Annotated in this window: 42 protein-coding genes; 26 read left to right on the top strand and 16 right to left on the bottom strand. The window is 72.8% G+C overall.

Annotated features, from left to right (window positions below):
- Nucleotides 1-86: 86 nt before the first annotated feature.
- From OTB20_RS07620 to OTB20_RS07610, 3 genes are all read right to left on the bottom strand, one after another.
- Nucleotides 87-338, bottom strand: a complete 252-nt coding sequence (locus OTB20_RS07620) for a hypothetical protein (protein WP_267815814.1) — start codon at nt 336-338, stop codon at nt 87-89.
- Between the two features lie 152 nt (nt 339-490).
- Complete coding sequence (locus tag OTB20_RS07615) at nt 491-1,018, bottom strand: hypothetical protein (protein ID WP_267815813.1); 528 nt, start codon at nt 1,016-1,018, stop codon at nt 491-493.
- Between the two features lie 147 nt (nt 1,019-1,165).
- Entirely contained in the window at nt 1,166-2,395 is a 1,230-nt protein-coding gene (locus tag OTB20_RS07610; RefSeq protein WP_267815812.1) for a nucleotide sugar dehydrogenase, read from the bottom strand.
- Nucleotides 2,396-2,722: 327 nt separating this feature from the next.
- Between OTB20_RS07610 and OTB20_RS07605 the strand changes: the two genes are divergently transcribed.
- From OTB20_RS07605 to OTB20_RS07575, 7 genes are all read left to right on the top strand, one after another.
- Nucleotides 2,723-4,447, top strand: a complete 1,725-nt coding sequence (locus OTB20_RS07605; RefSeq protein WP_267815811.1) for a glycerol-3-phosphate dehydrogenase/oxidase — start codon at nt 2,723-2,725, stop codon at nt 4,445-4,447.
- 149 nt (nt 4,448-4,596) lie between these two features.
- Nucleotides 4,597-7,335, top strand: a complete 2,739-nt coding sequence (locus OTB20_RS07600) for a protein kinase domain-containing protein (protein ID WP_267815810.1) — start codon at nt 4,597-4,599, stop codon at nt 7,333-7,335.
- A 117-nt stretch (nt 7,336-7,452) separates the two neighbouring features.
- A complete protein-coding gene (locus OTB20_RS07595; protein ID WP_267815809.1) occupies nt 7,453-10,497 on the top strand; it encodes a serine/threonine protein kinase in 3,045 nt (1,014 codons plus the stop codon).
- Nucleotides 10,498-10,614: 117 nt separating this feature from the next.
- Nucleotides 10,615-12,372, top strand: coding sequence for a serine/threonine-protein kinase (locus OTB20_RS07590; protein WP_267815808.1), 1,758 nt, complete (start codon nt 10,615-10,617; stop codon nt 12,370-12,372).
- Nucleotides 12,373-12,570: 198 nt separating this feature from the next.
- Nucleotides 12,571-14,199: a succinic semialdehyde dehydrogenase gene (locus OTB20_RS07585; protein WP_267815807.1), complete on the top strand. Its 1,629-nt coding sequence runs from the start codon at nt 12,571-12,573 to the stop codon at nt 14,197-14,199.
- A gap of 26 nt (nt 14,200-14,225) precedes the next feature.
- Nucleotides 14,226-16,034, top strand: a complete 1,809-nt coding sequence (locus OTB20_RS07580; RefSeq protein WP_324290345.1) for a GMC family oxidoreductase — start codon at nt 14,226-14,228, stop codon at nt 16,032-16,034.
- Nucleotides 16,035-16,210: 176 nt separating this feature from the next.
- Complete coding sequence (locus OTB20_RS07575; protein WP_267815806.1) at nt 16,211-17,872, top strand: LPXTG cell wall anchor domain-containing protein; 1,662 nt, start codon at nt 16,211-16,213, stop codon at nt 17,870-17,872.
- A gap of 315 nt (nt 17,873-18,187) precedes the next feature.
- Here OTB20_RS07575 and OTB20_RS07570 read toward each other — a convergent pair whose 3' ends face one another.
- On the bottom strand, nt 18,188-18,451 hold the full coding sequence (locus OTB20_RS07570; RefSeq protein WP_267815805.1) for a chorismate mutase: 264 nt from the start codon (nt 18,449-18,451) through the stop codon (nt 18,188-18,190).
- Between the two features lie 295 nt (nt 18,452-18,746).
- On the opposite strand from OTB20_RS07570, the gene guaA reads away from it, so the two are divergent.
- From guaA to OTB20_RS07550, 4 genes are all read left to right on the top strand, one after another.
- On the top strand, nt 18,747-20,333 hold the full coding sequence (guaA, locus tag OTB20_RS07565; RefSeq protein ID WP_267751503.1) for a glutamine-hydrolyzing GMP synthase: 1,587 nt from the start codon (nt 18,747-18,749) through the stop codon (nt 20,331-20,333).
- A 122-nt stretch (nt 20,334-20,455) separates the two neighbouring features.
- Nucleotides 20,456-21,262 carry a class II aldolase/adducin family protein gene (locus OTB20_RS07560; protein ID WP_267815804.1) on the top strand — a complete coding sequence of 269 codons (807 nt, stop codon included), beginning with the start codon at nt 20,456-20,458 and terminating at the stop codon, nt 21,260-21,262.
- A 117-nt stretch (nt 21,263-21,379) separates the two neighbouring features.
- A complete protein-coding gene (locus OTB20_RS07555) occupies nt 21,380-22,621 on the top strand; it encodes a hypothetical protein (RefSeq protein ID WP_420716347.1) in 1,242 nt (413 codons plus the stop codon).
- Nucleotides 22,622-22,699: 78 nt separating this feature from the next.
- Entirely contained in the window at nt 22,700-23,173 is a 474-nt protein-coding gene (locus OTB20_RS07550; protein WP_267815864.1) for a DoxX family protein, read from the top strand.
- Here the strand turns inward: OTB20_RS07550 and OTB20_RS07545 are convergent.
- Nucleotides 23,119-23,343 carry a hypothetical protein gene (locus tag OTB20_RS07545; RefSeq protein ID WP_267751500.1) on the bottom strand — a complete coding sequence of 75 codons (225 nt, stop codon included), beginning with the start codon at nt 23,341-23,343 and terminating at the stop codon, nt 23,119-23,121. The two genes, OTB20_RS07550 and OTB20_RS07545, sit on opposite strands and share 55 nt — an antisense overlap.
- The gene (locus OTB20_RS07540) at nt 23,330-24,733 is read right to left on the bottom strand and encodes a PspC domain-containing protein (RefSeq protein WP_267815802.1); all 1,404 of its coding nucleotides are present in this window, start codon (nt 24,731-24,733) and stop codon (nt 23,330-23,332) included. The genes OTB20_RS07545 and OTB20_RS07540 overlap by 14 nt, the downstream gene beginning before the upstream one ends.
- Before the next feature lie 131 nt (nt 24,734-24,864).
- Here OTB20_RS07540 and OTB20_RS07535 point away from each other — a divergent pair, with 131 nt between their 5' ends.
- Both OTB20_RS07535 and OTB20_RS07530 read left to right on the top strand, forming a co-directional pair.
- Nucleotides 24,865-26,160 (top strand): ATP-binding protein, encoded by a 1,296-nt coding sequence (locus tag OTB20_RS07535; RefSeq protein WP_267815801.1) that lies wholly within the window; start codon nt 24,865-24,867, stop codon nt 26,158-26,160.
- Nucleotides 26,157-26,852, top strand: coding sequence for a LuxR C-terminal-related transcriptional regulator (locus OTB20_RS07530; protein ID WP_267815800.1), 696 nt, complete (start codon nt 26,157-26,159; stop codon nt 26,850-26,852). Before OTB20_RS07535 ends, OTB20_RS07530 begins: the two co-directional genes overlap by 4 nt.
- Before the next feature lie 641 nt (nt 26,853-27,493).
- Here OTB20_RS07530 and OTB20_RS07525 read toward each other — a convergent pair.
- The 3 genes from OTB20_RS07525 to OTB20_RS07515 all read right to left on the bottom strand — a co-directional run bounded on the left by OTB20_RS07525 (nt 27,494) and on the right by OTB20_RS07515 (nt 29,376).
- Nucleotides 27,494-28,561 carry a C40 family peptidase gene (locus tag OTB20_RS07525; RefSeq protein WP_267815799.1) on the bottom strand — a complete coding sequence of 356 codons (1,068 nt, stop codon included), beginning with the start codon at nt 28,559-28,561 and terminating at the stop codon, nt 27,494-27,496.
- 140 nt (nt 28,562-28,701) lie between these two features.
- A complete protein-coding gene (locus OTB20_RS07520) occupies nt 28,702-29,055 on the bottom strand; it encodes a hypothetical protein (protein ID WP_267815798.1) in 354 nt (117 codons plus the stop codon).
- A 21-nt stretch (nt 29,056-29,076) separates the two neighbouring features.
- Nucleotides 29,077-29,376: a hypothetical protein gene (locus tag OTB20_RS07515; RefSeq protein WP_267815797.1), complete on the bottom strand. Its 300-nt coding sequence runs from the start codon at nt 29,374-29,376 to the stop codon at nt 29,077-29,079.
- Between the two features lie 149 nt (nt 29,377-29,525).
- On the opposite strand from OTB20_RS07515, the gene pcrA reads away from it, so the two are divergent.
- Nucleotides 29,526-32,066 carry a DNA helicase PcrA gene (gene pcrA, locus OTB20_RS07510; RefSeq protein ID WP_267815796.1) on the top strand — a complete coding sequence of 847 codons (2,541 nt, stop codon included), beginning with the start codon at nt 29,526-29,528 and terminating at the stop codon, nt 32,064-32,066.
- A 116-nt stretch (nt 32,067-32,182) separates the two neighbouring features.
- On the opposite strand, the gene OTB20_RS07505 is transcribed toward pcrA, so the two are convergent.
- Together OTB20_RS07505 and OTB20_RS07500 are read right to left on the bottom strand one after the other, a co-directional pair.
- The gene (locus OTB20_RS07505; protein ID WP_267815795.1) at nt 32,183-33,661 is read right to left on the bottom strand and encodes a M23 family metallopeptidase; all 1,479 of its coding nucleotides are present in this window, start codon (nt 33,659-33,661) and stop codon (nt 32,183-32,185) included.
- A 263-nt stretch (nt 33,662-33,924) separates the two neighbouring features.
- Entirely contained in the window at nt 33,925-34,710 is a 786-nt protein-coding gene (locus OTB20_RS07500) for an esterase/lipase family protein (RefSeq protein ID WP_267815794.1), read from the bottom strand.
- A gap of 176 nt (nt 34,711-34,886) precedes the next feature.
- Here OTB20_RS07500 and OTB20_RS07495 point away from each other — a divergent pair, with 176 nt between their 5' ends.
- Nucleotides 34,887-35,294, top strand: coding sequence for a cobalamin B12-binding domain-containing protein (locus OTB20_RS07495; protein ID WP_267751483.1), 408 nt, complete (start codon nt 34,887-34,889; stop codon nt 35,292-35,294).
- A 294-nt stretch (nt 35,295-35,588) separates the two neighbouring features.
- On the opposite strand, the gene OTB20_RS07490 is transcribed toward OTB20_RS07495, so the two are convergent.
- Nucleotides 35,589-37,196 (bottom strand): DUF5691 domain-containing protein, encoded by a 1,608-nt coding sequence (locus OTB20_RS07490; RefSeq protein WP_267815793.1) that lies wholly within the window; start codon nt 37,194-37,196, stop codon nt 35,589-35,591.
- Between the two features lie 211 nt (nt 37,197-37,407).
- A complete protein-coding gene (locus tag OTB20_RS07485) occupies nt 37,408-38,832 on the bottom strand; it encodes an SWIM zinc finger family protein (protein ID WP_267815792.1) in 1,425 nt (474 codons plus the stop codon).
- A gap of 134 nt (nt 38,833-38,966) precedes the next feature.
- Here OTB20_RS07485 and OTB20_RS07480 point away from each other — a divergent pair, with 134 nt between their 5' ends.
- From OTB20_RS07480 to sucD, 5 genes are all read left to right on the top strand, one after another.
- Nucleotides 38,967-40,073 carry an ATP-binding protein gene (locus tag OTB20_RS07480; protein ID WP_267815791.1) on the top strand — a complete coding sequence of 369 codons (1,107 nt, stop codon included), beginning with the start codon at nt 38,967-38,969 and terminating at the stop codon, nt 40,071-40,073.
- Nucleotides 40,070-42,421, top strand: a complete 2,352-nt coding sequence (locus OTB20_RS07475) for a DUF5682 family protein (RefSeq protein WP_267815790.1) — start codon at nt 40,070-40,072, stop codon at nt 42,419-42,421. Before OTB20_RS07480 ends, OTB20_RS07475 begins: the two co-directional genes overlap by 4 nt.
- Nucleotides 42,422-42,512: 91 nt before the next feature.
- Nucleotides 42,513-43,679: a VWA domain-containing protein gene (locus OTB20_RS07470; protein ID WP_267815789.1), complete on the top strand. Its 1,167-nt coding sequence runs from the start codon at nt 42,513-42,515 to the stop codon at nt 43,677-43,679.
- Nucleotides 43,680-44,025: 346 nt separating this feature from the next.
- The gene (gene sucC, locus OTB20_RS07465; protein WP_267751477.1) at nt 44,026-45,219 is read left to right on the top strand and encodes an ADP-forming succinate--CoA ligase subunit beta; all 1,194 of its coding nucleotides are present in this window, start codon (nt 44,026-44,028) and stop codon (nt 45,217-45,219) included.
- Nucleotides 45,220-45,240: 21 nt separating this feature from the next.
- Complete coding sequence (sucD, locus tag OTB20_RS07460; protein ID WP_267815788.1) at nt 45,241-46,131, top strand: succinate--CoA ligase subunit alpha; 891 nt, start codon at nt 45,241-45,243, stop codon at nt 46,129-46,131.
- A gap of 140 nt (nt 46,132-46,271) precedes the next feature.
- Here the strand turns inward: sucD and OTB20_RS42725 are convergent, their stop codons facing one another.
- Nucleotides 46,272-48,422: a helix-turn-helix domain-containing protein gene (locus OTB20_RS42725; protein ID WP_420716346.1), complete on the bottom strand. Its 2,151-nt coding sequence runs from the start codon at nt 48,420-48,422 to the stop codon at nt 46,272-46,274.
- Nucleotides 48,423-48,541: 119 nt separating this feature from the next.
- On the opposite strand from OTB20_RS42725, the gene OTB20_RS07450 reads away from it, so the two are divergent.
- Nucleotides 48,542-50,236 carry a DUF6350 family protein gene (locus OTB20_RS07450; RefSeq protein ID WP_267815787.1) on the top strand — a complete coding sequence of 565 codons (1,695 nt, stop codon included), beginning with the start codon at nt 48,542-48,544 and terminating at the stop codon, nt 50,234-50,236.
- Between the two features lie 30 nt (nt 50,237-50,266).
- Here the strand turns inward: OTB20_RS07450 and OTB20_RS07445 are convergent, their stop codons facing one another.
- Entirely contained in the window at nt 50,267-50,938 is a 672-nt protein-coding gene (locus OTB20_RS07445) for a hypothetical protein (RefSeq protein WP_267815786.1), read from the bottom strand.
- Nucleotides 50,939-51,200: 262 nt separating this feature from the next.
- On the opposite strand from OTB20_RS07445, the gene purN reads away from it, so the two are divergent.
- Together purN and purH are read left to right on the top strand one after the other, a co-directional pair.
- Nucleotides 51,201-51,824 (top strand): phosphoribosylglycinamide formyltransferase, encoded by a 624-nt coding sequence (purN, locus tag OTB20_RS07440; protein ID WP_267815785.1) that lies wholly within the window; start codon nt 51,201-51,203, stop codon nt 51,822-51,824.
- Nucleotides 51,825-51,856: 32 nt separating this feature from the next.
- Nucleotides 51,857-53,437: a bifunctional phosphoribosylaminoimidazolecarboxamide formyltransferase/IMP cyclohydrolase gene (purH, locus tag OTB20_RS07435; protein ID WP_267815863.1), complete on the top strand. Its 1,581-nt coding sequence runs from the start codon at nt 51,857-51,859 to the stop codon at nt 53,435-53,437.
- Nucleotides 53,438-53,559: 122 nt separating this feature from the next.
- Here purH and OTB20_RS07430 read toward each other — a convergent pair whose 3' ends face one another.
- Entirely contained in the window at nt 53,560-54,207 is a 648-nt protein-coding gene (locus tag OTB20_RS07430) for a hypothetical protein (RefSeq protein WP_267815784.1), read from the bottom strand.
- A gap of 246 nt (nt 54,208-54,453) precedes the next feature.
- Here OTB20_RS07430 and OTB20_RS07425 point away from each other — a divergent pair, with 246 nt between their 5' ends.
- The 3 genes from OTB20_RS07425 to OTB20_RS07415 all read left to right on the top strand — a co-directional run bounded on the left by OTB20_RS07425 (nt 54,454) and on the right by OTB20_RS07415 (nt 57,041).
- Nucleotides 54,454-55,317, top strand: a complete 864-nt coding sequence (locus OTB20_RS07425; protein WP_267815783.1) for a bifunctional methylenetetrahydrofolate dehydrogenase/methenyltetrahydrofolate cyclohydrolase — start codon at nt 54,454-54,456, stop codon at nt 55,315-55,317.
- Between the two features lie 22 nt (nt 55,318-55,339).
- Nucleotides 55,340-55,849 (top strand): DUF3017 domain-containing protein, encoded by a 510-nt coding sequence (locus OTB20_RS07420; RefSeq protein ID WP_267815782.1) that lies wholly within the window; start codon nt 55,340-55,342, stop codon nt 55,847-55,849.
- Between the two features lie 202 nt (nt 55,850-56,051).
- Nucleotides 56,052-57,041 (top strand): malate dehydrogenase, encoded by a 990-nt coding sequence (locus tag OTB20_RS07415; protein ID WP_267815781.1) that lies wholly within the window; start codon nt 56,052-56,054, stop codon nt 57,039-57,041.
- Nucleotides 57,042-57,181 lie beyond the last annotated feature (140 nt).

Below are 57,181 nucleotides of genomic sequence, written 5' to 3'. Positions count from 1 at the left end.
GTCCCGCGGGCGGCCGGGGGCCCCGGGGGGGGGAGCGGGGCCTCGGGCGCGTCCGGTCCGTTCGCGGCGGGAGGCGGGGCTGGGTGTCAGATCTTGCCCTTGGTCCGGCGGTTCACACAGATGCTCCACGGGACGAGGAAGACGCCGGCGACGAGCAGCCAGCGGAGCAGAAAGCGTCCCTCGTCCCCGGCGAGCTGGCCGTGCTCGTCGCCCAGGGCGGCGCCGAGCAGGATCACCGACCCACCGATGATCATCCCGGGGACACCGAGCACCCACAGCACGGCGGTGAACCAGGCGGCCGGGGGGTGGCGCGGGGGGCGGGGCTCGGGAGGGGACACGCGCGGATCATATGGCCGGGGACCTGGCGCAGGACAGGGGTTTCCGGCCACCGCGTGATCATGGACGTGTCTGCTCGCGGCCGCGCCGGAGACGGGTCGGCCCCGGAGTCCTGGGCGGAGTCCGGGGCCGGTGCTCGGGTGGAGCCGAGGGGTCAGGCGGCCTTGCGGGCCGACTGGAAGGCGGTGTAACCGCCGATGGCGAGGAAGAGGTACGTCATCGGGCCCGAGGTTTCCTTCCAGGCGTCGACGAGCAGGGAGAAGCCGAGGTTGAGCACGTCGAGGGTGCTCACGCCGAGCTCGTCCGCACCGATCATGGCGATGCCGAAGATCTGGCCCGCGAAGACGGCGGCCAGCGAGAGCAGGGCGCTGAGCACGGGCAGGAGCGGGTTGCCCCCGCCGAGCTTGCCGGCGGCGAAGCCCACAGCGGCGCCGACGGCGACGGCCGCGAAGCCGATCTGGTACTCGCTCAGGCCGATGATCGTGCCGTAGATGGCGGCGGTGACCAGGGCGGCGACCACGGCCGCGCCGATGCCGAGACCCACGTTGCCGGTGCGCGCTGGGGCCGGGGCCTGGGCCAGGAAGTCGGCGCCGGACGGGCCCGGGTAGCCGGCCGGGGTGGCGGTGGTGTCGGCCGCGGGCGTCGTGGAGTCGGGCGCGGGCTGCTGGAACTGCTGGCTCATGAAGAAATCCCCCCCAGGGATTTTTGGGCACACGGGACCCGCACGACTGACGTGGGTGTATGCGCGAGATAAGTCGCCGCAGGCTAGCAGCAGCCTGTGACATCCGTGGAGGGGATTCGGCCGGGCTCGCCGTGCGCGCGGGGCCGGCTACAGGCGGTGTGCGGCGCCCACCGGGCTGGCGCCCCGGGTGTCCAGCAGCAACTGGGCCTTCACCGCCAGGCCCTGCAGGTCGTAGGTGCGGTGGTGCTGGAGCAGGATCGTCAGATCGGCGTTGGCGGCGGCCTCGTACAACGATTCGGCACGGGGGACGGGCTGGTCCCTGACGCGCCATCCGGCGATGTACGGGTCGTGGTAGCTGATCAGCGCGCCGAGGTCGAGGAGGCGGCTGGCGATCTCGCGCGCCGGGGAGCCCTCCTGGTCGGCGAGGTCCGGTTTGTAGGTGACGCCCAGGAGGAGGACACGGGCGCCGCGGGCGGACTTGCCGTGCTCGTTGAGCAGGGCGGCGCTGCGCTGGATGACGTACTGCGGCATCCGGTCGTTGATCTCCTGCGCCAGACCGACCATGCGCAGCGGGTGGCCCGGGGTGCGGGTGGTGTGGGGGAGGTAGTTGGGGTCGAGGGGGACGCCGTGGCCGCCGACTCCGGGGCCGGGGCGGAAGGCCTGGAACCCGTACGGCTTGGTCTCGGCGCACCGGATGACGTCCCACAGGTCCACGCCGAGGTCGTGGCAGAGCACGGCCATCTCGTTCATGAGGGCGATGTTGACGTGCCGGTAGTTGGTTTCCAGGAGCTGTACGGTCTCGGCCTCGCGCAGGCCCCGAGCGCGCACCACCTTCTCGGTGAGGCGGGCGTAGAAGCCGTGCGCGGACTCGGTGCAGGCGGGGGTGAGGCCGCCGATGACCTTGGGGGTGTTGGCGATGCCGTGCGTGCGGTTGCCGGGGTCCAGGCGGCTGGGGGAGTAGGCCAGGTGGAAGTCCCGGCCTGCGCGGAGCCCGGAGCCCGATTCGAGGATCGGGCGCAGGTAGTCCTCGGTGACGCCCGGGTGGGCCGCCGATTCGAGGATGACGGTGGTGTGCGGGCGCAGCCGGGCGGCGAGCGTGCGGCCCGCCTCGCCGACCGCGGACAGGTCGAGTGCGCGGTCCGCGCCGAGCTGGGTGGGGGCGCAGATGACGGCGGTGCGGACCCTGCCGAGTTCGGCGGGGTTGGTGGTGACCCGGAAGCCGGCCGCCGACATGCGGCGGACCTCGGCGGCTGTGAGGGTGGAGTCCGTCGCCGGACCGCTGTCGTAGCCGACCGTCTCGATCCCGGCGGCCACGGCTGCCTGGGCGAGCGGGAGGCCGAGATGGCCGAGTCCGATGACGGCGAGATCTGCGGGCATGGGGGTGCCGTCCCTTCCCTTCCCTGACATGCATGAGGGGGCGGAGCGCGCAAGTCCTGTGGATGCGGAGAGCTGGCGCAATGTCAGACTAGGCGTATATATGACAGATATGTCGTATTCGGGGGTTTTGGACACCGCCGTGTTATCCACAGGCGGTGGCTGATGTGGATGCGGCCGGTCAGAATCATGAACGGGCGATGTGAGCGGGATCACCCACACCAGGTGGGATGGCCGCACAGGGCGCACGGGGCGACCCGCGTCAACGGGAGGCAGGCAGCCGTGAGGACTGGGACTGGGGCAGGGACGGGCGCAGCGGCGGGTTCGGGCATGGGGACGGGGGGAGGTGGTGGGCGGGCCGCGCTGGGGCCGGTGCAGCGCGCCGAGGCGCTGGCCGGGATGGCCGAGCGGGAACTGGACGTGCTGGTGGTCGGAGCGGGTGTCGTGGGCGCCGGTACCGCCCTCGACGCGGTGACCAGAGGCCTGGCGACCGGGCTGGTGGAGGCTAGGGACTGGGCTTCGGGCACCTCCAGCCGTTCCAGCAAGCTCATCCACGGCGGGCTCAGATACCTGGAGATGCTCGACTTCGCCCTCGTGCGCGAGGCGCTGAAGGAGCGCGGCCTGCTGCTGGGGCGGCTCGCGCCACACCTGGTGAAGCCGGTGCCGTTCCTCTACCCGCTGCAGCACAAGGGGTGGGAGCGGTTCTACGCCGGTTCCGGCGTCGCGCTCTACGACGCCATGTCGCTCTCCAGCGGGCACGGGCGAGGGCTGCCGACGCACCGCCACCTCTCCCGCAAGCGCGCCCTGCGGATCGCGCCGGCGCTGCGCAAGGACGCGCTGGTGGGCGCCCTGCAGTACTACGACGCCCAGATGGACGACGCGCGGTACGTGGCGACGCTGGTCCGGACGGCCGCTGCGTACGGGGCGCAGTGCGCCAACAGGGCGAGGGTCGTCGGCTTCCTGCGGGAGGGCGAGCGGGTCGTCGGCGCGCGGGTGCAGGACGTGGAGGGCGGCGGGGAGTACGAGATCCGCGCGAAGCAGATCGTGAACGCCACGGGGGTCTGGACGGATGACACCCAGGCGCTGATCGGGGAGCGCGGGCAGTTCCACGTGCGGGCGTCGAAAGGCATCCACCTCGTCGTCCCGAAGGACCGCATCCACTCCTCGACCGGGCTGATCCTGCGGACCGAGAAGTCGGTGCTGTTCGTCATCCCGTGGGGCCGGCACTGGATCGTGGGCACCACGGACACCGACTGGGACCTGGACAAGGCGCACCCCGCGGCGTCGCGCGCGGACATCGACTACCTGCTGGAGCACGTGAACTCGGTGCTGGCCGTCCCGCTCACCCGGGACGACGTCCAGGGGGTCTACGCCGGGCTGCGGCCGCTGCTGGCCGGGGAGTCGGACGCGACGAGCAAGCTTTCGCGCGAGCACACGGTGGCGCACCCGGTGCCGGGGCTGGTGGTGGTCGCCGGCGGGAAGTACACGACGTACCGGGTGATGGCCAAGGACGCGGTGGACGAGGCGGTGCACGGCCTGGACCAGCGGGTCGCGCCCTGCGTGACGGAGGACGTTCCGCTGGTCGGGGCCGAGGGGTACCGGGCCCTGTGGAACGGCCGGGCGCGGATCGCCGCGCGGACGGGGCTCCATGTGGTCCGCGTGGAGCACCTCTTGAACCGGTACGGATCGCTGACGGAGGAACTGCTGTCGCTGATCGCGGAAGACCCTTCGCTCGGGGAGCCGCTGACGGGCGCCGACGACTACCTCCGCGCCGAAGTGGTCTACGCGGCCTCGCACGAGGGGGCGCGGCACCTGGACGACGTGCTGACCAGGCGGACGCGGATCTCGATCGAGACCTTCGACCGGGGCACCAGATCGGCGCGGGAATGTGCGGAGTTGATGGCTCCGGTTCTTGGATGGGACGAGCAGCAGATCGAGAAGGAAGTGGAGCACTACGAGAAGAGGGTCCAGGCGGAGCGGGAATCGCAGCGGCAGCCCGACGACCAGACCGCGGACGCCGCGAGGCTGGGGGCGCCGGATATCGTCCCGTTGTAACTCCGCGACGTCGAGGACGGAACCGCGGACCCGGGGCTCCCGTCCGTTGCGGAGTAAGGGACAATGTGGGTTCTGCCGGGGCGGGTTACCGGGCACCCCGGCCGCTGCCAGGGCAACCGGAGCAGGCGGCACGAACGCAGAGGGGACGAATGTCGAAGCCGGAGCACACCGAGTCGTCGGAGCCGTCTGTCGGGACGGGATCGCCGGTGCCTCCGGCGGAGCCCCCGACGGACCCGAAGTCTCCTGCCGAGACGCCGGCGGCGGGAGCCGCGAAGCCCGCCGCGGACGGGGCCTCGAAGGCCGCGCCCGCCGGGGCGAAGCGTGCTGCGGCCAGGCCCGCGAAGCCCGCGGGTTCCGCGGCGGAGCCGGCTGCGGGGAAGCCCGCCGCGCGCAAGCCCGCGGCGAAGCCTGCTGCGGCGAAGGCAGCCGGTGCGGCTGAGCCCGAGGACGCCAAGCCCGCTGGTGCGGAGCCGGAGCCGGCGGACGCGAAGCCTGCCGCTGCGAAGGCCGAGCGCGTGGATGCGGAGCCTGCCGGTGCAAAGGCTGCCGGTGGGGCGGAGTCCGAGGACGCGAAGCCTGCCGGTGTGAAGGCTGAGCCCGAGGACGCGAAGCCCGTCGGTGTGAAGGCTGAGCCCGAGGACGCGAAGCCTGCCGGTGTGAAGGCTGAGTCCGAGGACGCGAAGCCTGCCGGTGTGAAGGCTGAGCCCGAGGACGCGAAGCCCGTCGGTGTGAAGGCTGAGCCCGAGGACGCGAAGCCTGCCGGTGTGAAGGCTGAGCCCGAGGACGCGAAGCCTGCCGGTGTGAAGGCTGAGCCCGAGGACGCGAAGCCCGTCCGTGCGAAGGCCGAGTTGCGGAAGGGCGCTGCCGGGCGGGCGGACGGTGGGGCCGAGGGCGTGAAGCCCATCGCGGTGAGCAAGGCCGACGAGGTGGCCGCAGCTGTCAAGGCCGCCGCCGCCAAGGCGGTGGCGGGCGCCGAGGACGAGGGGCGGCTGCTCGCGGGCCGGTACCGGCTCGGGGGCGTTCTCGGCAAGGGCGGCATGGGCACCGTCTGGCGCGCCGAGGACGAGACCCTCGGCCGGACCGTCGCCGTCAAGGAGCTCCGCTTCGGCAGCGGCGTCGACGATGACGAGAAGCGCCGCCTCATCACCCGCACCCTCCGCGAGGCGAAGGCCATCGCCCGGATCCGGAGCGGCGGCGCGGTGACCGTCTACGACGTCGTCGACGAAGACGGCCGGCCGTGGATCGTCATGGAGCTCATCGAGGGCCCCTCGCTCGCGGAGTTCATCCGCGAAAGCGGCCCGTTGTCCCCCCGCCGCGCCGCGGAAGTCGGCCTCGCCGTGCTCGACGTACTGCGTGCCGCCCACCGCCAGGGCATCCTGCACCGGGACGTGAAGCCCTCCAACGTGCTCCTCGCCGACCACGGCAACGGCCGCGTGGTCCTCACCGACTTCGGCATCGCCCAGGTCGAGGGCGACCCCTCCGTCACTTCCACCGGCATGCTCGTCGGCGCCCCCTCGTACATTTCGCCCGAGCGGGCCCGAGGCCAGCGACCCGGCCCGCCGGCCGACATGTGGTCGCTCGGCGGCCTGCTGTACGCCGCCGTCGAGGGGGTTCCCCCCTACGACAAGGGGTCGGCGCTCGCGACGCTCACCGCCGTGATGACCGAGCCCGTCGAACCGCCCAAGAACGCCGGCCCGCTGACCGAGGTCATCTACGGCCTCCTCGTCAAGGACCCCGCCCACCGGCTCGACGACGACCGTGCGCGGGCGCTGCTCACCGCCGTGATCGACGCGCCCGAGCCGCCGGCCCCCGTAGCCGCCCCGAGCGCCGAGGAAACCCGGCAGATATCACTCGCCGAGGCCCAGGACGCCGCCGACAAGGCGGCCGCCGACAAGGCGGCCAAGGCCGCCGAGAAGGTGGAGAAGAAGGAACGTGAGCGCCGTGAGCGCGAGCAGCGCGAGCGCGCCCGGCTTGCGTTGAAGTCGGCCCGCACGGCGGCGGCCGCCCGCGCCGCCGCCGCGGCCGCCGCCACGGCTTCGGCCGCGACCGCCGCCGAAGCCCCGTCGCCGCGCTCCGCGCCCGTCGCGGCCCCGCTCACCGACGTCGTGCCGCGCCGCACCATCGCGCTCGCGATAGCCGGAGTGGTCGTGGCGCTCGTCGTCATCGGCTCGCTGGTCGCGTACGCCGTCAGCGGCGACGACGACAAGGACGGTGCCCCGCAGGACGGCAAGGGTGGCAAGGGCGGCAGCCATTCCGCCGCATCGAGCCCCGGACCCGGTTCCTCGCCCTCGGCTACTCCGTCGCCCTCACCGAAGGCCGGCGAGCCGTCCACCGGGGGCGCCGGTTCGCCGGATCCCGGCCAGTCGCAGGGCTCCGGAACCAATCCCGGCCAGGGTGAGGGTTCCACACCCGGGGGCGCCCTGCCCGGGCTCCCGCCCGGGTACGTCCAGATCAACGACCCGAAGTTCCACTTCGCGATGGGCATGCCCGAAGGCTTCGAGCAGACCGACACGATAGGGAAGGATGACGGGGTCATCTACAGCCGCGACGGCGGCTTCCCGCGCATCCAGATCGACTTCAACAGCAAGCCGCGCGACGACGCCCGCGCCGCCTGGCTGGAGCTGGCCCCGGTCGTGGCGGGCAACAGCAAGAACTACAAGCTGCTGCGGCTCGAACCGGTCGAGTACCGCGGGTACCCGACCGTCGCCGACTGGGAGTTCGAGCGGGACCAGCGGGGCGTGCGGGTCCGGGTGCTCGACCGCGGGTTCAGGATGGACGCGAAGCACGGCTACGCCATCATGATCACCTGCCTCGCGGACCAGTGGGACGCGGCGGAGTGCACGCAGTTGCGCACCACGGCGTTCGACACCTTCCAGCCACTGGGCTGACCCGCGTCCCGAGCGGGCTCGGGTCAGCCTCGCCAGGGCCGGGACGCGGGCGCCCTGGGCGTCGTATCGTGTCAGGGGGGCCTGGGGGACGGGCCCACAGCTCTCGGGGGAGGCGATGTGGAGGACTACGCGGGCCGGATCCTGGCCGAGCGCTACCGTCTGCCGCTGCCGCCGTCCGATGCCTACGAACTGATCGAGACCCGGGCCTTCGACACGCGCAGCGGCCAGGAAGTCCTCGTACGGCAGGTGCCGTTGCCGGAGGTCGTCGACGCGGAGCTGCTCGACGGCACGCGCGGTGGCCCGTCCGCCGCCGGGGGCCGGGGGGTTCCTCCCGGCGAACTGCCCGCGGTGCGCAGGGCGATCGAGGCGGCGCAGGCGGCGGCGTCCGTGCCGGACCATCCGCGGCTGGACCAGGTCTTCGACGTGTTCGCGGAGGGCGGGTCGCTGTGGATAGTGAGCGAACTCGTACCGGCCAGACCGCTGGCGGCGCTGATCGCGGACGAGCCGCTGAGCCCGTACCGGGCGGCGGAGGTGGCTGCGGACGTGCTGACCGCGCTGCGGGTGCTGCACGCGCACGGGTGGACGCACCGCAACATCACCATGCGGACGGTACTGATCTGCGAGGACGGCAGGGTCGTCCTGACGGGGCTGGCCGCGGGAGCCGCGGAGGACGCCCTGTGCGGGTACGACCCGGTCCCTCCGCAGGACGGGACGGTCCACTCCGCCGCGGGGTCGGCCGGATGGCCGGTCCCGGGGGGTGCGCCGGCAACCGGTCGCTCCGGCGCCCCTGAGGGCGGCAGGGGGATCGGAGCGGGCCCCGTAGCGCTGCCGGGTGCACCGGCTGGTGGTGCCGGGTTCGCCACGGAGCCCGTGACCGGCGGCGGGTACGGCGGCGGTGGGTACGGCGGCGGTCCGGGAGCGGACGCCGGGTACGGGGCCGAGCGCGGGGGCGACTCCGCGGACGCGGCCGGGCTGGCCGGCGGAGCCGGTGCCGGAACGGCCGCGCAGCAGGGGGCCGGGAGCGTGCAGGAGTATGCGCCGTTGGTGGCTCCGGGGTACGACACCGGGCCGCGCTACCGGGATCAGATAAGCCCCACCGCCCCCGGTGCTCCCGGCACTCCCAGCCTTCCCAGCGCCTCCGGAGCCCCCGGCACTCCCAGTGCCCCCGGCATTCCCAGTGCCTCCGCAAGCCCCGGCGACCGGCCCGATCTGACGGCCGCCGCGCGGGCCGGGGCCATTGCCGCGTACCGGGCCGGGGCTCAGGCCGCCGCGCGGATCACAGAGCAGCGCAAGGCCGGGTCGGAACCCGCGCCGGAGCAGGAGCCGGGGTCGGCGGTGGAGCCGAGGCCGGCGGGGTCGAAGCTGCCGCAGGGGTACTCGTACCCGTACGGCGGCCCCGGCAGCGGCGCAACCTGGCACGGCGCCACCCCGCGCCGCCAGGCCCTGCCGCCGGCCGAACCGGAGCCGCCGGCCCGCGCCGCGCTGCCGGCGCAACTCGCCCTTCCCCAGGGCTACCACCAGGCGGAAACCCCGGGCGGCGGCACACCCCGGTCCTCCGACGACGGCCAGGGCGCGACCACCGCCCCGCAGCAGCCCGCTGCGCCGGGACCCGCACAGCCTGGCGGGATGCCCTCCGGCAACGGCTACCGCAACGACAGCGGCTACGACAACAGCTACGGCCGAGGTCAGGCCCCCGGGCCGGCGGCGCCGACCCAGGCGCGTCCGCAGGACGGTACGGGGCATCGGGCGGTTCCCGGGCCGGAGTACGGGCGGCCCGGCTACGGGCAGCCCGCGCCGGGGCCGGAGCGCCCGGAGCCTGCGGGCTTCGGCCAGGCCGTTGCGCGGGGTGGCTCCGGTTACGGGCAGCAGCCCCCGCTCGGCCCGGACCGCTCCAACGCCGACGGGTACGGCCAGGGCCGCCCCGGCGCCGGCGCGCCCGGTTGGGGGAGCGGGCCCCGGAGCGGGCTCGATGCCGAGCGGGCCCGGCAGACGCGGATGGCCGTGGTGGGGGCCGTCACCGAGAGGTGGGCTCCCGAGCAGGCGCAGGCCGTGCACGGGCCGTGGCAGTTGGCCGCGCCCGTCGGGCCGGCCACCGACCTCTGGGGGCTCGGCGCGCTGCTGTACCGGGCCGTACAGGGCCATGCGCCCTACCCCGAGGACAGCGTCGCCGAGCTCGTCGAGATGGTCTGCGCCGAGCCCCCCGCCTTCGCCGAGGAGTGCGGCCCGCTGCGCCCGATCGTGGAGTCCCTGCTGCGGCAGGACCCGACCGAGCGACCCGACTTCGAGGAGCTCCGCGGCTGGCTGCGCTCCCTCGTGCGGTCCGCCCCGGAACCCGACGGCGGCGTCGCCATGCTGCTCCCGGCGGCCGAACCGGATCCGGCCCGGTTGCCCGTCGTACGGCGGCGGGCCGACCTGCACGGCCGCCACCGCAGCGCCGAACACCCCCGCAAGTCGCGCTCGCTGGGGCGCTCCCTGCTGCTCGGGATCCTCGTCCTGCTCTCGGGGGCCGTGGCCTACGCCCTGTTCTTCATGCCCCGCTCCGCGGATACGCAGGGCGGGCAGAAGGCCGCCGGAATGAAGCCGCCCGCCGCGACGCAGTCGCACGGCCGCAGCCCCGGCCCGAGCCCGAAGCCGAGCGGGTCCGGTCAGGCCCCGAGCCCCTCCGCCACCCCTCCCGCCTCCAAGCCCGCTCCGCAGACCAACACCCCGGCTCCGGAGGGGTACACGGCCCAGCAGGACGCCGAGCACTTCGCGATCAACGTTCCGAACGGCTGGGAGCGCCGCGGAATGAACGAGTCCGGTCAGGTCCGCTACACGGAGGGGGACTTCGCGCTGACCGTCGTCCCCGGCCGGGACAAGGTCGCGGGCAACCCCGACCCGGCCACCTACCAGAAGGACAAGGAGCCCGAACTGGCTCCGTACCGCTCCTCCACCTGGTCCAGCGTCGGCGACATCAAGTCCACCAAGGTCGGCAACCAGCTCCGCGTCACAGGCCGGTACACCTGGATCGACGGCAACGGCCGTTCCGTCGTGGCCCGCAACTTCGTCGTCGCGCTCGGAGGTTCGTACCACATCGTCCTCGTCACCGGTCCGCTCGACCAGGAGGGCAAGGTCACCGAGACCTTCGAGCAGGCGACGAGCAGCTACAAGAGCGGCGGCTGACGAGGTATCAGTACGGCGATTGCGTCACAGTGCGGCCCAACCACCTCCGAGAGGTTCCACCGTTGCCCGCGATCTCCGTAGTCTGACCGGAAGTGCACAGAGCGGCGGCGGGGATTCGTGGAACAGCAGACAGGTGCGGGTGCGGGTGCGGTGCTCGCGGGCCGGTACCGGCTCGTGGAGCCCATCGGCAGGGGCGGCATGGGCAAGGTGTGGCGCGCGCACGATGAGCTGCTGCACAGGACGGTCGCCGTCAAGGAACTGACGGCGGGGCTGTACGTCGCCCAGGCCGACCGGGACGTCCTGCACGCCCGGACGCAGAAGGAGGCCCGGGCCGCGGCCCGGATCCAGCATCCGGCGGTCGTCACCGTCCACGACGTACTGGAACACGACGACCGGCCCTGGATCGTCATGGAGTACATCGACGGTCCCTCCCTCGCGGACGCGGCGAAGGCGGCCGGCCGGATCGAACCCCGCGAGGCGGCCCGGATCGGGCTGCACGTGCTCGGCGCGCTGCGTGCCGCGCACGCGGTCGGCGTACTGCACCGGGACGTGAAACCGGGCAACGTCATGCTCGCCAAGGACGGGCGGGTGATGCTCGCCGACTTCGGCATCGCCGCGATCGAGGGCGACTCCTCCATCACGCGTACCGGTGAACTCGTCGGCTCCATCGACTACCTGGCACCCGAACGGGTCACCGGCGGGTCACCCGACCCGGCTTCCGACCTGTGGGCCCTCGGCGCGACCCTTTACACGGCCGTCGAGGCCCGCTCGCCGTTCCGCCGCACCTCGCCCATCTCCAGCCTCCAGGCCGTGGTGAACGAGGAGCCGCCCGCCCCGACCCACGCGGGCGCGCTGGCCCCGGTCATCATCGCGCTGCTGCGCAAGGACCCGGCGAAGCGGCCGTCGGCCGTCGAGGCCGAGCAGATGCTGATGCAGGCGATGGAGGGCCGGGAGCCGAAGTCGGCGCAGGCGTACGTACCCACGCGCGCGCTGGGCTCCGAGGAGCTGGGCGCCGCACGGAACGAGCTGCCGGACACGGACACGGCCACGCTGCCCGCGGAGCAGGGGCAGGTGCAAGGGCAGGGGCAGAGGCAGGCGCAGGGCTACGGGCCGCCGCGGGGTCGGGGCGAGGAGCCGCGGCCGGATCCGGCGTTCACCACGCGGTCCGAGGCCGGACCCGGCGGACCCGGCGACCCGGGCCGCCGGGACACCGGCGCCCCCGGCCGCATCAGGCGTGCGGCGGCCGTCGCCGTGGTGGCGGCGCTGCTCGGCGGCGGCGGGGTGTTCGGGATCCTGAAGTACACCGGTGACTCGAACACGGACGGCGCGGTCCCGGGCCGGACGGCCGGCGCGCTCGACACGTCGCCCGAGGGCTCGACCGGCGTCGGGGCCGCCAAGGGCCAGGCGGAGGAGTCCCCGCCGGCGGGCTGGCAGAAGGTGGTCGACAAGGAGGGCTTCACCCTCTTCGTCCCGGACGGCTGGACGCGCCGGGTGGACGGGTCGCAGATCGACTACACGCGGGACGGCGGCAAGCACTTCATCCGGCTCGCGGTGGACAGGAAGCCGATGTTCGAGAACCCGTACGCGCACCTGCTGGACCTGGAGAAGCAGGTCGAGAAGCGCTCCGACTACGTGCGCGAGACACTGCACCCGAACACGTTCCGGGGGCAGGTCAAGGCCGCCCTGTGGACGTTCGCCTGGACGGAGAAGAGCGGGGCGTTCACCGGACCCCGGCGGGCCATCGAGCAGATGTACTACGCGCCGGACGGCACCGAGTACGCGGTGTACATGTCGGGTCCGGCCGTGGACTGGGAGAAGACCCGGGCGCAGTTCGACATCGTGCTCAGCGGCTGGAAGCCGGCCCCGGCCCGCTGAGACCGCGACCCCAGCCAAGCCGAAGCCGAAGCCGAAGCCGAAGCTGAAGCCGAAGCCGAAGCGCGGGCCCCCGCCGGCCCCCGGGCGCCTCCCGGCGCCCGGTTTCACGCCATCCCGCCAGCGATCACTGGCAGAAATGGCAAAATCCGGTTACCGGCGGGTACCCAAAGCGCCCCCGGGCGCAATACGCTCACGGCCATGACGGACACGCAGGCCCCGGCCCCCCTCCGCAACGCCCCGCAGCCCACCAACCCGGTCGCCCCCGCCCCGGCCGGCGCCCGGAGCGCCGCCGACGTGGTGACCCCCGAACTGGTCGCCCGTCTGACCCGCGGAGTGGTCGGTTCCGGCCGCACCGCCAACCACAGCCCCTTCACCGGGGACCGCCTCGCGGAGCTCCCCGAAGCCACCCCCGAGGACGTGGCCGCCGCCTTCGGCGCGGCCCGCGCCGCGCAGCCCGCCTGGGCCGCGGTGCCCGTCCGCGCACGGGCCGCCGTACTGCTGCGCTTCCACGACCTGGTCCTGGCCCGGCAGACCGAGGTGCTCGACCTCATCCAGCTGGAGACGGGCAAGGCCCGCCTGCACGCCCACGAGGAGGTCCAGGCCGTCTCGATCGCCGCCCGGCACTACGGCCGCAAGGCACCCTCGTACCTGCGCCCCAAGGGCCACACCGGCGCCATGCCCACGCTCACCAAGGTCACCGAGCTGCGCCAGCCGCGCGGGGTCATCGGCCAGATCGCCCCCTGGAACTACCCCCTCGAACTGTCCATCGGCGACGCCCTGCCCGCCTTCGCCGCGGGCAACGCCGTCGTGATGAAGCCCGACACCGAGACCGCGCTCACCGCCCTGTGGGCCCGCGATCTGATGATCGAGGCGGGCCTGCCCGCCGAGGTGTTCCAGATCGTCCTCGGAGAGGGCCCGGTCGTCGGCCCCGAAGTGGTCCGGCACGCCGACTACGTTTCGTTCACCGGCTCCACGCGTACCGGCCGCGAGGTCGCCCAGGGCGCGGCCGCCCGCCTGGTCGGGGTCTCCCTCGAGCTCGGTGGCAAGAACGCCATGCTCGTCCTGCGCGACGCCGACGTGGAGAAGGCCGCCGCCGGCGCCGTCCGCGCCTGCTTCTCCTCCGCCGGCCAGCTCTGCATCTCCATCGAGCGGCTGTACGTCCACGCGTCCATCGCCGACGAGTTCGTCGCCCGGTTCGCCGCCCGTACGAAGGCCATGCGCCTCGGTTCCTCCCTCGCCTACGGCGCGGACATGGGGTCCCTGGCCGGCGAACGCCAGCTGGCGGCCGTACAGCGGCACGTGGACGATGCCGTGGACAAGGGCGCCACCCTCGTCACCGGCGGCGTCGCCCGTCCCGACATCGGCCCGCTCTTCTACGAGCCGACCATCCTCGACGGAGTCGAGACCGCGATGGCGGTGTGCGGGGAGGAGACCTTCGGCCCGGTCGTCTCCATCTACCGGTTCACCGACGAGGACGACGTCATCGAGGAGGCCAACGGCACCTCCTACGGCCTGAACTCCAGCGTGTGGACGAAGGACGCGCGCCGCGGCCACGCCGTCTCGGCCCGCCTGCGCACCGGCACCGTCAACATCAACGAGGGGTACGCCCCGGCCTACGGCAGCGCCCAGGCGCCCATGGGCGGCATGAAGGAGTCCGGCCTCGGCCGCCGCCACGGCTCCGAGGGCATCCTCAAGTACACCGAGGCCCAGACCGTCGCCCACCAGCGGCTGCTGCCGATGGCTCCGTCGCTCGGGATGGACGACGAGAAGTACGCGGCGTTCATGACCCGCAGCCTCAAGGTCATGAAGGCCTTCCGGCTCCGCTAGGCCGTCTCAGCACCAGTACGTTCCCCATGGGAGGCACCGCAGTGTCGTACGACTACGACGTCATAGTCATCGGATCGGGCTTCGGAGGGTCGGTCTCGGCGCTGCGGCTCACCGAGAAGGGGTACCGGGTCGGCGTCCTGGAGGCAGGACGCCGCTTCACCCGCGAGAGCCTGCCCAAGAACAGCTGGGACCTGCGCAACTACCTGTGGGCCCCGGCCCTCGGGCTGTACGGGATCCAGCGCATCCACCTCCTCGGCAACGTGATGGTCCTCGCGGGCGCCGGGGTCGGCGGCGGCTCCCTCAACTACGCCAACACCCTCTACGTACCCCCCGCCGCCTTCTTCGAGGACCGGCAGTGGGCGTCCATCACGGACTGGCAGGCCGAGCTGGCCCCCTACTACGACCAGGCCAAGCGGATGCTGGGGGTACGGCTCAACCCGACGACGACCCCCTCCGACGTCCACCTCAAGGCGGCCGCCGCCAAGATGGGCGTCGCCGACTCCTTCCACATGGCCCCGGTCGGCGTCTTCTTCGGAGACGGCGACGACGCCGAGGGCCAGCCGAAGGTCCGCCCCGGTGACGAGGTCGCCGACCCGTACTTCGGCGGCGCCGGCCCCGCCCGCAAGGCCTGCACCGAGTGCGGCGAGTGCATGACCGGCTGCCGGCACGGCGCGAAGAACACCCTGGGCGAGAACTACCTGCACCTCGCGGAGCGGGCCGGCGCCGTCATCCACCCCATGACCACCGTCACCGCCCTTTCCGAGGACCCCGACGGCGGCTACCGCGTCCGCACCGTCCCCACCCGGGGCCGCCGCCGCGCCGAGGCCAAGGTGCTGCGCGCCCGCTACGTGGTCGTCGCGGCGGGCACGTACGGCACCCAGACCCTGCTGCACACGATGAAGGACCTCGGCGAACTGCCCCGCCTCTCGGAAAGGCTCGGCGAGCTGACCCGGACCAACTCCGAAGGCCTCGTAGGCGCGCAGACCGACGACCGCCGCTACCGCAAGCGGCAGGGCGCGGGCCCCGGCAAGGAACAGCGCGCCGACTTCACGCGGGGCGTGGCCATCACCTCCTCGGTGCACCCCAACGCCGATACGCACATCGAGCCGGTGCGCTACGGCAAGGGCTCCAACGCCATGGGGTTCATGACGATCCTCCAGGTCCCCTACTCCGGGCACCGGGTCCGGGCCTGGTTCGGGCGCAGTGCCCGCCACCCCGTGCAGCTGCTGCGCTCGCTGTCCAACCGGCGCTGGTCGGAGCGGACCATCATCGGCCTGGTCATGCAGTCCCTCGACAACTCCCTGACCACCTACCGCAAGCCCGGCGGCATCGGGAAGGGCCTGCTCACCGCCCGCCAGGGCCACGGCGCACCCAACCCCGTACAGATCGCGGAGGCCACGCGGGCGGCGACCCTGCTGGCCGAGGAGATCAACGGGTTCCCGGGCAGCAACGTCGGCGAGCTGATGGGCACCCCGCTGACGGCGCACTTCCTCGGCGGCTGCCCGATCGGCGCCTCGCCGCAGGAGGGGGTGGTCGACCCGTACCACCGGCTCTACGGGCACCCGGGCATCTCGGTGGTGGACGGCTCGGCGGTCTCCGCGAACCTCGGGGTCAACCCGTCGCTGACGATCACCGCGCAAGCGGAGCGGGCGATGTCCTACTGGCCGAACAACGGCGAGCGTGATCCGCGTCCGGAGCAAGGGGCGGCCTACACCCGCCTGGCGGCGGTGGAACCGGTCCGTCCGGCGGTGCCGAAGGAGGCCTTCGGGGCGCTGCGACTGCCGTTCCTGGCGGTACCGGAGGTTCCGCGGCGCACGGCGCCACCCGCCGAATAGCCGACGAACGACTTCGGTGGGCACCGCACTCCCCCTCCGAGCGCGGTACCCACCGAGGTACATGGGAGACCGGTGTGCGGGCCCGATGGTTGTACCGGAATCCGAGAATGTGGATGTGGTGTGCGTCACAGGGTGAGTGGTACAACCGGACAGGGCCTTCGCTGGTCAGGACCGGTATGAAAAAGCGCATCTCCCTGCTGGCGGCAACCGGCTTGGTGGCCGTCGGTCTGGCCGCCACCCCCGCGCACGCCGCGGATCCGGTGTTCACGCTCACCAGCCCGGCGGAGATCGGCCTGCACCCGCACCCCGGGCAGGACGGCCGGCCGCAGACGACCACGGTCGACTTCCGCGTCGAGAACGAGACCGGGAGCGTCTTCGACCGGCAGAGCACCTACACGATCGACCTGGGCGCCCTCAAGGGCGTCGTCGACGTGAAGCTCAACCAGGACCAGGCCGGGGACTGCTCCCTCGCCGCGACGACGGTCACCTGCAAGGACTGGGCGATCTGGACGCACGGGAGCGGGGTCGTGTCCCTGGACCTTGCCGCCGCCAAGGGCAGTAAGACCGGCGCGGTCGTCGACCTGACGATGACCGGCGCGGCAGAGGGCGCCACCTTCAAGCCCACCACGACCAAGGTCGAGGTCGGCGGGCCGGACCTGGTGATGGAGAAGGCCGCCCTCAAGGCGAAACTGACCCCGGGCCAGTCGCAGCCGCTTCCGATCGTCTTCGGCAACACGGGCACCGAGTCCGTCGACGGCGTGGCGCTGGAACTGCAGACCACGCACGGCATGGGCCTGGTCGAGGAGTACGACAACTGTGCCTACAGCGAGGACGACAGTGCCGGCCAGCCCTGGAACGTGGGCTGGGGCACGACGGTCTGCACCTTCGACAACGTGGTCAAGCCCGGCGAGGTCTATGAGATCGCCGACGCGCTGACCCTCGAGGCCGCTCCGCACGCCTTCATCGAGGGACTGCTCTACGGGGTGCACCAGGCCGGCGACCAGCCGAAGTCCACGCTGAAGTTCACCACGCCCCGTACGGGCAAGAAGCTGGGCCTCAAGGCACGCTCGGCCAAGGCCGCGCCGAACGCGGCGGACCTGGACCCGTGGAACAACCAGCACGAGTTCGACTTCGCGGTGAAGAACACCGCCGACCTGGTGAGCTCTGCCTCCTCCGCCGAGGGCAAGGCGGGCGAGACGGTCAAGGTGGAGCTCGGCTTCCGCAACGACGGTCCGGCCTGGGTCGCCTACCTCCGCTCGGGCGAGGACGTGGCCATGGCGGACATCGTGATCCCGGCCGGTGCGAAGGTCACCAAGGCTCCGGAGATCTGCAGGGCCACCACGGCCGATGGCGGCTACCGCGAGAAGCACTTGGGTGCCCCGCGCTACTTCTGCCCGACCACGCACGTCATCGGCGAAAAGCAGAAGTTCGGCTTCCCGTTCGAGCTGAAGATCGAGAAGGTCGTGGTGGACGCCACCGGCTCCGTCTCGGTCGGCGCCTGGTCCCCCGAGGGTGCCACGCCGCCCAGCTGGGACCCGAAGCACGCCAACAACAAGGCCGCCTTCGTGATCAACGGCAAGGGCGTCACGCCGACCCCGGCTCCGACCGCCGCGAGCCCCACGCCGACGGCTCCCACGAGCCCGACTGCCACGCCGGGTACGAGCACCACTCCGAGCCCGAGCCCGAGCGCCAGTACCGGTAACGGCAAGACGCCGAGCGGCGGCCTCGCCGAGACCGGCTCCACCGCCGGGCCGGTCCTGATCGCCGGGGCGATGCTCGTGGCCGCCGGCGGCGCTGTGTTCCTGGTGTTCCGCCGACGGGCCACCGGCCGCGCGTAACGGCGCAGGTCTGTGACGGGGAAACAGAAGAACGGCCGGTCCGGGGCGTCCCCCGGGCCGGCCGTCTTGTGTGGTGACCGGGCTGCTGTCCCCTGCCGTCCGGTCACATGAAGGAGCGAGGTCCCACGACGCACGCCCCGCAGAGGGGTGCGTCTCATCGCTCCAGCCAAGCCACGCGTGGTGCTGCGGTTCCGCACCTGGCTGGCACGGTCATCCGCATCAACGAAGGGTGCTGGGGGCGGTCACGGTCCGGACGGGTGACGAACAGGCGTCACGGCCACCGGCCGGGCCGCCGCCGCAGGCCCCGTACCGCCGTCACACCCGGCCCCGGCACAGCTCCAGCAGGATCATGGCGAGCGTGGTGCCGGGCTTGCCGAGGGCGTCGCTCCAGTGCCCCAGGACCTCCATCTCCCGGGACAGGTGCACCCGGCGCCCGCCCGAGCCGATCCGGGCCTCCTGGATGACGGTCGAGACGGCCATCCGCTCCTGGATCAGACCGATGATCCGGTCGTCGAGGGAGTCGATCCGCTCGCGGGAGTCGGCGATCAGCTGCTCGGGGGTGGTGGTGATCGTGGTCATGGCGGGTCTCCTGTCGATGGGGTCCGACCGGAGCGGGAACGCCAGAGCGCCCCGGTCCTGTCGGACCGGGGCGCTCTGGGAAGTCAGTGGCTCAAGCGAGCATCACGATGACCCATGGCGACCGGACCGGCCGGTGCCATAGGTAAAGAGGAAGCTCAGCTGCTTGCGCATGGAGGGATTATTACCCTCTGTCCCGCTCCGTGCCAAGCCGGTTCGGACAGTGAGACAAAGAGGGCTGTCCGTCCCCCGTTAGAATCGACAAAACAACCCCCTCTTCCGCCGGAAGGCCTGCCCCGTGCCAGAAGCCACCTTCGCCACCCACGACAGCGCTCCGGACACGGTGCTCGTCGTCGACTTCGGCGCCCAGTACGCGCAGCTCATCGCCCGCCGCGTCCGCGAGGCACGGGTCTACTCCGAGATCGTGCCCGCCACGATGCCCGTGGCCGAGATGCTCGCCAAGAACCCCAAGGCGATCATCCTCTCCGGCGGCCCGTCCTCCGTGTACGCGGAAGGGGCGCCCCAGCTCGACCGCGCGCTCTTCGAGGCCGGCGTTCCCGTCTTCGGCATGTGCTACGGCTTCCAGCTGATGGCGGTCACCCTCGGCGGCACCGTCGACAACACCGGCTCGCGCGAGTACGGCCGCACCCCGCTGGCCGTCTCCAAGGCCGGATCCACCCTCTTCGAGGGCACCCCCGAGAACCAGTCGGTGTGGATGTCCCACGGCGACGCCTGCTCCGCCGCCCCCGAGGGCTTCACCGTCACCGCGTCGACCGACGTCGTCCCGGTCGCGGCCTTCGAGAACGACGAGAAGAAGCTCTACGGCGTGCAGTACCACCCCGAGGTGATGCACTCCACGCACGGCCAGCAGATCCTGGAGCACTTCCTCTACCGGGGTGCGGGCCTGCAGCCCACCTGGACCACCGGCAACATCGTCGAGGAGCAGGTCGCGGCCATCCGCGAGCAGGTCGGCGACAAGCGCGCCATCTGCGGTCTGTCCGGCGGCGTGGACTCCGCGGTCGCCGCGGCCCTCGTGCAGAAGGCCATCGGCTCCCAGCTGACCTGCGTGTACGTGGACCACGGTCTGATGCGCAAGGGCGAGACCGAGCAGGTCGAGAAGGACTTCGTCGCCGCCACCGGCGTGCAGCTGAAGGTCGTCGACGCGCAGGAGCGCTTCCTGAACGCGCTGGCCGGGGTCTCCGACCCGGAGACCAAGCGCAAGATCATCGGACGCGAGTTCATCCGCGTCTTCGAGGCGGCGCAGCTGGAGATCCTCCAGGAGGACGGCCCGGCGGTGGCCTTCCTGGTCCAGGGCACCCTGTACCCGGACGTCGTCGAGTCCGGCGGCGGCACCGGCACCGCCAACATCAAGTCCCACCACAACGTGGGCGGGCTCCCCGACGACATCGAGTTCGAGCTCGTCGAGCCGCTGCGCCAGCTGTTCAAGGACGAGGTCCGGATGGTCGGCCAGGAGCTCGGCCTGCCCGCCGAGATCGTCCAGCGCCAGCCGTTCCCCGGCCCCGGCCTCGGCATCCGCATCGTCGGCGAGGTCACCAAGGAGCGCCTGGACCTGCTCCGCGAGGCCGACGCCATCGCCCGCCACGAGCTCACGGCGGCCGGCCTGGACCGCGAGATCTGGCAGTGCCCGGTCGTCCTGCTCGCCGATGTCCGCAGCGTCGGCGTCCAGGGTGACGGCCGTACGTACGGCCACCCGATCGTGCTGCGCCCCGTCTCCTCCGAGGACGCGATGACCGCGGACTGGACGCGCATGCCGTACGAGGTGCTCGCGCGGATCTCCACCCGCATCACCAACGAGGTGCCGGACGTCAACCGTGTGGTCCTGGACTGCACGAGCAAGCCCCCGGGCACCATCGAGTGGGAGTAGTCCCGCCCGACCGCCGTACGTGACGAGGCCGCCGCTCCCGCGCAGGGAGCGGCGGCCTCGCCGCGTGTATGGCCTCTTCGGCCGGTCGCCGGTACTTTGCGCCGCGACCTTGAAGGAGGGCCATGTCCGAGCAGCCGGCACGCACACGCGCACTCGTACCCGCACCCCCGCCCGTACCCGTCGAGCGGCTGGGCTTCGAGATGCCGCCGGTGTTCGCGACCGCCGGGGAGGAGCGCGCGCACCGCAAGGAACGGCTCGCCGGGGTACTGCGGCTGCTGGGGCGGCTCGGGTACGAGGACGGGGTGGGCGGGCACGTCACCGCCCGGGACCCGGAGTTCGAGGACTGCTACTGGGTGAACCCCTTCGGCCGGGCCTTCGGCGCGATCGGCCCCGACGACCTGCTGCTGGTCGACGGGGAGGGGCGGGTCCGGCAGGGGGAGCGCCGGGTCAACCAGCTGGCCTTCGCCGTGCACGCGGCCGTCCACCGGGCCCGGCCCGCCGTGGTGGCGGTCGTCCGCACGCAGGCCCCGTACGGCAGGGCGCTCGCCGCGCTCGGCGAACTGATCGCCCCCGTCACCCAGGAGGCCTGCGCCTTCTACGAGGACCACGCACTGCTCGACGCGTTCTTGGGCGGCGATGCCGCGGGCGGCGCGGACGCCGAACGGATCGCGGGCGCGCTCGGACCCTACAAGGCGCTGGTCCTGCGCAACCGAGGGCTGCTGACGGTCGGCGACTCGGTGGAGGCCGCCGCCTGGTGGTTCATCGCCGCGGAGCGGGCCGCGCAGGTCCAGCTGATCGCGCGGGCGGCCGGGAAAGCGGTGCTCATCAGCCACCACAGCGCGCTCGCGACCCGGGAGCGGTTCGGGTCCGATCTGGCGGCCTGGGTGAACTGCCAGCCGCTGCTGGAAGGTGTGGCGTCAACATCATGAACGGTTAATCACCTGCTCTGACATCGTGCGCAATCCGGAACACTGCCGCAGTGGTGCACAATTCGCTGGCATTGCACCGTAGTTCAGAGAGGCGGCACGTTCGTGGCTGTCCAAGAGATGTCCAGAGGTACCCATACCGCAGCTTGTACCTGCGAGGACTGCGCACGGGAGGGGCACCGACGCGCGGTCGCCGCGTTCCTGGAGAAGCGCGATGAGTTCGCCTCCGGCCAGGGGGTGCCGGCCGCAGTGGCCCACTCCCTCGGCGCCTCCCGCCAGTGGGTTTCCGACGAGCTGACCCTGTCGGCCCGGACGGTCGCCGACCGGGGCCGGGAGGCGGGCACCTCCTGGCTCTACCTGTTCTCCCGGCGGGCGGTCCTCGCCGTGTGGATCGCCGCGGGAGTGCTGCTGGTGGTCCAGGTCGCCGCCGCCCTCGGCACCGGCTGGTCCACGGCGCGCACCGCCGGGCTGCTGGCCGCACTCGTGCTGGCCGCCCTGCTGACGGTGGCGGCCCGCGCGCAGACGCTCCGGGGCGGACTGCTGGCCCCGCTCGTCGGCGAGGACAACCGGCTGTCCACCTCGAAGACGGTACCGAGCGCCTGGCTGGTGCTCACCGCCTTCGCGACGCTGCTGCCCGCGCTGCGTCTCGCCGCCTCCTCGCCCGGACCGCAGCGCCAGGCGCTGTACGAGGGGCTCGCGCTCGACCGGGCGCTGCCGCTGCTGGCGGTCCTCGGGCTGACTTCGGCGGTCGCGGTGCTGGTCCGCCGGGTGGTCTCCGTACGGATCATGGGGCAGCGGCTGCAGAAGCTGCCGGCCGACCGGCCGACCGGGGCCGACCTGCTCACGGACGACGCGGGCCGGGGCTCCTTCCCGGACGCCCAGTACGTGCTGGTCTCCACGGTGGTGCTGGGCTTCGCGGCGGTCTCGCTGGCCCGGTTCCCGGACCGGCTGCCGCGGCTGCCGTGGGCCCTGGCGCTGCTGGTGGCCCTGTCGGCGGCCGTGTACCTGGCGGCGAAGTACGCGGAGGGCAGCCGGCCGCTCGTGCTGTCGGTGGTGCGCAGACGCGAGCCCGGGGATCTGGACGCGGCGATCCGCCCCGGGGACGACATCGAGATCCGCGGAGTCGGCTTCGTCCCGCCCGGGGCTCAGACGCCGGAGATGCTGGCCCGACTGGTGGTCCGGGTGGGTGTCATCCATGTGCACGTACCGCTGGTCCCGGTGGCGGGCGGCTTCACCAACCCCTCCGACGCCGTACTGACCGTGCCGGTCCCGGCGGAAGTGGAACCGGGGCGCATCGAGATCCAGGTCGTCACCGCCGCGGGGGTGGAATCCAACCGGTGCACCATCGACGTGGCGGAGTGAAGCGGGTACACATGTCGCGTGATCCGAACTGACGTCCCCTCCGCCGCCCCCGCCGACGAGCCCTCAGGTCCGCGTGACCTGGGCGGCCTGCGCGCCCTCGCCGCCCGCCACGCGCTGCTGCCCCTGCGGATCTTCCTCGGCGTTACCTTCGTCTACGCGGGCCTGGACAAGCTGACCGACTCCGCGTTCCTCTCCGCCACCGGCGACGGCTCCATCGGCGATCTGATGCGGGGGGTGCGCGACACCTCGGCGATCCCGGCCCTGGTGGACCTGTCCCTGAAGGCACCCGTCGGCTTCGCCGTCGCCCTGGCCATCGGGGAACTCCTGGTCGGCCTGGGAGTCCTGGCCGGACTCCTGACCCGGATCGCGTCCGTCGGCGGGGCCCTGATCTCGCTCAGCCTGTGGCTCACCGTGTCCTGGGCGGTGACCCCCTACTACTACGGCAACGACCTGATCTACCTCGTGGCCTGGACCCCGCTGGTCCTCGCAGGGGCGCCCTACCTCTCGCTGGACTCGCTGATCCGCTCGCGCCGGTCGCGGCGCACGGCGTAGGTCACCAGCCCGGTGACGGCGGCGAAGGCGAGGCCGCCCGCCGTCATCAGGAGGACGAAGAACCAGGGCGGATCGGCCTGGCCGTCCGCGGCGAGGAGATAGAGCACCCCGGCAGCCAGCAGGACCAGTCCCGCGATCAGCCGTCCCGGCTGGAACTCATGACGCCGCACGAGCCACCTCCACCTGTCCCACACCCGTGCTCAGGTGCAATTCGATCGTGCCGCCCGCTTCGGTGCCCGGGGAGGGCTGCAGGGTCTCGGTCCGGGTCTCGCCGCCGTCCTTGATGCGTATCGAACCCCGGGGGTCGCCGGGCATCTGGATGTCTCCCAGCCGGACCTCGGCCTCGGTCGGCGCGGTGACCTCCCTCGGCAGGATCACCTTGAGCCGTCCCGCCTCGATCCGTGCGTGGACGGGCAGGGTGGTGCCCTTGGGCACGTCCAGTCGGCTCAGGTCCAAGGTGGCCACCGCGGTGTCCGCCGTGTACTGCGGCCGTACGTCGGCCACCGCGGCCGGCCGCCAGACGATCTCCTGCCAGTGGGTTCCGATCTCCTTGGGCAGCGCGACCGCCCCGGCCAGCAGTCCGGCCGTGATCACCGAGAGCAGTACGGTGCCGAAGCCGGTGCGGCCCTTGACCGAACTCACCGCGAGCCCCAGGCCGAAGACGGCGAGGGCGGCGGCGAAGCCGACCTGCAGCGCGTGGCTCAGGGTGCTGCCTTCCCAGACCGAGGCGGTGGAGAGGACCCCGGCCAGCAGGGCCAGCACGAACACCCGGCCGCCGATCCCGCCCCGCGGCTCCCTACGGACCCGCTTCCCCGACTCCGGGGCCCCGGCCTGGTCCCGGCCGGGGCCGGCGGGCACCGAGTCGTCGGGGCCCCACAGGTACCCGGTCGAGCCGACCGGGCCCGTGGTGCCGTCCTTGACCAGCGGGTCCCGCCACCAGGACGGCCCGCCGGGCGTCGGCGGCGCCTGCGTCTCGGGCGGCGCCGGACTGTGCGCCGTACGGTGCCCGGTGCGGGTCGCCGCCGGGTATACGAACTCCGCGCCCGGCGAGGCCTTCTCCTCGGGGGCGCCGGCGGCAGCGCTCCGCCGTCGCTGCGACCAGTACGCCGCGCCGCCCAGCGCCAGGACCACCAGGACGGAGAAGACCGCCAGCCCGCCGTTGTCCAGCATCGACAGGAACAGGGCGCAGCCCACCAGCGCGGCGAAGACCGCCGCCAGCGTCGCCCCCTCGACCCGGCCCGTCAGCAGCTTCTTCACCTCGCTGTCGTCCTCGCCCTCCTGGGGAAGCAGCAGCCACGCGAAGCCGTAGAAGATCAGACCGACGCCGCCGGTGACGGTCAGGACGCCGAGCACGATCCGGAAGATCAGCGGGTCGAGATCGAAGTACCGTCCCAGGCCGCCGCACACGCCCGCGAGCACCTTGTCGCGCTTGGCGCGGCGCAGGGGAGGGCGCTCGGCGAGCGGCGGCCCGGAGCCGGTGCTCGTGCCGGCCGCACTCGCGCCGGCCGCACTCGGGCCGGCTCCTGCGTCCGGCGGCGGGGAATCGTGTACTTCGGTCATGCCTACATGGTGGGGGTCCGCCGGCGCCGCGGGCATCCGGATCTACCCTGGCGCAACCCTGATATCCCCCCGAGAGAACTGGGGGGCTGCCCTGATGTCCCGGGCACCGGGGGCGTGTGACCATCGGTGACATGCCCGTAGCAGCCGCTCCCCGCACGCCGTACGCACCCGACTCCGACGAGACGCCGCAGCGCAAGCTCTACCGCAGCGCCGACGGCCGGATGCTCGGCGGAGTCGCGCGCGGCCTCGCAGGGCACCTGGGCCTGCCCGTCGTCTGGGTCCGGCTCACCTTCCTCGGCCTGTTCATGTGGGGCGACGGCCTCGGCGTACTGCTCTACGCCGCGTTCTGGGTCTTCGTACCGCTAGGCGTCGGGGGCCGTAGCGGCCACCGCTCCTACTTCGACACCCTCCCCGACGGAACCCGCCGGCTGCGCAAGCCCGAGCGGGGCCAGATCGTCGCGCTGATCGCACTCTGCGTCGGCGCGGGCATCTTCATCTCCAAGGTCCAGGTCGGCGGCAGCTCCGGACGGTACGTGTGGCCGACCCTGCTCGTCGGGGCCGGCGTGGTCCTCGTCTGGCGCCAGGCCGACAACGCCCGCCGCGCCCACTGGAACGCCGCTGCCGGCCGGCACGCCCGGCTCCTGCAGTTCGCCCGCGCACTCGCGGGCGTCGCCCTGGTCGGCGTGGGCCTGACCGTCTTCATCGTGGTCCGCGGATCCGCGGCCCAGCTGGGCAACGTGCTGACCGCCACCCTCGCCGTCCTCGTCGGCGTCGCCCTCCTGGCAGGACCCTGGCTGATCCGGATGACCCAGGACCTCTCCGAGGAGCGCCTGATGAGGATCCGCGCCCAGGAGCGCGCCGAGGTGGCCGCCCACGTCCACGACTCCGTGCTGCACACCCTCACCCTGATCCAGCGCAACGCCGAGGACGTCGGGGAGGTGCGCCGCCTGGCCCGGGCCCAGGAGCGGGAACTGCGCAACTGGCTGTACAAGCCCGAGGGCACCGGCAAGGACGAGGGCGAGGAGCCGACGACACTGGCCGACGCCGTGAAGAAGACCGCCGCCGAAGTCGAGGACCACCACGGGGTCCAGATCGAGGTGGTCGTCGTCGGCGACTGCCCCCTAGACGAGAGGCTGTCCGCACAGATGCAGGCCGCGCGCGAGGCGATGGTCAATGCCGCCAAGTACGGTGGCGACGGCGGCCCCGTCCAGGTGTACGCGGAGGTGGAGGGCCAGAAGGTGTTCGTGTCCGTACGGGACCGCGGACCGGGCTTCGACCTCGACGCGGTACCGGACGACCGGATGGGCGTACGAGAATCGATCATCGGCCGGATGCAGCGCAACGGCGGGACCGCGCGGCTGCGGTCCGCGCCCGACGGCGGCACGGAAGTCGAGCTGGAGATGGAGAGGGCGGCGAAAGCAGCATGACCGAGGACAGCGCGATCACCGGCGGCGAGACCAGGCGGGTCCGGGTGGTGCTCGTCGACGACCACCGGATGTTCCGCACGGGGGTGCAGGCCGAGATCGGCGAGACCGAGCGGACCGGCATCGAGGTCGTCGGAGAGGCGGCCGACGTGGACCAGGCCGTCACCGTCATCACCGCCACCCGGCCCGAGGTGGTGCTCCTCGACGTGCACCTGCCCGGTGGCGGCGGCGTGGAGGTGCTGCGCCGCTGCGCCCCGCTGATGGGCGCGGTCGAGGACCCGGTACGGTTCCTGGCGCTGTCCGTGTCGGACGCCGCCGAGGACGTCATCGGGGTCATCCGGGGCGGCGCCCGCGGCTATGTCACCAAGACGATCACCGGCACGGACCTGGTGGATTCGGTCTTCCGCGTCCAGGACGGGGACGCGGTGTTCTCGCCGCGGCTGGCGGGCTTCGTGCTCGACGCCTTCGCCTCGACGGATGCCCCGCCGGTGGACGAGGACCTCGACCGCCTCACCCAGCGCGAGCGCGAGGTGCTGCGGCTGATCGCGCGCGGGTACGCGTACAAGGAGATCGCCAAGCAGCTCTTCATCTCGGTCAAGACGGTGGAATCCCACGTCTCGGCGGTACTGCGCAAGCTCCAGCTGTCCAACCGCCACGAGCTGACCCGCTGGGCGACGGCCCGCCGGCTGATCTGACCACGGCCGGGGCGGCGATGTGATGGAGGCCGCAGGCGCCCCGGTCGCCCGGGGCGCCGGGCACGGCCCTCTTCCATGCCGTGATGAGCTTGACCGGGACCCCCTTCTTCGCCACGGCGATCGTGCTGACCGCGCCGTCGCGGTCCTCCTCCCCCTGCTGCTGTGGAGCAGGGCTCGCGGCCCGGCCGCCGTGCGCGTCGCCACCCGCGCCTCGATGGTGGTGTTCACCCAGGTCACCGCCATCGCGCTGGTCTTCACCGGGATGAACCGCGAGATGGACTTCTACACCTCCTGGGGCAATCGCGCACCCCGACCGCTGCAGCGCGGGCGTTTCCCTGTCCGGCTACAACGATCCGGGCCGGGAACCCTCCTCGCTGGTCGCCCAGGACCCGCGGAAGCGCCTCGCGCACCACCTGAAGAGCGTGCTCGGATGTCGGGGTCCGAACAGGACGGCTACCTGTCCGCCCTGGACCTCAAGGCCCCTCGGGCAGAGCCCGACGCAGGTGCACGCGGAGGAGGTGCCCGGAGGACACAACCTCGGCGCGTGGTCCAAGCAACTGCCGCAGACCTTCGAGTGGTTGAGCAAGGCGGTCAAGAACCCGTGGCGCGGCCGGGGCCCCGGCCCGGAACCGGGCGTGCGCTCAGGCGGGCCGGGAGGCTCCTGCCCAGGGCATCGAGTCCACCGGCGCGACGCGGACCGTGGATCCGGGCCGCGGGGCGTGGATCATCTGGCCGTTGCCGATGTACATGCCGACGTGCGTGACGCCGGAGTAGAAGAACACCAGGTCGCCGGGGGCCAGCGCGTCGCGCGAGATCCGCTGTCCCGCATTGATCTGCGTGTAGGTGGTGCGCGGCAGCGACACCCCGGCCGCCCGCCAGGCCGCCTGGGTCAGGCCCGAGCAGTCGAACGATCCCGGGCCCGTCGACCCCCACACGTACGGCTTGCCGATCGCCCCGTACGCGAACGCCACCGCGCGGGCCGCGCGCGAGCCGTCGGAGGGCGGCGGAGCCTGGGTGGCGGGGCCGCTGCGGGCGGGGCCGCTCGGGGCGGGGCCGGCCGACTGCGCCTCGTAGGCCGCCCGTTCCTCGGCCGTCAGCTTGGCCAGCAGCCGCCGCGCGGCCGTCAGCTTCCCCTCGATCTCGGCCTTGTGGCCCGCTAGTTCGCCCTGCCGGGCGCGCAGGTCGGCGAGGCGTCCGGCGGCCTGCTCCTTGAGCTCTCCGACCTCCTCGAGCCCCCGCCGCACGGACGAGATCTCGGCCGCGTTGCGGTTCCCGGCTCGGGTGATGAGGGCGGCCCGGTCCAGGTACTCCTGCGGATCGGCGGACATCGCCAGCTGTACGGCGGCGCCCAGCGTGCCGCTGCGGTACTGGGTGGCGGCCAGCGAACCGAGCGCACTGCGGGCCGTGTTGAGCTGGTCGGTCTTGCGGGCGGTCTCGTCCCGCAGCCCGCCGAGTGCGCGCTGCGCCTCGTCGGCCTTCTCCTTCGCCCCGTTGTACTGGTCCGTCGCGGCTTCGGCCTCCTCGTAGAGCCGGTCCATCTCCGCCTTCACCTGCGAGGGAGTCGGCTGCGGATCGGCGTGCGAGGTGCCTTCGAACGCGGTGGCGGTGGCAGCGCCCGCGAGGGCGAGGGTGGCGGCGGTGGTACGTACGCTGCTCCGTGCCGTGCCGCCTGAGAGCGGGCGCTGCCTGGGCTTTCGATGACTGGCCACGAGGGCCTCACGTCCTTCCTCCGTCGGTGCTTGGAGGAGGACGTTAGACCCGAAGGTAACGGTCAGATGTCGAGATGATCGAAAGTGGCCGGACGCGACCGGACCTGGCTGGTCGGGCGTCCATCCATGGCCGTCCGGTGTCAGTGCCAGAGAACGGCGATGAAGATATTGACCACGGTCAGTCCGCCGACCGCCCCGAACAGGGCCTTCTCCACGTGCTCCTCGTCGCGCTTGACGTAGACGATCGCCAGGACCACGAACAGGATCGCGAGCTTCACGCCGATCTTGATGTTGTTGACGGCGCTGCCGTCCATCTCGCGGAAGCCGACCAGCAGGACACCGGTGACGAGCATGGTCAGCGCGCCGTGCAGCATCGCGGGCACGAAGCGGGCGGTGCCGGCGCTCATCGCCTTCATCTGGGTCAGGAAGCCGCCGAGCAGCGAGGCGATCCCGATGATGTGCAGGCCGAGGAAGACGCTGACGAGTACGTTCATGGCGTCGAGCGTAGGTGGTGGCTATCCGCGGACCGCGGTCGGGCGGGCGAAGACGACCACGTTGCCGTCGTAGCCGTCCCGCTTCGAAAAATACCCCTCGACCTGCGCCTGCCGGTGCAGCTCGTCCACGCGGGTCCGTACCTCCTCCACCGAGGGGCGGGGCGCGGCGGGCGCCGCCGCGGCCTGGTGGGGGAGGAGCAGCCCCAAGGAGGACAGTGCCGCGGTCGTGACGACCGCGGCGGGGGCGTTCGGATGTCTTCGGGTGCGCGGCTGGCGGTGGTGGGGGGAGGGGTGGGACGAGGGGAATCCGTACGTGGACACGGGCCGGCACCTCCTTCCGGTTGGCGGAGCACGCTAGCGGTGGAGGGGGCGCCCAGGAAGGGGGCGGGCACGGTCCGCAGGGCATATGCCGCCCAATTTTCCGAGGGCGGGACCGGCTGTCGGTCCCGCCCTCTAAACTCGTCAATGCGATGAGCAGCCTCTTTGACGACAGCTTCCTGGCCGACCTCTCCTCCTCCGAAGAGGTCCCACCGCCGCCCGAGGACCACGCCGCCCCCGAGGCGGACGCGGACGACCTCTTCGGGGGCCGGTTCGACGTGGCCGACGGCAGTGGGGGGCGCGGGGACGCGTACTACCGGGACGGCGCCCCCAGGCCCGTCATCGACCCGGTCGCGCTCCTGCACGGGCTGAATGCGGAGCAGCGCGCCGCCGTGGTGCACGCGGGCTCCCCGCTGCTCATCGTCGCCGGCGCCGGATCCGGCAAGACGCGCGTGCTCACGCACCGCATCGGCCACCTGCTGGGCGCCCGCGGGGTGCACCCCGGCCAGATCCTGGCGATCACCTTCACCAACAAGGCCGCCGGTGAGATGAAGGAGCGTGTCGAGGGCCTGGTCGGCCCGCGCGCGAACGCCATGTGGGTCTCCACCTTCCACAGCGCGTGCGTCCGCATCCTGCGCCGCGAGTCGAAGCGGCTCGGTTTCACCTCGTCCTTCTCGATCTACGACGCGGCCGACTCGAAGCGCCTGATGGCGCTCGTCTGCCGCGACCTGGACCTGGACCCGAAGAAGTTCCCGCCGAAGGCCTTCAGCGCCAAGATCTCGAACCTGAAGAACGAGCTCATCGACGAGGACGCCTTCGCCGGGCAGGCTGTCGACGGTTTCGAGAAGACCCTCGCCCAGGCGTACGCGATGTACCAGGGGCGGCTGCGCGAGGCCAACGCCCTCGACTTCGACGACATCATCATGACCGCGGTCCACCTGCTCCAGGCGTTCCCGGACGTCGCGGAGCACTACCGGCGCCGCTTCCGGCACGTGCTGGTCGACGAGTACCAGGACACCAACCACGCCCAGTACACGCTGGTGCGGGAGCTGGTCGGCACCGGCTACCCGGACCTGCCCCCCGCCGAGCTGTGCGTCGTGGGTGACGCCGACCAGTCGATCTACGCCTTCCGCGGCGCGACCATCCGCAACATCCTCCAGTTCGAAGAGGACTACGCGGACGCCACGACGATCCTGCTGGAGCAGAACTACCGCTCCACCCAGACGATCCTGTCCGCGGCCAACGCGGTCATCGAGCGCAACGAGAACCGCCGCGCGAAGAACCTGTGGACCGAGGCCGGCAGCGGGGCCGGCATCACCGGCTACGTCGCGGACACCGAGCACGACGAGGCGCAGTTCATCGCCGACGAGATCGACCGGCTGACGGACGCGGGCGACGCGAAGGCCGGCGACGTCGCGATCTTCTACCGGACCAACGCCCAGTCCCGCGTGTTCGAGGAGATCTTCATCCGCGTCGGACTGCCCTACAAGGTCGTCGGCGGCGTCCGGTTCTACGAGCGCAAGGAGGTCCGCGACGTCCTCGCGTACCTGCGCGTCCTGTCGAATCCCGAGGACAACGTTCCGCTCAGGCGGATCCTGAACGTACCCAAGCGCGGTATCGGCGAGCGCGCGGAAGCGATGATCGACGCACTCGGCATGCGCGAGAAGATCACCTTCCCGCAGGCGCTGCGCCGGGTCGACGAGGCCTTCGGCATGGCCGCCCGCTCGACCAACGCCGTCAAGCGCTTCAACGTGCTGATGGAGGAGCTCCGCACCATCGTCGACTCGGGCGCCGGCCCGGCGGTGGTCCTGGAAGCGGTCCTGGAGCGGACGGGCTACCTCGCCGAACTCCAGGCGTCGACCGACCCGCAGGACGAGACGCGCATCGAGAACCTCCAGGAACTCGCCGCCGTGGCACTCGAGTTCGAGCAGGCGCGGGAAGCGGCTGCGGCGGAGGCCGCCGAGAACGGCGCCCCGCCGGTGGGCCCAGGAACCCTCGCGGAGTTCCTGGAGCAGGTCGCGCTTGTTGCCGACTCCGACCAGATCCCGGACGAGGACACCGACGGCAACGGGGTCATCACCCTGATGACCCTGCACACCGCCAAGGGCCTCGAATTCCCGGTGGTCTTCCTGACCGGCATGGAGGACGGGGTCTTCCCGCACATGCGCGCGCTGGGCCAGACCAAGGAACTGGAGGAGGAGCGGCGCCTCGCCTACGTCGGCATCACCCGGGCGCGCGAGCGGCTGTACCTGACCCGCTCCTCGATGCGCAGCGCCTGGGGCACCCCCTCGTACAACCCGCCGTCGCGGTTCCTGGAAGAGATCCCGGCCGAGTACCTGCAGTGGAAGCGGACGGGCGCGGCGCAGAAGCCGGCGGGCCCGATGCGGACCTCGGGCTCGGGGTACGGGTCCGGGGGCTCGGGCGGGTCGAAGTCCTCGTTCGGCACCTCGCCGGAGTCCTTCCTGTCCTCGTCGCGTACGAAGTCGGGCCCGTCCGGGTTCGCCACGCGGCGGGCCTCCGACAAGCCGGTCATCGCGCTGGTGGTCGGGGACCGGGTCACGCACGACCAGTTCGGGCTCGGCACGGTCATGGAGGTCAGGGGAGCGGGCGCGGACGCGCAGGCCACCATCGACTTCGGGGACGAGAAGCCGAAGCGGCTCCTGCTGCGGTACGCGCCGGTGCAGAAGCTGTAGCGCGCGGGACTTCGGGGCCGTGGGACTTCGGGACCGCGTGACCCGCGGGGCGGTCGGGCCGGGGCCGGCTGCGGCCCGGGCCGGGCGACGCCGCCCGGGGCGCTCGGTTCTCGGTGCTAGTTCGGGTTCAGGCCGTGGGCGCGCAGCCACGCCTGGGGGTCGACGGGAGAGCCGCCGCCCGGCCTCACCTCGAAGTGGAGGTGCGGGCCGGTGGAGTTGCCGGTGTCGCCGGAGTACGCGATCACATCGCCGGCCTTGACCTTGCCGGACCGGATCTTGGCGCTGCTGAGGTGGCAGTACCAGGTCTCGGTACCGTCGGGCGCGGTCAGTATCACCATGTTGCCGTAGGCGCTGTTGAACTGGCTGCGCACGGTGCCGTCGGTGGCGGCCATGACCGAAGTCCCGTAGCCCACCGGGAAGTCGATGCCGGTGTGCACGGACATCCAGTTGACGCCCGCCTGGCCGAAGCCGGCGCTGAGGCCGTGCCGGGAGACGGGGAGGGCGAACTTGGGGCGGGCCGCTTCCTTGGCCGCCGCCTCCTCCGCCTTCTTCTTCTTCTCCTCGTCCTGGCGCAGGCGCAGGTCGATGCGTTCCTGGGTGCGGCTCGCACGGTCCGCGAAGTCGCCGGCGTCGGCGCTGAGGGCGGTGAGCTGCGTGTCGAGCTTGCTGTTCGCCGCGACCGGCTTGATGGAGGCCGGGTCGGGCGCGGCCAGGGTGGTGGTCTCCTCGGACGGCTTCTCCGTACCGGTGAGGCCGCCCACGGAGGCGGCGGCGACACCCGCGACGCCCATCACGCACGCCGAGGGAACGGCCACGGTCAGCAGCGCGGAACGCTTGGCCGGGGAACGGCGGCGGGTGTTGGCACCGGCCTTGCCGGCGCTCGCCTTGGCGACGGACTTGGAGCCGGACCCGGAAGCGGACCTGGAGCCGGCGCGGCGCGAGGGGCGCGGCTCGGCCGGTGCGGCCGGGGTGACGGGCATGGCCTGGGTGGGGAGCTCGTGCACCTCGGCATCCGTGCCGTCGGCGGGGAGGAACTCGAAGACAGCGGTCTCGGTGTAGGCCGCCTCGGGCGAGGTCTCGGCGTAGGCCTCGTACCCGTAGTCGTAGGCGTACTGCTGCTCCTGGGCCGGCTCCGGGGCCTGCTCCTGAGCCGGGACCTGGCCGTGGACCTGTCCCTGCTGCTCGTAACCGGCATACGCGTAGGTCTGCTCGGAGGCCGTGTTCCAGGCGGTGGCGTCGTAGGTGCCGGTCTCGGTCCCGTAGCCCGGGACCGACCAGTGGCCGGTCTGCTCGGCGGAGGTGTCGTATCCGAAGGCGGTGGCCTGGTAGTCCAGGGAGACACCGCCCTGGACGGGGACGGACGCGAGATAGCCGTCGTAGCCGTCTACGGGCTGCTGGGGGTAGCCGTTCTGGGGGGCGGTCCAAGCCGTGGTGTCGTACGAGCCGGTGTCGTAAGAACCGTAGGCGGCGCCGTAGTTGTAGCCCTGACCCTGCGTTTCATAGGGTGTGAACCCTGAACCGCCAGCGAAAGTGGTGGTGGAGAGGCCGTCATACCCGAAATCGGGGTACTGGCCCGACGTGGGGCGGTCGTTCACCAACTTCTCTTTCGCCTCGGCAGCGGGGGGCCTGGGTGGCCGAGGAATGTGGGGTCCTCGGAGGAGAGCAGTGGCGTGACTGTACCCGGCGGTTACACGCAACGACAATCTTCGGCGGGATTTGTCCTCAGCGGAACCGGGCATTCAGCCGTCTTTCGGCCCCCTGAAAACCGACCCTTGGCCTTGAGTTCGAAACGTGTTCGACTGGAGTGGCGGTTGGAGTGCCGGTTGGAGTGCCGGTGGGGATGCCGATCGGTTGCCGGTCAAGCGACGGAAGCGGCGCCGGGGTGCGGGCGTGCGATCGGCGCGGGTCCGTCGAGGGTGCGCCGGACCGCCGCGATGACCGTGGGGTGCGCGGGCAGGGCGAGATGTCCGATACCTGTGACCTGTACGTTCTCCACGAGCAGGTCCGGGTGTTCGATACGGGCCGTCCCGGCCGGGTCCATCAGCTCGTCGAACTCGCTCCAGAACGCCACGCATCGGGTTCGGCAGCCCGGCGCGGGCGCGCGCAGCTCGGTGAGCACCTCGGAATCCGGGCGCATCTGCCGGACCAGGGGGTGCGCGTCCATGAAGGGGGCCACGCGGGTACCCGAATGCGGGGTCCCGAGCGTGACGAGCGTGCGGACGCGCGTGTCGCCGCCGAGGCGCTGGACGTAGTAGCGGCCGACCAGTCCGCCGAGGCTGTGCCCCACCAGATCCACCCGGTCCTGCCCCGTGCGCTCGCACAGATCCTCGACGCGGCGGGCGAGGTGCCGGGCGGTGACGCGCAGGTCGCGGGTGAAGGGGGAGTAGTTGTAGGTCTCCACCTGCCGCCGGCCGCAGGCCCCCAGGGCGCGGCGCAGCAGGACGAAGACCGAGCGGTTGTCGGTGAACCCGTGGAGCAGGAGCACCGGCGGGCGCTCGCGCCCGCGCTCGTGCCCGCGCTCGTGCGGGGCGGCGGCGGACCGCTCCGGCAGTACTCCGGTCGGGTAGAGCAGGAGATGCCCGCCGAGCACGATCGCTTCCAGTACGCCGGCCCGCAACGCGGCTCCGGACATGGACAGCCCCATGGGCGGCCTCCCCCCTACTGCCGTCACGGGAGGCGTCCGACCGCTCCGTGCCGTGCGGCTGTCGGCGCGGAGCGGCGGCACGCCATCCCACGTGTGATTTCCCCCTCGTGGTTGACCGCGAAACGGGGGTGTGCGCGATGCTGTACTTAACGTTCGTTCACTCGGGAGGCAGTGCGATGGGTGTGACCGGTCCGATCCGTGTGGTGGTGGCGAAGCCGGGCCTGGACGGCCATGACCGAGGCGCCAAGGTGATCGCGCGGGCCCTGCGGGACGCGGGCATGGAGGTCATCTACACCGGCCTCCACCAGACCCCCGAACAGATCGTCGACACCGCGATCCAGGAGGACGCCGACGCGATCGGACTGTCGATCCTGTCGGGCGCGCACAACACGCTGTTCGCGCGCGTCCTGGAACTCCTCGCGGAGCGCGATGCGCAGGACATCAAGGTCTTCGGCGGCGGCATCATCCCGGAGGCGGACATCGCTCCGCTGAAGGAGAAGGGCGTGGCCGAAATCTTCACCCCGGGCGCGACGACCACGGCGATCGTCGACTGGGTCCGCGCCCACGTACGCCAGCCGGTGTAGCCGGCGCCGTCATCGCTGTTTCCGGGAGTCGGCCCCGGGACGGTGGGGCTGGGTTGCCCAGAGGGCAACCCAGCCCCACCGTCATTTGAGGCGCGGCGTCCGGGGGGAGCCCCCGGGGCCGCGGTCGCGACCCGGGCCCGGCGGGTCAGGGCGAAGCCCTGGGAACGGGCCAAGGGAGGGCAGGGGGCAGCCCCGCAGGACAGCTTGGTCACGTCCGAGGCTGCCCGCTCACGGCCAGGGCTGCCCGCTCACGTCCGAGGCTGCCCGCTCACGGCCAGGGCCGCCCGCGCAGGATCAGCGCGGCGGAGTCAGCTCCGCGTGCATGGCCGCCCGAAGCCGAAGGGTGGCGACCAGCCGCTGAAAGGCCTCCGCCCAGTAGGCCGCCGCACCCCCCTCTTCCACCGGCTCCGCCGCCAACGCATCGAGCCGCCCCGCCTCCCCGGGATCGAGGCACCGCTCCGCCAGCCCCATCACCCCGCTGAAGCTCCAGGGATAGCCGCCCGCCTCCCGCGCGGAGTCCAGCGCCTCGACCACCGCCCGCCCCAGTGCCCCCGCCCACGGCACCACGCACACCCCGAGGAGCTGGAACGCCTCCGACAGCCCGTGTGCGCGTATGAACTCCGCTATCCACGAAGCCCGTTCCTCCTCGCCGAGGATCGACAGGAGCTTCGCCCGCTCCGCCAGCGACGCCGTCGCCGGGCCCGCCGCGGGCGGTGCGGACGCCGAGCCGAGCAGGGCCTGCGACCACGCGGGGTCGCCCTGCCGCACCGCCGCCCGGCACCAGGCCGCGTGCAGTTCCTCCGCCCAGCCCTCGGCCACCGGCAGCGCCACGATCTGCGCCGGCCCGAGCCCCCCGAACCGCTCCCGCCAGCACGACAGCGGTGCGGACTCCACCAACTGCCCGAGCCACCAGGCCCGCTCCCCGCGCCCGGCCGGCGGCCGCTTGACCACGCCGTCGCGCAGCATCCCCGCATCGCACTCGGCCGGCGGTGTCACCCCTTCCGGGCCGACGCAGGCCAGTGCCCGCTCCGCCATCCGCCCGGCCAGCGCCGAGGTCGGCAGCGCCGACAGCAGTTCGGCGGCGGTCGCCCGGACATTGCGGCTGCGGTCGCCCAGCGCACCCTCCAGGAACGGCTCGTCACCCGCGGACAGCCCCACCCGCAAGGAATCGAGGAACATCAGCCGGTCCTCGGCCCGCTCGGTGCTCCACGTGGTCGCCAGCAGCCGGGGCCCGGCAGCCGCCTCATGGGCCCGTACGAGGCCGAGCAGTGCGACCCGCTCCGCGAACAGCCCCTCCTGCCACAGCCGTTCCACCCCTTCCGCGTCCTTCGCGTCGGGCAGTTCGCCGGCGCCCCCCGACCCCCCGCGCAGTGCGAACCGCCAATCCGGATTGAGCCGGGCCAGCCACAGACCGCGCGCCCCGGCCAGGACCAGCGCCTGTGGCCGCAGGTCGCTTCGGGCCCGCGCGACGTCCAGCAGTGCGGGCAGCAGAGAGGACGGCGCCCGGTACCCGTACTGCCCGGCGGCGGCCAGCCACTGCGGCAGCAGCTCCGTCAGGTCCGGGGCGGCCCCCCGCCGCCCGCTGCCACCGCCCGTACTCGCCCGGCCCGCCAACAGCTGTGCGAGCCGCCGCCGGGCAGGCTCCGGCGGTTCCGGACGCGGGTCGTGCGGCGCGGGCCCGGGCCGGGGACCCGCCTCGGCGGGTCTCAGCCCGGCCCGGCGCCGTACCGTCTGCACGGCCGCGGCCCCGAGCAGGGCTTCGGGGCTGCCCCGGCGCCGCTCGGTACCCAGGAGCGCGGAGGCCACCAACTCCTCCCAGCCCGCGTCCCCGTAGGCCCTTCCCACCGCCCCGTGCGCCGTTCCGCCCGTCGTTTCCGGTGTCGTGTCCGTCGTCGTGCCCATCGGATCCCCTCCCTCTTTCCTTCGTGTGGCGTGCCGTGTGCGGTGCTCCGGTCCCGCCCCCTCCGCGGGACCGGAGCAGCTCGATCTCCCTGTGGCACACGGCCGTGCCTACGGCCTCAACTGGCGTGGTTGTCGTCCACGAAAGCCCCCCGGCTCAGTCGTTTTTCGATTACGTCGGCGCCCCCGCGCCGCCGCCTTCCCCTGCGCCCGCTCAGCCCAGCACCACCGGCTCCGGTGAGTCCGGCTGCCAGGCCGTCAGCGGGGTGAATCCGCGGTGTCCGCACTCTCCGAACACCGTCAGCGGCCCGCCCCCCGAAAGAGCGGCCAGCTGCCACAGCCCGGTCCCGGGCCGGCTCCCGGACCCGGTCAGGGGCACGGGCAGGGCGGACGTCCCTTCCGCATCCGCCAATTGCCATGCCGCCGAGTCCTGTTGATCCCCCTGTCGTCCCCCTTGTCGTTGTCCCGGTATCGGCACCACCGGGCCGAGCACCACCGGCCAGGACTCCAGCCAGGGGTCCTCGCGCAGTGCCGCGCCGTACGCCTCCAGTGCCGCGCCCGTGCTCATGCCGGTCGGCGCGGTCCGGCTCGGCGAGGCCGGCCCGAACCTCTCCCCGAGGTCCGCGCGCAGCCCCGCCGATCCGGGCCGGAAGCGGGCTTCCGCCTCCAGTGCCAGTCCGACGGGCAGTGCCAGCCCCGGCGGTCGCCCGGGCGGGCCGAAGTCCAGGACCAGGGCAGGCCGCCCGCTCGCCAGCCCGCGCAGCCAGATCCGGCGGGTGGTGAGACGGCCGTCCGGTGACGCCGTGTCGTACTGGGCCAGCACGAGCCAGTGGTCCCGTACGGCCTCGCCCTCCGTCTGGGGCTGCAGTCCCAGACGGCTGCGGACCGTCGAGGCCAGCGGCTCCGCAAGTCCGGAAACCCCCAGCCAGGCCCGGTCCAGCAGGTGCAGGAGCGCGGCCTCCTCCAGCATCCGGGCGGGCCAGCCGGTGCCGCAACTGGGTATCGTCCCCAACTCCCTTACCCGTGCGGCCAGTCCCGGCGCCTGGGCGTCGACCATCCGGGCGGCGGTCTCCTCCCAGCCCGCGTATCCCGCCCGCTCCTGGCCGGCGAGGCCGCCGCGCACCAGGTCGGCAAGCCGCTGTTCCAGCTCGGTGACGCCCGCTCCGATCCTGGCCGCCCGCCGCTCGGCCCGCTTGCGGGCCCCCTCCGCGTCCGCCGGCCCGGAGCGGCCGGAGCGATCGGCAGCGGGCCGCGCGGCTTTCGCCGCCCGCTCCGCGAGCCACTCGCCCGCCCAGTCCGGAGCGCCGGTCGGATCGCCGGCCGGAGCCCCGGCCGGATTGCCCGCCGGGGCGTCGAGTCCCTCCGCCGCCCAGAGCAGCAGCAGGCCCAGTGCGTGCTTGCACGGGAACTTCCGGCTCGGGCAGGAGCACTTGTACGCCGGCCCGGACAGGTCGACGACCGTCCGGTACGGCTTGCTGCCGCTGCCCTTGCACAACCCCCACACCGCACCGGAAGCGGAACCTCCGGTCTGTGACCACGGCCCCGCCCCGCCGAGTCTGGCCCCCGCCTTGCGTGAGGCGCCGTCAGGAGCCAGAGCCAGTACCTGTTCCGCTGTCCAGCGAACCCCGTGCTCAGTCATGTGTCCCACCGTAGAGACTCCCACTGACAATCGCTCTGACCTGCAACAACGCCTCTTTCGGGGCCCGTTGTCAGTGGTCGGGTGCATCGTGGTGTCAGCAGTCGGAAGCGGCTGCTGAGCATTGGAGGGGGACCATGGCAACGACCGGGAACGAGACCACCGACGAGGCGCTGCGACCGCACGCCGAAGACGCCTTCGCGCACGAACTGAAAGCCCTGGCGGCCGCCGACGACCGGCCCCGCCCGGCCCGCTGGAAACTCTCCCCGTGGGCCGTGGCCACGTACCTGCAGGGCGGCACGCTCGCCGACGGCACCGTCATCACACCCAAGTACGTCGGCCCGCGCCGAATCGTCGAAGTCGCCGTCACCACCCTCGCCACCGACCGCGCGCTACTGCTCCTGGGAGTGCCCGGCACCGCCAAGACCTGGGTGTCGGAACACCTCGCCGCCGCCGTCAGCGCGGACTCCACGCTCCTCGTCCAGGGCACCGCCGGCACCCCCGAGGAGGCGGTCCGCTACGGCTGGAACTACGCCCGCCTCCTCGCCCACGGCCCGAGCCGCGAAGCGCTCGTACCGAGCCCGGTCATGCGGGCCATGGCCGAGGGCATGACCGCCCGGGTCGAGGAGCTCACCCGTATCCCCGCCGATGTCCAGGACAGCCTCATCACCATCCTGTCCGAGAAGACACTCCCGATACCGGAGCTCGGCCAGGAGGTGCAGGCCGTACGCGGTTTCAACCTCATCGCCACCGCCAACGACCGCGACCGCGGGGTCAACGAGCTGTCGAGCGCGCTGCGCCGCCGCTTCAACACCGTCGTCCTGCCGCTGCCCGCCACCGCCGAGGCCGAGGTCGACATCGTCGCCCGCCGCGTCGACCAGATGGGCCGCGCCCTCGACCTGCCCGCCGCCCCGGAGGGCCTGGAGGAGATCCGCCGCGTCGTCACCGTCTTCCGTGAGCTGCGCGGCGGAGTCACCGACGACGGGCGGACGAAGGTCAAGTCACCCAGCGGCACCCTGTCCACCGCCGAGGCCATCTCGGTGGTCACCGGCGGTCTCGCCCTGGCCGCCCACTTCGGGGACGGCGTACTGCGCGCCTCCGACGTGGCCGCGGGGATCCTCGGGGCCGTCGTGCGGGACCCGGCCGCCGACCAGGTCGTCTGGCAGGAGTACCTGGAGACCGTGGTCCGCGAGCGCGACGGCTGGAAGGACTTCTACCGGGCCTGCCGTGAGGTGACGGCATGAGCCCGGGGACTCCGGGCCCGGACATGGGTCCGCTGCTGCTGGGCGTACGGCACCACGGGCCCGGCTCGGCCCGTGCGGTGCGGGCCGCCCTGGACGCGGCGCGGCCGGCCGCGGTGCTGATCGAGGGGCCGCCGGAGGCAGACGTCCTGCTGCCACTGGCCGCCGACCCGGCGATGCGGCCGCCCGTCGCCCTGCTGGCCCACGCGGCCGACGACCCCGGCCGGGCCGCGTTCTGGCCGATGGCCGAGTTCTCCCCGGAATGGGTCGCCATCCGGTGGGCGCAGGAGCGGGACGTGCCGGTCAGGTTCATCGATCTCCCGGCCGCGCACTCACTGGCCATGCGGGGGAGCGGGGAGGGGGCGGACAAGGGGGCCGAGGGCCTCGACGGGGAAGGGGGCGAGGAAGGCGCCGAGGAGGGGAGCGGAGCGGCGCCCGGCTCCGTACGGCTGGACCCGCTGGCCGTGCTGGCCGGGACGGCCGGGTACGAGGACCCCGAGCGGTGGTGGGAGGACGTCGTCGAACACCGCGGCGGTACGGGACCTGCCGCCGACCCGCTGGGCGTGTTCGCGGCGCTCGGGGAGGCCATGGGCGCTCTGCGCGAGGAGTACGGAGCGGGCGGCCACCACCGGGACCTGGTGCGCGAGGCGTACATGCGCCAGCGGATGCGGGCCGCGCGCCGGGAGTTCGGCGACGCGTACGCCGTCGTCTGCGGCGCCTGGCACGTCCCCGCCCTGCGGACGAAGACCAGCGCTGCCGCGGACAAGGCGCTCCTCACCGGGCTGCCCAAGGTCAAGGTGGAGACCACCTGGGTCCCCTGGACCCACCGGCGCCTCGCCCGGGCCGGGGGGTACGGCGCGGGCATCACCTCGCCCGGCTGGTACGCCCACCTCTTCGCGGCCCGGGACCGGCCCGTCGAGCGCTGGCTGACCAAGGTCGCCGGCCTGCTCCGCGCGGAGGACCGGCAGGTGTCCCCGGCCCACGTCATCGAAGCGGTCCGGCTCGCCGACACCCTGGCCGCGATGCGGGGCCGGCCGGTGCCGGGGCTGACGGAGACCCTGGAAGCGGTCCGGGCGGTGATGTGCGACGGCTCCGACATACCGATCGCACTGATCGAGGACCGGCTCGTCGTCGGAGACGTGCTCGGCGAAGTCCCCGACGCGGCGCCCGTCGTACCGCTCCAGCGCGACCTCACCCGGCAACAGCGCTCGCTGCGGCTCAAGGCCGAGGCGCAGGACCGGGAACTGGAGCTCGACCTGCGCAAGGACACCGACGCGGCCAAATCCCTGCTGCTGCACCGGCTGCGGCTGCTCGGCATCGACTGGGGCGTCCCGACGGCTTCCCGGGGGAGCACGGGCACCTTCCGGGAAACCTGGCGGCTCTGCTGGGAGCCGGAGTTGGCGGTACGGGTGGCCGAAGCCGGTATCTGGGGGACCACCGTCCTCGGCGCCGCCACCGCCAGGGCCGAGGCCGACGCGGCGGGCGCCGGGGAGCTGGGCGAGGTCACCGCCCTGGCCGAGCGGTGCCTGCTGGCCGGGCTCTCCGGGGCACTGCCCGCCGTACTGCGGGCCCTCGCCGACCGGGCCGCGCTGGACACCGATGTGGCGGGCCTGGCCAAGGCGCTGCCCGCGCTGGCCCGTTCGCTGCGCTACGGAGACGTCCGGGGCACCGACGCGGCGGCGCTCGGGACGGTGGCGGCCGGACTCGCGGAGCGGATATGCGTGGCGCTGCCACCCGCCTGCGCGGCGGGGCTGGACGCCGACGCGGCGGCGGAGCTGCGCGGGCACGTGGACGGCGTACACGGTGCGGTCGCACTGCTGGAACCGGACGGTCTGCGGGAGCGCTGGTCGGCGGTGCTGCGGACGCTGGCCGGGCGGGACACGGTCCCCGGGCTGATACGCGGACGGGCGGCGCGGCTGCTGCTCGACGACGGGCGGCTGTCGCCCGAGGAGACCGCGCGCCTGATGGGACTCTCGCTGTCCTCGGCGTGCGCGCCGGCCGACGCGGCGGGCTGGATCGAGGGGTTCGCGGGCGGGGGCTCGGGCGGCGGCACGCTGCTCGTCCACGACGAGCGGCTGCTGGCGCTGATCGACGACTGGCTGGTGTCGGTGCCGGAGCGGGCGTTCATCGACGTACTGCCGCTGCTGCGGAGGACGTTCGGGGCGTACGAGGCGGGGGTGAAGCGGAGCCTGGGCGAGCTGGTCCGGCGGGGCCCGGGCGGGGGATCGGCGGGAGCGGGGCCGGGGTCGGGATCGGCGGCGCCGGCCGGCTTCGGTGCGGAGCTGGATCCGGTCCGCGCCGATGCGGTGGTGGACCTGGTCAGGCTCCTCCTGGCGGGGGCGCCGGCCTGACCGGGCGGTGGACCGGTCCGGGGCCGCGGGAGCGCCGGGGCGCGGGGCGGGACGGTGGTTGGCGGTGGTGACGACGGAAGGAGACGGGCAGATGGCTGGGACGGGGAGTGCCGCGGTGGTCGGCGAGGAGCGGCTGCGCCGGTGGCGGATGGTGCTCGGCGGGGGAGAGGCGGACGGGACCGGGTGCGCGCTCAGCGGGGCGGACGCCGGGATGGATGCCGTGCTCGGGGCGCTGTACGGGGGCAACGGCGGCGCCGGACGCAAGGGGACGGGGGAGCGGTCGGCCGGGCTCGGGGGGTCGGCGCCGGGCGTGGCGCGCTGGCTCGGGGACATCCGGACGTACTTCCCCACCTCCGTGGTGCAGGTCATGCAGCGGGACGCGATCCAGCGCCTCGGACTGTCCGCGCTGCTGCTGGAGCCCGAGATGCTGGAGGCGGTGACGCCGGACGTACATCTCGTCGGCACCCTGCTCTCCCTCAACAAGGCCATGCCCGAGACCACCCGGGAGACCGCCCGCACCGTGGTCCGCAAGGTGGTCGAGGAGTTGGAGAAGCGGCTCGCGAGCCGGACGCGGGCCACCCTCACCGGCGCCCTGGACCGGTCCGCCCGGATCAGCCGTCCCCGGCACGCGGACATCGACTGGGGCCGGACCATCCGGGCGAACCTGAAGAACTACCTGCCCGAGCACCGCACGGTCGTCCCGGAGCGGCTGGTCGGCTACGGCCGCGCCTCGCGGGCGGTGAAGAAGGAGGTGGTCCTCTGCATCGACCAGTCGGGTTCCATGGCGGCCTCCGTCGTCTACGCCTCCGTCTTCGGGGCGGTGCTGGCCTCGATGCGTTCGATCGAGACCCGGCTGGTCGTCTTCGACACCGCCGTCGTGGACCTGACCGACCAGCTCGACGATCCCGTCGACGTGCTCTTCGGCACCCAGCTCGGCGGCGGTACCGACATCAACCGCGCGCTCGCCTACTGCCAGTCGAAAATCACCCGTCCCGCCGACACGGTCGTCGTCCTCATCAGTGATCTCTACGAGGGCGGCATACGCGACGAGATGCTGAAGCGGGTCGCGGCGATGAAGACGGCGGGCGTGGAGTTCGTGACGCTGCTCGCCCTGTCCGACGAGGGCGCGCCCGCTTACGACCGCGAACACGCCGCCGCCCTCGCCGCGCTCGGCGCCCCGGCCTTCGCCTGCACCCCGGACCTGTTCCCGGAGGTGATGGCCGCCGCGCTGGAGAAGCGGCCCCTGCCCGTCCCGTGACCGGGCGGCCCGCTCCCGCGCCGCCCCCGGTCCGCTTCCGCCCGCCGCCCGCCGGGGGGCCCGTAGGAGCGGCTGCGCGGCGGGCGCCATCGGCAGATCGCACGAAGTTGCAGTTCAACCGTGAGGTGATCTGTGACAGGTATCACCGCTCAGGTGTGATCTGCGATTTAGGGACCTACGTCCCACGGGGATAACCTGCGGGACGGACATGCCGCGTCCACGGTCACCGTGTGCGCCTTCCTTGTGACAGCGACGTCACGTTGCCCTCCGCGGCACGCCCACGCAGATAGCAGACAACCGCGAATCACTGCGAATCTTTGAAGACGAAGACAAGGGACGGACGCGCGTGGACCTGTTCGAGTACCAGGCGAGGGACCTATTCGCCAAGCACGGCGTACCGGTGCTGGCCGGTGAAGTCATCGAGACGCCTGAGGCAGCCCGCGAGGCCACCGAGCGCATGGGTGGCAAGTCGGTCGTCAAGGCGCAGGTGAAGGTCGGCGGCCGCGGCAAGGCCGGCGGCGTGAAGCTGGCCGCCACCCCGGACGAGGCCGTCGCCCGTGCGACGGACATCCTCGGGATGGACATCAAGGGCCACACGGTCCACAAGGTGATGATCGCCGAGACCGCTCCGGAGATCCTGGAGGAGTACTACGTCTCCTACCTCCTCGACCGCACCAACCGCACCTTCCTGGCCATGGCCTCGGTCGCGGGTGGCATGGACATCGAGCAGGTCGCGGAGGAGACCCCGGAGAAGCTCGCCAAGGTTCCGGTGAACGCCAACGAGGGCGTGACCATCGAGAAGGCCCGCGAGATCGTGGCCCTGGCGCAGTTCCCGGCCGAGGTCGCCGAGAAGGTCGCCGAGGTCCTCGTGACCCTGTGGGCGACCTTCATCGCCGAGGACGCGCTCCTCGTCGAGGTCAACCCGCTCGCGAAGGTCGCCAACGGCGACGTCATCGCGCTCGACGGCAAGGTCTCGCTCGACGAGAACGCCGAGTTCCGCCAGCCGGGTCACGCGGAGTTCGTGGACCACGCGGCCGCGAACCCGCTCGAGGCCGCCGCCAAGGCGAAGAACCTCAACTACGTGAAGCTCGACGGCGAGGTCGGCATCATCGGCAACGGCGCGGGTCTCGTCATGAGCACCCTCGACGTCGTCGCGTACGCCGGCGAGGCGTACCAGTCGGTGAATGGCGGCGGCGTCAAGCCCGCCAACTTCCTGGACATCGGCGGTGGCGCCTCCGCCGCCGTCATGGCCGACGGTCTCGGGATCATCCTCGGCGACCCGGACGTCAAGTCCGTGTTCGTCAACGTCTTCGGTGGCATCACCGCGTGTGACGAGGTCGCCAACGGCATCGTCCAGGCGCTGGCCCTGCTGGAGAAGGCGGGCGAGGCGGTCACCAAGCCGCTCGTCGTCCGTCTCGACGGCAACAATGCCGAGCTGGGTCGCAAGATCCTCTCGGACGCCAACCACCCGCTGGTCCAGCGCGTGGACACCATGGACGGCGCGGCCGACAAGGCCGCCGAGCTCGCGGCTGCGAAGTAAGGGCAGAGGTCACAGACTCACATGGCTATCTTCCTCAACAAGGACAGCAAGGTCATCGTCCAGGGCATGACCGGTGCCACGGGCATGAAGCACACCAAGCTGATGCTGGCTGACGGCACCAACATCGTCGGCGGCGTGAACCCGCGCAAGGCCGGCACCACCGTCGACTTCGACGGCACCGAGGTCCCGGTCTTCGGCTCCGTCGCCGAGGCGATGGAGAAGACGGGCGCCAACGTCTCCGTTCTCTTCGTCCCGCCGGCCTTCGCCAAGTCCGCCGTCGTCGAGGCCATCGACGCCGAGATCCCGCTGGCCGTCGTCATCACCGAGGGCATCGCGGTGCACGACTCCGCCGCCTTCTGGTCGTACGCCACCAGCAAGGGCAACAAGACGCGGATCATCGGCCCGAACTGCCCGGGTCTGATCACCCCCGGCCAGTCCAACGCCGGCATCATCCCGGGCGACATCACCAAGCCCGGCCGCATCGGTCTCGTGTCCAAGTCGGGCACCCTGACCTACCAGATGATGTACGAGCTTCGTGACATCGGCTTCTCCTCCGCCGTCGGCATCGGTGGCGACCCGGTCATCGGCACGACGCACATCGACGCCCTCGAGGCGTTCGAGGCGGACCCCGACACCGACCTGATCGTCATGATCGGCGAGATCGGCGGCGACGCCGAGGAGCGCGCGGCGGACTTCATCGCGAAGCACGTCACCAAGCCCGTCGTCGGCTACGTCGCGGGCTTCACCGCCCCCGAGGGCAAGACCATGGGTCACGCCGGTGCGATCGTCTCCGGTTCTTCTGGCACCGCACAGGCCAAGAAGGAGGCCCTCGAGGCCGCGGGCGTGAAGGTCGGCAAGACGCCGACCGAGACCGCGAAGCTGGCGCGCGAGATCCTGAACGCCGCGCAGTAGTCGCTTCGGCGGTTCGTGCGTACGGGCGTGGGCCGGCCCCCCGGGGGGGGGGGGGGGCCCCCCCGCGTGGGGGGGGGGCGGCCCACGCCCGTTTCCGTACCCGCGGGACCCCGCCGGCCACTGCCGTGACCGGGTCCCGGCTAGTCGAGGCTCGGCGCGATCCGGGAGGGTCCGGCCGCCGGATCGGACAGCAGCTTGTCGTGGAGCTGCCGGCCCTCGTCCGTGAGCCGCTGCGGGCCGCCGTGCGGGGGCACGCCCGACACGTTCGCGCCGGGGGCGCGCGGAGGCTCGTACTCGGTCGGCGCGGTCACGGCGGTATAGGCCGTCGCCGCGACGATGACCGCGGACACCCCGACCACCGCACGCGTCCACAGCCGGGCACGGTGTTCGCCGGCCACCCGTACGAGGGCTGCCGCGCGCGGCTCCAGTGGGCCGGCCGGCTTCAGCGTGCCGAGCCGCTCGCGCAGCACCGCCGACTGCTTCTCGGGCGCTACGTCGGCCAGGTCGGGGAGCTGGTCGGCGAGGTCGGCGTGCGCGTTGACGAGCCGGCGGCCCGCGGCTGGCGTGGACGCCTCGGTCTCGGCGGCGGTGTCGGGGAGGTCCAGCCCGACACCGTCGTAGAGCAGCACGGTGCGGCGGTGGGCCGCGGGCAGCCCGAGCATCGCGTCCATGAGGACGCGGTCCGCGGGGTCGGCCGGCGGCTTGTCGGGGTGCTTGTGGGCCCGCCGGAGCTGGTGCCAGGGGGAGAGCGCGTACTCGTACGCCGCCGCGCGGATCCACCCGACCGGGTCGGGGTCGGTGGCGACCTCGGGCCAGCGCGCCCACGCCTGCTGGAAGGCACGCTCCACGGCCTCGTGGGAGAGGGCGCGGCGGCCGGTGAGGAGGTAGGCCTGGCGGGTGAGGGCGGGGGCGGTGCGGTCGTAGAGGGAGTCGAAGGCGGAGGTCGCCGACGCGGTCTCCGCGGGCGGTTCGGTCGCCTCGGGACCCTCCCCGGCGTCCGGCGCGGCATCCCGCCCGGCGGCTGCCGGGTCCGAGTCCGCCCCGGGGTCCGCCCCGGCGGCCTTGCCGGTGCTCGAGGTGGTGCCCGACGTGGTGCCCGAGGTGGTGCCCGAGCCCGTGCCCGAGGTGGCGCCCTGGCCGGTGGCCTTCCCGGTGCTGGGATCGGTATCCGGCGAGGCCGCCTTCCCGGAGCCCGGCTTGGTGCCCGGTGTGGCTGCCTTACCGGTGTCCGGGCCGGTGTTCTGCCCGGAGTCCGAGTCGGTGTCAGGGGCCATGCTCGTACTGGTGTTCGAAGGGAGGGGGCCGCCGGAGCGGAGGGCGGCGTGGCTGCCTCCGCCATTGCCTCCACAGGCGGTGGCTCCGGCCTTGGCCGTGGCCTTGGTCTCGTGCCGGGGGGCCCCGACGGGGGGCTTCGCGGCGCGCTTGGCGGCGGCCTTGGGCCGGGTCTGCGCCCCGACGGGCCGGGTGAGTCCGCGGATCAGGCGCAGCCCGAACCGTTCCTCGGGGGCGTCGGCGGCTGACGGCGCGTCTGCGTCCGCGGGTCCGGGGTCGGTTGCTGTATCGGCACGGTCCGTGGCGCTGCCCGGCCGGCTGCCCGGCGGGGGGCTCGCGGCTGACGCCGCGTCCGCGTCCGCTCCGGCGGCGCCGGTTGCGGCAGCCGGGCCGACCTCCGGTGTGGCGGCGCCGTTGGCCCAGGCGGGCCGGGTGGGCGCATCGACGGCGCCGGTGCCCGCTGTCTCACCGTCAGCTCGGTTCGCACGGTGCCCGGCAGCGGCGACACGCTCCGTACCCGGCCCGGTGACCGCCTTGTCGTCCTGCTCCGAGCGGCCGCCCCCCTGCTCCGCACGACCTACGGCGCCGGCGCCGTCCGCGCGTGCTGCGCCGCCGTCACCCGCGCCCGTACGGTCGGCCTCGCCGGCGCGTGCTGCGCCGGCGGGACCCGCGCCCGTGGCGCCGCTCCCGCCGCCGGCGCGCGCTGCGCCATCCGGGCCCGGGGTCGAGCCGTAGGAGCGGCCCTGACTGTCCGCGGTGGCCGGTCCGCCGGGCGGGCCCGGACGGTCCGCCGGGGCGGAATCAGGGGCCTGGTCGGCGGACAGGCGGGTCAGGAGCTTGGAGTAGGCCTCCAGCTTGCGGCCCCGGGGGTGGGTGCGGCCGGTCTCCCAGGAGCGGACCGTGTTCGACGTGACGCCCACCGCCGCCGCGACCTCTTCGTGTGTCAGATCGGCCGCTTCGCGCAGGCGTCGACGTTCCTTCGGGGTGGGGAGGCCCAGCTCCGTGACGCTTTGTGTCATGCCACACTCCCCGCGACCCGGACGCCCTGAGCGAAAAAGTACATAAACGTATATTGAGCGACACCACGGTCATTCGCCTGTTACCCGCCCATAGCGCGTGTCGTTGGCACCATGGCGGGGTGACCCAAGTGACCGAACGCGGGACCTCGTTGCCCACGCCCCCAAGGGCCCCCGTACGGCGCCGCTCCCCGGCGGCCGCCGCGTGTGTCGTGGGTGGCGCCGTCGCCGCCGTACTGGGGCTCGGCTTCCTCGCCGTGCTCGTCATCGTGCTGTGGATCAGCTCCCCCTACCCCGACAGCGGCCCCGGCGGCGCCCTGCACCTCGCCGCGGGCCTGTGGCTGCTCGCCCACGGGACCGAGCTGGTCCGCTACGACACCCTCTCGGGGGTGCCCGCCCCCGTCGGCCTGACCCCGCTGCTGCTCGTCGCCCTGCCCGCGCTGCTCATCCGGCGTGCCGCCCGGCTCGGCAGCGCCGGGGAGGAGGACGGGCGCGCGGAGCCGCTGCCCGCGGCCGTGGTGTTCTCCGCCGTGCTCTGCGGCTACCTCGGGGTCGGCGCCCTGGCCGTCGTCTACGCGGCCTCCGGTCCGATGCCCGCCGACCCGCTCAGCGCGGCCCGGCACCTGCCGATCGTCGCCGCCCTCGCCGCGGCCGGCGGGGTCTGGGAGTCCCGGGGAAGGCCTCTCGGGCAGCTGCCCGGCCGGCTCGCCCGGCCCCGCTACGCCCTCGCGCTACGGGCCGGCGCCGGCGGGGTGCTGGTGCTCCTCGGCGGCGGAGCCCTGCTGGTCGGTGCCTCGCTGGCCTGGCACGCGGCGGAAGTGCAGGGTTCCTTCGGGGCGCTGACCGGGGTCTGGTCGGGCCGCTTCGCGGTGCTGCTGCTCGCCCTCACGCTGATCCCGAACGCCGTCGTCTGGGGCGCCGCCTACACCCTCGGCCCCGGCTTCGCCCTCGGCACCGGAGCCACGGCGACCCCGCTCGGCTTCGGCGGCTCGCCCGCGCTGCCGCGGTTCCCGCTGCTCGCGGCTCTGCCCGCGGAGGGCGCCGGCACGCCGCTGACCTGGGCCGTCGGGGTGGTGCCGGTGGTGGCCGGGCTGGCGGTGGGCTGGTTCGCGGTACGCCGGGCACGCGAGGTCTCGTACGGGGAAACCGCGCTCACGGCGGCGCTGGGGGCGCTGGTGTGCGCACTGGCGACGACCGCTCTCGCCGCGGCTTCGGCGGGCCCGCTCGGTTCCCGGGCACTGGCCGCCTTCGGCCCCGTGTGGTGGCAGACGGGCGGGGCGGCCCTGATCTGGACCCTGGTCCTCGCGGTCCCGCTGGCGGTGACGGTGCACGCGTTGCGGAACCGGCCCGCGAAGGGCCTGGCAGAAGCCGATGCCGAGGACGGCTGGCACGACAGCGGCGTGCGCGAGGTTCGCTGGGCGGCCCTGCGCCGCGCGGCGGGCACCCTGATCCCGGACTTCTCCGCCACGCCCGCGGAGGGCGAGGGGCCGCCCCCGGCACGGGTCCCGGAGGAACCGCCCCGGCCGGTGTCCGCGCCGCCGAAGCGTCCCGTCCTGGTCATGCCCGGCCTCAAGCTGGACCTGACCCCGATCCCGCTCCCCGCGCTGCCCGCGGAGCCGCCGCCGCTGGTGACCGCCGGGGAGAACGGGCCCGGGTCCGTATCCGAGTCGCCCCTTCCGGGGCTTCCGCTCCAGCCCCGGCAGCTCCCGTCCCCGCTCGTCCCGCCCGTGACCGGCGCCCGCGTACTGGCCCGCCGGAAGCCTGCCGGGACGGACCCGGGGCCGGCCGAGCGGGTCGCGCAGGAACCGGCCGGGTAGCCCGGGCCGAAGGCCGCCCGGACCGAGTGGCTACCGCTGGACCCGGAGCATCTTGCCGATGAAGTTGTCCGGCAGCAGGTCGTTGCACTGCAGCTCGGCCGGCTTGGTGAGGGCGTCCTGCTTGCAGACGTAGAAGTCCTTGTACGTGAGCTGCACCGCGTACGAGGACGCCGCCAGCAGGATCGCCAGCGAAGCGGTCACCAGGCCGCTCACCGCCGCAGTGCGCTGGGGCCGGGCGGCGGCGCCCAGCGAGGCCGGCCCACCCCGGGCCGGACCGGCACCCGCACTCGTACCGGCACCCGCACTCGTACCCGTACCGGCACCCGTACCCGAATCCGCCGCCGGGGCGTCCTGCGCGGCGTCCCCGGAGGGCTTCGCCGGGACCCCGCGCAGCGCGCTGATCCCCCAGTACAGGGCCAGCGCGCCCAGCAGCAGCCCCATCGAGGGGATGCCGAAGACCCCGAAGAAGAAGCCCCACATGCCGGCCAGCAGCGCGTACCGCGCCCGCCGCTGGATCGGGTCCTTGGGGTCCCAGCGCACCGGCCCGGACCCGGGCGCCTCGCCCGGCCCCGACCCAGGGTTCTGCTTGTCGCCGCCGTCACCGCCGGCGCGCGGCTCCCAGAGCTGGTCGGGCCGGCCTTCCGGGGGCGCCGCGAAGGGGTTGTCGTCGGTGGAGCGGTCGGGCTGGGGGCGGTCCGGCATCGGGTGTGTTTCATCCCCTGTGTCGTGGACGTCGCTGGGACGTCGAAGGCCTGTTTACGGCGTGTACGCCAGACGCTACCGCCCACCCGTCCCCCCGTCCCTCGGGGGCCGTCCGGTGTGCCGGTATCGTTGCAGGCGGTCGGTGGCTTCGTAGGGTCCGCCGTATCTCGGCGACCCGAAGTTTCATGCGATCGCACAAGACGAACGACGCGCCCCCGGTTCACGCCGGGAGGCGCCCCCGCTCGACGAGAAAGGGCCTCCCATGGCCGCCTCCCGCCTGGTCGTGCTGGTCTCCGGATCCGGCACCAACCTCCAGGCACTGCTCGACGCCATCGACGCCCACCCCGGCGGACCCGAGGGCTTCGGCGCCGAAGTCGTCGCCGTGGGAGCCGACCGCGAGAACATCGCCGGCCTGGAGCGCGCGGAGAAGGCGGGGATCCCCACCTTCGTGTGCCCGGTCAAGGCGTACGGGAGCCGTGAGCAGTGGGACGCCGCCCTGACGGAGGCCACGGACGCGCACGCGCCGGACCTCGTGGTCTCGGCGGGATTCATGAAGATCGTGGGGCCGGAGTTCATCGGCCGCTTCGGCGGCCGGTTCGTCAACACCCACCCCGCCCTCCTCCCGGCCTTCCCCGGCGCCCACGGCGTACGGGACGCCCTCGCCTACGGCGCGAAGGTCACCGGCTGCACCGTCCACTTCGTGGACGCGGGCGTGGACACCGGTCCCATCATCGCTCAGGGTGTGGTCGAGGTCCGGGACGAAGAGGACGAAGCCGCTCTCCATGAGCGGATCAAGGAAGTCGAGCGCGAGCTGCTCGTCGACGTCGTGGGGCGCCTGGCCCGGCACGGCTACCGCATCGAGGGACGAAAGGTAACAATCCAGTGACCGCCGCAGAGGCCGCAGGGACCGCAGAGACCGTGACCGCAGAGGGCGAAGACCTCGCCGCGTCGAAGCGCCCGATCCGGCGCGCGCTCGTCAGCGTCTACGACAAGACGGGGCTGGAAGAGCTGGCCCGCGGCCTGCACGAGGCCGGTGTCTCGCTGGTCTCGACCGGTTCCACCGCCGCGAAGATCGCCGCCGCCGGAGTGCCCGTCACCAAGGTCGAGGAGCTGACCGGCTTCCCCGAGTGCCTGGACGGCCGGGTCAAGACCCTGCACCCGCGCGTGCACGCCGGCATCCTCGCCGACCTGCGCCTGGAGGACCACCGCAACCAGCTCGCCGAGCTGGGAGTCGAGCCCTTCGACCTGGTGATCGTCAACCTCTACCCCTTCCTCGCGACCGTCCAGTCGGGCGCGACCCCGGACGAGTGCGTGGAGCAGATCGACATCGGCGGCCCCTCGATGGTCCGCGCCGCCGCCAAGAACCACCCCTCGGTGGCCGTGGTCACCAGCCCGGCGCGCTACGCCGACGTGCTCGCCGCCGCCCAGGGCGGCGGTTTCGACCTCACCGCCCGCAAGCGCCTGGCGGCCGAGGCCTTCCAGCACACCGCCGCGTACGACGTCGCCGTGGCCTCCTGGTTCACGAACGCGTACGCCCCGGAGCCGGAAGCCGTACTGCCCGAGTTCCTGGCCGGCGCGTGGGAGCGCAAGTCGACCCTCCGCTACGGCGAGAACCCGCACCAGGCCGCCGCCCTCTACACGGACGGCCAGCCGGGCGGGCTCGCCAATGCCGAGCAGCTGCACGGCAAGGAGATGTCCTACAACAACTACGTGGACACCGACGCGGCCCGCCGCGCCGCCTACGACCACGAAGAGCCCTGCGTCGCGATCATCAAGCACGCCAACCCGTGCGGCATCGCGGTGGGCAAGGACGTCGCCGAGGCCCACCGCAAGGCGCACGCCTGCGACACGGCCTCCGCCTTCGGCGGCGTCATCGCCGTCAACCGCCCGGTGAGCGTCGAGCTCGCCGGGCAGGTCGCGGAGATCTTCACCGAGGTCATCGTCGCCCCCGACTTCGAGCCGGGCGCCCTGGAGGTCCTGGCGAAGAAGAAGAACATCCGCGTCCTGAAGGTGGAGGGCCACCCGCACCAGCCGGGCGACCTCAAGCCCATCTCCGGCGGCGTGCTGCTCCAGCACAGTGACGTCTTCCAGGCGGCGGGCGACGACCCGGCCAACTGGACGCTCGCCACCGGCGAGGCCCTCTCCGCCGACGAGCTCGCCGACCTCGCCTTCGCGTGGAAGGCCTGCCGCGCCGTCAAGTCCAACGCGATCCTGCTGGCCAAGGACGGCGCCTCGGTCGGCGTCGGCATGGGCCAGGTCAACCGCGTCGACTCCGCGAAGCTGGCCGTCGAGCGTGCGGGCGCCGAGCGCGCGCAGGGCTCGTACGCCGCGTCCGACGCCTTCTTCCCCTTCGCCGACGGGCTGGAGATCCTGACGGCCGCCGGCATCAAGGCCGTGGTCCAGCCGGGCGGTTCGATGCGCGACGAGCTGGTGATCGAGGCCGCGAAGGCGGCGGGCGTGACGATGTACCTCACCGGGACCCGCCACTTCTTCCACTGAGTCCGGCGCTCACCCGCACGCACGGCGAAGGCCGCGTACCGCACTGCTGCGGTACGCGGCCTTCGCCGTGCGCGGGTGGTACGGGCACCCGGGCGGTACGCGGGCTCGTACGGGCGCCGGTCCTAGTACAGGGGGCGCCGGAAGTAGACGCTCGCGGCCGAGTTGGCCAGGCCGATGAGGATCCACAGGCCCAGGCCGAACGAGAGCAGGGCGGGGAGCATCGAGAACATGAAGGGGGTGACGCCGGAGTCGTGCAAGCTGCTGAGCGTCACGATGCTGATGATCAGGCTGCCGCCGGAGAAGAGGGTCTGGATCGACCCGAAGATGATCCCGGAGACCCGGACGCCGCCGCGGCCCTTGCCCAGCTTGGCGGCCGTCAGGATCGGCCACAGGGAGACGCCGACGAGGAAGATGCCGACGATGACGAACACGCCGCCCGCGACGGCGCCCGCGTCGCTCGCAGAGGAGCTGGAGCCGGAGCCGGAGAGCGCCGTGGCGAACAACGCGCCGCCGACGCCGACGGCCAGGCCGCCCAGGGCCTGGAGGCCGCCGAGGATGAAGAGGATGACCCGGGCACCCTTGACCCCGCCGGGCATCGGCATGGGGGAGCCCGGGTAGCCGGGTACGCCCGGGTACGCCTGGCCCTGCTGCGGGTAGGCGTAGCCGCCCTGGGCCGGGACGCCCTGTGGGGCCTGCTGGGGGTAGCCGTAACCGGGCTGGCCGCCCTGCGGCTGCTGCCCGTACGGGTTGTTCGGGTCGCCGAAGCTCATCTGGGGTGTTCCTCCGTGGAAGTGCGGGGACGCACGGCACGCCAGGAGGAAACACTGCTGGTCGTGCGGCCCGCCCCCCGGCACTGCCCGCGGCACTCTTTCCCCGCATCGTCGTCCCGTCGGACCCGGATTGTCCAGCCGCGACGCGGCCCGCCGGGCACTTGTTGTGCAAGTGCAACGAAGCCGGACAGGTCGCTCGGCCGCCACGACTGGATCCCTGACCGCTCCATCCGGGAGGATGGGGCCATGACCGCCCAGATTCTCGACGGCAAGGCCACCGCAGCCGCGATCAAGTCCGAACTGACCGCCCGCGTGGCGGCGCTCAAGACCCGGGGCATCACCCCGGGCCTCGGCACCCTGCTGGTCGGCGACGACCCGGGCAGCCGCTGGTACGTGAACGGCAAGCACAAGGACTGCGCCGAGGTCGGCATCGCCTCCCTCCAGCGCGAACTCCCCGCGACGGCCTCCCAGGAGGACATCGAGGAGGTCGTGCGGGAGCTGAACGCCAACCCGGAGTGCACCGGCTACATCGTCCAACTCCCGCTCCCCAAAGGCATCGACACCAACCGCGTCCTGGAGCTGATGGACCCGGCGAAGGACGCCGACGGCCTGCACCCGATGTCACTCGGCAGGCTGGTCCTGAACGAGCCGGGCCCGCTGCCGTGCACCCCGTACGGGATCGTCCAGCTGCTGCGCCACCACGGCGTGGAGATCAACGGCGCGCACGTGGTCGTCCTCGGCCGCGGGATCACCGTCGGCCGGTCCATCGGCCTGCTGCTCACCCGCAAGTCCGAGAACGCGACCGTGACCCTGTGCCACACCGGCACGCGCGACCTGTCCGGACTGCTGCGCCAGGCGGACATCGTCGTCGCGGCGGCCGGTGTGCCGCACCTGGTCAAGCCGGAGGACGTGAAGCCGGGCGCGGCCGTGCTCGACGTCGGCGTCAGCCGCGACGAGAACGGCAAGATCGTCGGAGACGTGCACCCCGGGGTCGCGGACGTGGCCGGCTGGATCTCCCCGAACCCCGGCGGTGTCGGCCCGATGACCAGGGCGCAGCTCCTCGTCAACGTGGTCGAGGCCGCCGAACGGACGGTTCCCCGTGCCGGCTGAGCGCGAGCCGGAGCCCAGTACCGTGCCCGAGCCCGCTTCCGCCGCCTCCGCTCCGGTCCGGGCCCAGCGCCCGGTTCCGAGCTGGGCCCGGAAGGGCGGTGACGGGGACGGTGCGAAGGCTCAGGCCGCCGAGGCGGCCGACGGGGCCAGGTCCCGGCGGTTCCCCTCGATCACCCGGGACACCGCGCGTCCCGAGGGCGGCGGCCGCGCCGCGCCCGGTGACGCGCCGGCTCCGGCCCGGCAGTGGCCGATGCTGGCCGTGCTCGCCGCGACGGCGGCCGGGCTGCTGGCCACCGCCGTGGGTCACCCGCGCGTCGGCTGCCTGATGATCGGCATCGCCCTGATCGCGGCGTCGGTGCTGCGCCGGGCCCTGCCCTCCGTGGGCATGCTCGCGGTGCGCTCCCGCTTCACGGACATGGTCACGTACGGCCTGCTGGGCGTGGCCATCACCCTGCTCGCGCTGGTCATGGAGCCCAAGCCGCTGCTGAACATCCCGTTCCTGGAGACCGCGGTCCGCTTCACGGTCCGCTGACCTCCGCCGACGCACCCCCGGGCGCCCTCAGGGGCGTTCCGTGTGCCCCGCGCCACACGGGCCGGGGGATTGGGGTGCTCCAAGGTCGGATAGCCTGACGGCGGATGTCTCTTCACGTCAAGATTTAACGGGCCGGGGAGCGGCGTCCTCCCAGCACATGGGGCAGGGACGCCCCACCGCCAGCTGTCTAACGGAGAAGGCCATGACCCGCACTCCTGTGAATGTCACCGTCACCGGCGCCGCCGGCCAGATCGGCTACGCGCTGCTCTTCCGCATCGCCTCCGGCCACCTGCTCGGCGCGGACGTGCCGGTCAAGCTCCGTCTTCTGGAGATCCCTCAGGGCATGAAGGCCGCCGAGGGCACCGCCATGGAGCTCGACGACTGCGCCTTCCCGCTGCTCGCCGGCATCGACATCTTCGACGACCCGAACAAGGGCTTCGAGGGTGCCAACGTCGCGCTGCTGGTCGGCGCCCGCCCCCGTACCAAGGGCATGGAGCGCGGTGACCTGCTCTCCGCCAACGGCGGCATCTTCAAGCCGCAGGGCGCCGCGATCAACGCGAACGCCGCGGACGACATCAAGGTCCTGGTCGTGGGCAACCCGGCCAACACCAACGCGCTCATCGCGCAGGCCGCCGCCCCGGACGTACCGGCCGAGCGTTTCACCGCGATGACCCGCCTGGACCACAACCGCGCGATCTCGCAGCTGGCCGCCAAGACCGGCGCCGCCGTCTCCGACATCAAGCGCCTGACCATCTGGGGCAACCACTCGGCGACCCAGTACCCGGACATCTTCCACGCGGAGATCGCCGGCAAGAACGCCGCCGAGCTGGTCAACGACCAGGCCTGGCTGTCCGACACGTTCATCCCGACTGTCGCCAAGCGCGGCGCGGCGATCATCGAGGCCCGCGGCGCGTCCTCGGCCGCCTCGGCCGCCAACGCCGCCATCGACCACGTCCACACGTGGGTCAACGGCACCGCGGCGGGCGACTGGACCTCCATGGGCATCCCGTCGGACGGCTCCTACGGCGTCCCGGAGGGCATCATCTCCTCCTTCCCCGTCACCACCAAGGACGGCCGCTACGAGATCGTCCAGGGCCTGGACGTCAACGAGTTCTCCCGTGCGCGCATCGACGCGTCCGTGGCGGAGCTCGTCGAGGAGCGCGACGCGGTGCGCGAGCTCGGCCTGATCTGATCGTTCACGTACGGCCCGGCCGCGCAGGCCGCCGTACGAAGAGGTACGAACAGGTACGAACACCGAAACGCCCCGGCCAAACCTGGCCGGGGCGTTTGGCGTGAATCGTTCTGTCGCCGTATGGAGGGGCCCCCTAGGGT

This window comes from Streptomyces sp. H27-H1, assembly GCF_026627445.1.
In the GTDB taxonomy this organism is placed as follows: domain Bacteria; phylum Actinomycetota; class Actinomycetes; order Streptomycetales; family Streptomycetaceae; genus Streptomyces.
The sequence above is the reverse complement of the archived record's forward strand: the minus strand, read 5'-3'. Positions and strand labels throughout refer to the sequence as shown.

Bases quoted from the DNA above. Each gene is read 5' to 3' on its own strand.
- OTB20_RS07615 (WP_267815813.1), bottom strand. From the start codon at position 1,018: ATGAGCCAGCAGTTCCAGCAGCCCGCGCCCGACTCCACGACGCCCGCG.
- OTB20_RS07610 (WP_267815812.1), bottom strand. From the start codon at position 2,395: ATGCCCGCAGATCTCGCCGTCATCGGACTCGGCCATCTCGGCCTCCCG.
- OTB20_RS07605 (WP_267815811.1), top strand. From the start codon at position 2,723: ATGGGGACGGGGGGAGGTGGTGGGCGGGCCGCGCTGGGGCCGGTGCAG.
- OTB20_RS07600 (WP_267815810.1), top strand. From the start codon at position 4,597: ATGTCGAAGCCGGAGCACACCGAGTCGTCGGAGCCGTCTGTCGGGACG.
- OTB20_RS07585 (WP_267815807.1), top strand. From the start codon at position 12,571: ATGACGGACACGCAGGCCCCGGCCCCCCTCCGCAACGCCCCGCAGCCC.
- OTB20_RS07580 (WP_324290345.1), top strand. From the start codon at position 14,226: ATGGGAGGCACCGCAGTGTCGTACGACTACGACGTCATAGTCATCGGA.
- OTB20_RS07575 (WP_267815806.1), top strand. From the start codon at position 16,211: ATGAAAAAGCGCATCTCCCTGCTGGCGGCAACCGGCTTGGTGGCCGTC.
- OTB20_RS07570 (WP_267815805.1), bottom strand. From the start codon at position 18,451: ATGACCACGATCACCACCACCCCCGAGCAGCTGATCGCCGACTCCCGC.
- OTB20_RS07560 (WP_267815804.1), top strand. From the start codon at position 20,456: ATGTCCGAGCAGCCGGCACGCACACGCGCACTCGTACCCGCACCCCCG.
- OTB20_RS07555 (WP_420716347.1), top strand. From the start codon at position 21,380: ATGTCCAGAGGTACCCATACCGCAGCTTGTACCTGCGAGGACTGCGCA.
- OTB20_RS07540 (WP_267815802.1), bottom strand. From the start codon at position 24,733: ATGACCGAAGTACACGATTCCCCGCCGCCGGACGCAGGAGCCGGCCCG.
- OTB20_RS07535 (WP_267815801.1), top strand. From the start codon at position 24,865: ATGCCCGTAGCAGCCGCTCCCCGCACGCCGTACGCACCCGACTCCGAC.
- OTB20_RS07530 (WP_267815800.1), top strand. From the start codon at position 26,157: ATGACCGAGGACAGCGCGATCACCGGCGGCGAGACCAGGCGGGTCCGG.
- OTB20_RS07520 (WP_267815798.1), bottom strand. From the start codon at position 29,055: ATGAACGTACTCGTCAGCGTCTTCCTCGGCCTGCACATCATCGGGATC.
- pcrA (WP_267815796.1), top strand. From the start codon at position 29,526: ATGAGCAGCCTCTTTGACGACAGCTTCCTGGCCGACCTCTCCTCCTCC.
- OTB20_RS07500 (WP_267815794.1), bottom strand. From the start codon at position 34,710: ATGGGGCTGTCCATGTCCGGAGCCGCGTTGCGGGCCGGCGTACTGGAA.
- OTB20_RS07495 (WP_267751483.1), top strand. From the start codon at position 34,887: ATGGGTGTGACCGGTCCGATCCGTGTGGTGGTGGCGAAGCCGGGCCTG.
- OTB20_RS07490 (WP_267815793.1), bottom strand. From the start codon at position 37,196: ATGGGCACGACGACGGACACGACACCGGAAACGACGGGCGGAACGGCG.
- OTB20_RS07485 (WP_267815792.1), bottom strand. From the start codon at position 38,832: ATGACTGAGCACGGGGTTCGCTGGACAGCGGAACAGGTACTGGCTCTG.
- OTB20_RS07480 (WP_267815791.1), top strand. From the start codon at position 38,967: ATGGCAACGACCGGGAACGAGACCACCGACGAGGCGCTGCGACCGCAC.
- OTB20_RS07475 (WP_267815790.1), top strand. From the start codon at position 40,070: ATGAGCCCGGGGACTCCGGGCCCGGACATGGGTCCGCTGCTGCTGGGC.
- OTB20_RS07470 (WP_267815789.1), top strand. From the start codon at position 42,513: ATGGCTGGGACGGGGAGTGCCGCGGTGGTCGGCGAGGAGCGGCTGCGC.
- sucD (WP_267815788.1), top strand. From the start codon at position 45,241: ATGGCTATCTTCCTCAACAAGGACAGCAAGGTCATCGTCCAGGGCATG.
- OTB20_RS42725 (WP_420716346.1), bottom strand. From the start codon at position 48,422: ATGACACAAAGCGTCACGGAGCTGGGCCTCCCCACCCCGAAGGAACGT.
- OTB20_RS07445 (WP_267815786.1), bottom strand. From the start codon at position 50,938: ATGCCGGACCGCCCCCAGCCCGACCGCTCCACCGACGACAACCCCTTC.
- purN (WP_267815785.1), top strand. From the start codon at position 51,201: ATGGCCGCCTCCCGCCTGGTCGTGCTGGTCTCCGGATCCGGCACCAAC.
- OTB20_RS07430 (WP_267815784.1), bottom strand. From the start codon at position 54,207: ATGAGCTTCGGCGACCCGAACAACCCGTACGGGCAGCAGCCGCAGGGC.
- OTB20_RS07425 (WP_267815783.1), top strand. From the start codon at position 54,454: ATGACCGCCCAGATTCTCGACGGCAAGGCCACCGCAGCCGCGATCAAG.
- OTB20_RS07415 (WP_267815781.1), top strand. From the start codon at position 56,052: ATGACCCGCACTCCTGTGAATGTCACCGTCACCGGCGCCGCCGGCCAG.